Genomic DNA, 44,486 nt, shown 5'->3' with positions numbered 1-44,486 from the left:
GATCTCGTCGTCGATCTTCACGTACAGTGCGGTCAGCAGGGCGTCCAGGTTGTTCGTCACACAACGATCATGGACGCCCTGTCTGCGTTCCCGGACACACCGTCAGCATTCGGAATGACTCGTCTAGAGCTCCGGCAACCCCGGCGCCCTCTTGGCCGGCCGCTCCTCCAGCGACTCCAGCGCCAGCCGGATCGCCTCGTCCAGCTGGACATCCCGCCCGGCCGCGTAATCCTGCGGAGTCTGCACGACCTCCACGTCGGGATCGACCCCGTGGTTCTCGACGCCCCACTCATAACCCTCAAGCCAGAAGGCGTACTTGGGCTGAGTGACGAGCGTCCCGTCGACGAGCCGATACCGGCTGTCGATGGCGATCACCCCGCCCCACGTCCGTGTACCGACCACAGGACCGATCCCCAGCGCCTTGATCGCCGCGTTCACGATGTCCCCGTCCGAGCCCGAGAACTCGTTGGCGACGGCGACGACGGACCCGCGCGGCGCGTCCTCCGGGTAGCTGAACGGCCGTAGCCCGCGCGGCAGGTTCCAGCCGACGATCCGCCGCGCCAGCTTCTCGACGACCAGCTGGGACGTGTGCCCGCCCCGGTTCTCCCGGACGTCGACGACCAGCCCCTCCTTCGCGACCTCGATCCGCAGGTCGCGGTGGATCTGGGCCCAGCCGGGCGCCTGCATGTCGGGCACGTGCAGATAGCCGAGCCGCCCGCCGGACTTCTCGGCGACGTACGCCCGCCGGTCCGCGACCCACGCGTGGTAGCGGAGCGGTTCCTCGTCCGCGAGGGGTACGACGACCACGTGCCGCGGATCACCGCCGCCGGACGGCGAGATGGTCAGCTCGATGGGCTTGCCCGCCGTACCGACGAGCAGCGGGCCGGGCCCTGCGACCGGGTCGACGGGCTGTCCGGCGACCGCGACGATCGCGTCGCCCGGGCGTACCGCGACGCCGGGTGCGGCGAGCGGGGAGACGCCGTCGGGGTCGGAGGTCTCGGCGGGCAGGACGCGGTCGACGCGCCACAGGTACGTGTCCTGGGGACCGTCCTGGTGCCGGGAGATGTCGGCGCCGAGGAGGCCCTGCCGCTCGCCGTGGCCGTGTCCGCCGCGCGGGACGACGTAGGCGTGCGAGGTGCCCAACTCGCCCTGGACCTCCCAGAGAAGGTCGACGAGGTCGTCGTGGGTGGCGACGCGTCCGAGGATCGGCCGGTAGCGGTCGAGGACGCCGTTCCAGTCGGTGCCGCCCATGTCGGCACGCCAGAAGTTGTCGCGCATGATGCGACCGTTCTCGTCGTACATCTGCCGCCACTCGACGGCCGGGTCGACGCTCTGCCGTACGCGCGACAGGTCGACGGTGATGTTCGTGTCGCTCTCGTCGTCGTTCGAGGCGCGCCGGTCGCTGGGTACGACCTTCAGCTTGCCGTCGGTCCACAGCAGGACGCGTTTGCCGTCGCCGCTGACGGCGAAGTGGTCGGCGTCCCCGGCGAGGTGCTCGATGCGGTTCTGGGCGAGGTCGTACCGCTCCAGTTCGGTCTTCGGATCGGGATCGTCCGGGGTGGCCCTGGAGGTGCCGAGGACTCCGCGCACCGGGTGGCGCAGCCACAGGACGCCGTCCTTGGCGGCGCGCAGGTTGGAGTAGCGGGCGGCCTCGACCGGGAACGGCACGATGCGGTCGGCGAGCCCGTCGAGGTCGATACGGGTGACCGGGGCGCCCTCACTGTCCGGGGTCTCGTCCTTGTCCGGCGCCTCGAAGGGCCGCCCGTGCCGTTGCGGCCCGAAGGGCGAGGGCGTGGTCGCGGCAAGGGGGATGAGGTGCGGACGCGAGCCCCCGACGAAGGCGAGGTCGAACACGTGCTCGTCGTAGACGGGGTCGAAGGACCGCGCCGACAGGAAGACGAGATGCTTGCCGTCGACGGTGAATGCGGGCGAGTAGTCCCGGAACCGGAGCGGCGTCGCCTCCGTCACGGACAGATCAGTGGTGTTGGCGATCTTCAGCTGACGCAGCGGACGCGGCCCCGGATGGGACCAGGCCAGCCACGCCGAATCGGGCGAGAAGGCGAGCCCGGACACATCACCGTCGCCGCTGCGGTCGACCTCGCGCACCTCCCCCGACTCCCGCTCCACGAGCAGTACGCGCCCGTCGTGGGAGGCGACGGCGGCCCGGCTGCCGTCGGGCGCCATGGTGAGGCCGAGGACGCGCCCGAGCTGCCCGGCGGCGAGCCGGCGCGGAGTGGTCCCCGGTGCGACACCGGTCGCCGGGGCGAACTCCAGCGCGTCGTCGCCCTCCGCGTCCGTCACCCACACGGCCCACTCCTCGCCGTCCACACGGAAGGCACGGGGCAGCCTGGCCCGTACGCCGTGCCCGGAGGCGAGGACACGGGCGGGACCGGACCGGTGGGTGACCCAGTGCACGGCCCCGCGCACCCCGATGGCACTGCCACGCCCGGTGTGGTCGGGGGCGCCGGACCCGAACCACCGGGAGGCGCTCACGGGATGGGGCTGCAGGTCGACGCGCTGCCCGCCGAGCCGGATGTCGAGCCGACGCGGCTCGGCCCCGTCCAGGTCGTCGAGGAGCCACAGTTCACCGGCGGAGGAGTACACGACACGGCTGCCGTCGCTCGCGGCGTGCCGGGCGTAGAAGCTGTCGATCGGGGTGTGCCGCCGCAGGCCGGACCCGTCGGCCAGGGACGAGTACAGCGCCCCGACCCCCTCGTGATCGGACAGGAAGGCGATGCGCTCCCCGACCCACACCGGGTATTCGAGGTTCCCGTCGAGGTCGGGATGCAGCCGTACGAACTCGCCGTCCCCCTGCCGATCGATCCACAGCTTTCCTGCCGTACCGCCCCGGTACCGCTTCCACCAGGCGGCCTCACGCCCCATCGGAGCGGAGAGGAGAACGGTCGCCGGACCGTGTGCGACATCGCCGACGGGCCCGTACGGCAGGACAGTTGCCGGACCGCCGTCGAGGGGCACGGCCCGGGCCCAGGAGCGGCGCAGGCTGGCCTGTCCCTGGGTGCTGATGGCGAGGACCCGTCCGTCCGGGGTCCAGCCGCGCACCTGGGTCTTCGAACTGCCCCAGTAGGTGAGCCGGTTGGTGGACCCGCCGTCGATCGGGGCGACATGCACCTCGGGTGCGCCGTCCCGGGTGGAGGTCCAGGCGAGGCGGGTGCCGTCCGGGGAGATACGGGGATGGTTCACCGGTACGTTGTCCGCGCTGACGCGCCAGGCCCGGCCGCCGTCGAGCGGGGCGACCCAGACGTCGTCCTCGGCGGTGAAGGCGACCAGGTCGCCATGCAGATGCGGAAACCGGAGATACGCAGGCGAAGAGGGCTGAGTCACCCGATCACCCTAGGCACCGAGCCCGCCCCCGGACAGAGGTTTGGATCACTTCGTGCACAACCGGCCAAGACCCCGGTGCTCTGTTCACCCGCTCATTTGCCCTCGACGGGCAGGCAGTTCGGGTTCTCCTGGCACCAGATGGTCCTCGTCACGGTGACGGTCACGGTCGGCCCGGGCTGTCCGTTGTCCGACGGCTTCCAGGTGGCGGGCGTGGTGCGGGTCGGGGTGCTGGGCACGTCGCAGTTGCCGAGGCCGCTGACGCGGAGCCACTGCTTGCCGTCGATCTTGACGGTGAGGTTCCCGCGTACGCACCTGCCGTTGACTGCGCGCGTCACCTTGCCGGCGACGGTGATGTCCTTGCCGTCCGTGGTCTTGCCCTGACAGTCGACGTCGGCGTAGGTGTTCTCGCTCGGCGAGGGCGAACTCCCGGACGCGGAGGCCTTGTTGCCGTTGTTGACCGAGGCCGTGCAGGTGAGCCACTGGACGCCGACGTTCCGCCGCTCCAGCTCCTTCGTCATCGTCTGGTCGGTGGTGTAGGCCACGGTGGTCGAACCGAGCCCACCGGGATCACAGGCGACGACACCACCCGCGACGGCCACCACGAGTCCGGCCACCGCGACCGCCGTGCGTCGCCCGCGCGACCGAAGCCGAATCCGCCTCAAAGCCACCATGGAAGGGCAGCCTGCCACCGTCCCGCCCAACGCGGAAGGGCGTATACGGACATGCGCGCAAGCAACTTCGCGAAGAATCGCCGGAGGACCAACTGCCGTACGGGGGAACGAGGTCAGGACCAGCGACCCGTACGGCCGAGCAGCAGCGCCGTCGCGGCGGTACCGGCGGTGGAGGTACGCAGCACACTGGCGCCGAGTCGGTACGCCTTCGCCCCCGCCTCCTCGAAGAGGGCCAACTCCTCGGGGGAGACGCCTCCTTCGGGGCCGACGACCAGCACGATCTCGCCGGTGGAGGGGAGCCCGGCGGTCGCGAGCGCGGCACTGCCGTACTCGCGGTCCTCGTGCAGTACGGCGGCGAAGTCGGCCCTGGCGAGCAGCGCGGCGACCTGCTTGCTCGACGCGGCGTCCGCGATCTCCGGGAAGCGCACCCGGCGGGACTGCTTGCCGGCTTCCCTGGCGGTGGCCCGCCACTTGGCGAGCGCCTTCAGCCCACGGTCCCCCCGCCACTGTGTGACACACCGTGAGGCGGCCCAGGGAACGATGGCGTCGACGCCGGTCTCGGTCATCGTCTCGACGGCCAACTCACCCCGGTCGCCCTTGGGAAGAGCCTGGACGACGGTGATACGAGGAGACTCCGCGGCTTCCTCGGCCACCACCCCGAGTCGCAGAACCAGTTGGTCCTTGCCCTCGGCGGCGACGACCTCGCCCTCCGCCCAGCGCCCGGCCCCGTCGGTGAGGACGACGGTCTCACCGGCCCGCATCCGCTTCACGGAGACGGCGTGGCGCCCTTCGGCCCCGTCCAGGACGTACTGCCCGCCGGCGGTGGCGGAAAGGTGCGGGGGGAAACTCTCGACGACGAAGACAGGGGCGGTCACAAGCACTCGCCCCCGCCCACCAACGCGAGGCGCGCGGCCTCGATCTCGGCCGCCAGCACAGCCACCAGCTCCCCCGCCGGAAGCTCACGGACCATCCGGTGCCCCTGCCCCGCCCACAGCGCCATGCCCTGCGCGTCGCCGGACGCGGCGGCCTTCTTGCGGAGCGGCGAGGTGAGGTGGTGGACCTCGGGGTAGGCGGCGGGGGCGTACGGGCCGTGCTCGCGCAGGAAACGGTTCACCAGCCCCCGGGCGGGCCGGCCGGAGAACGCGCGCGTCAGCTCCGTACGGACGAAGAGGGGGTTGGTCAACGCCTGCTTGTGCAGGGCGTGGGCGCCGGATTCCGGGGTGGCGAGGAAGGCGGTGCCGAGCTGGGCGGCGCTCGCGCCGGCGGCGAGGACGGCGGCGATCTGGCTGCCGCGCATGAGCCCGCCGGCGGCGACGAGGGGGAGGTCGACGGTCTCGCGGACCTGGGCGATGAGGGAGAGCAGCCCGATGGCGGAGCCGTCCGCCTCGGGGTTGTCACGATGGGTGCCTTGGTGACCACCGGCCTCGACGCCCTGCACGATCACCGCGTCGGCCCCGGCCCGCTGTACGGCGAGGGCCTCCTCGGCGGTGGTCGCGGTGACCAGGGTGAGGGTGCCGGCGCGGCGGAGGGAGTCCAGTACGTCGCTGCTGGGCACCCCGAAGTGGAAGGAGACGACCGGGACCGGATTGTCGAGGAGTACGGCGAGCTTGGCGTCGTAGCCGTCGTCGCGTCCGCCGTCCGGGTCGCCGAGCTCGGTGTCGTACCAGGTGGCCTCACCGGCGAGCTGGTGGGCGTAGACCTCGACGGCGGCGGGGTCGGCATATTCGGGCTGCGGCATGAACAGGTTCACGCCGAACGGCCGACCGGTGAGCCCGCGCAACTTCTTGATCTCCTGGTACATCCCGTCCGCGGTCTTGTACCCCGCGGCGAGGAACCCGAGCCCGCCCGCTTCGGCGACGGCACCGGCGAGCTGCGGGACGGAGACGCCGCCCGCCATGGGGGCCTGCACGATCGGGTGAGGGAAGAGATCGGTCAGCGCGGAGGACGACATGACGGCATGTTGTCACGTCCCCACCACAAGTCCGAATCAGGCCCCTGACTTGCCCCTTCAGCGCTGAAGAGGGGTCCGGGGGCGCAGCTCCCAGAGAGCCCGCCCCCTCCCTCAACTCCCTCAGCGCCCGTTGAACGCGTCCTTCAACCGCGAGAACAACCCCTGCTGTCCAGGCTGGAACTGCCCCGTGGGCCGCTCCTCACCCCGCAGCTTCGCCAGCTCCCGCAGCAACCGCTCCTGCTCGGGATCAAGCTTCGAAGGAGTCATGACCTCGACATGCACCAGGAGATCACCACGCCCACCGCCCCGGAGATGCGTAACCCCTCGCCCGTGCAGCGGAATCGACTGCCCGGACTGTGTGCCCGGACGGATGTCGACCTCCTCCAGCCCGTCGAGCGTCTCCAGCGGCACCTTGGTGCCCAACGACGCCGCCGTCATCGGCAGAGTCACCGTGCAGTGCAGGTCGTCCCCGCGCCGCTGGAACTGCGAGTGCGGCAGCTCGTGGATCTCGACGTACAGGTCACCGGCGGGACCACCACCGGGCCCCACCTCACCCTCACCGGCGAGCTGGATCCTCGTACCGTTGTCGACCCCCGCGGGGATCTTCACGGTGAGCGTCCGGCGCGACCGCACCCGCCCGTCACCGGCGCACTCGGGGCACGGCGTCGGGACGACGGTCCCGAAGCCCTGACACTGCGGGCAGGGACGGGACGTCATGACCTGGCCCAGGAAGGACCGCGTCACCTGGGACACCTCACCCCGCCCGCGACACATGTCGCAGGTCTGGGCCGAGGTCCCCGGCGCCGCACCCTCACCACTACAGGTGGCGCACACCACGGCCGTGTCGACCTGGATGTCCTTGGTGGTCCCGAAGGCGGCTTCGTCGAGCTCGATGTCGAGCCGGATCATCGCGTCCTGGCCGCGCCGCGTACGCGACCTCGGCCCCCGCTGGGACGCCGTTCCGAAGAACGCGTCCATGATGTCCGAGAAGTTCCCGAAGCCACCGGCTCCGAAGCCGCCCGCGCCACCGCCCGCCTGCGAGAGGGGGTCACCGCCGAGGTCGTAGACCTGCTTCTTCTGCGGGTCCGACAACACCTCGTACGCGGCGTTGATCTCCTTGAACCGCTCCTGCGTCTTCGGATCGGGGTTGACGTCCGGGTGCAGCTCGCGGGCGAGCCTCCTGAACGCCTTCTTGATCTCGTCCTGGGACGCGTCGCGGCGCACGCCGAGTACGGCGTAGTAGTCCGTGGCCACTTAGGACTCCGCCAGGATCTGTCCGACGTACCGTGCCACTGCGCGTACCGCTCCCATCGTTCCCGGGTAATCCATGCGGGTCGGTCCGACCACGCCGAGCTTGGCGACTGCCTCGCCGCCCGAACCGTAGCCGACCGACACGACGGACGTTGAGTTGAGTCCCTCATATTTGTTCTCGTGACCGATTCGTACGGTCATGCTCGAATCCCCGGCCTCACCAAGGAGTTTGAGAAGTACGACCTGTTCCTCCAAAGCTTCCAGTACCGGCCGGATAGTGAGGGGAAAGTCATGTCCGAAGCGGGTGAGATTGGCGGTTCCGCCGATCATCAGCCGCTCCTCGGCCTCCTCGACGAGCGTCTCCAGAAGTGTGGAGAGCACCGTCGCGACCACACCCCGGTCCTCCGCCTCGAAGGCGTCCGGGAGGTCCTGCACGAGCTGCGGCACGTCCGCGAACCGGCGGCCCGCGACCCGGCTGTTGAGCCGCGCGCGTAGATCCGCCAGAGACGTCTCCCCGAAAGGCGCCGGGCAGTCGATCATCCGCTGCTCCACGCGGCCGGTGTCCGTGATCAGCACGAGCATCACGCGTGCGGGAGCGAGCGAGAGCAGCTCCACGTGCCGGACGGTCGACCGGGTGAGCGACGGATACTGCACGACGGCGACCTGCCGCGTCAGCTGGGCGAGCAGTCGCACTGTCCGCCCCACGACATCGTCGAGGTCGACAGCGCCGTCCAGGAAGTTCTGGATGGCGCGCCGCTCGGGCGCCGTCATCGGCTTGACGCCGGCGAGCCTGTCGACGAAGAGCCGGTAGCCCTTTTCGGTCGGGATGCGCCCGGCGCTGGTGTGGGGCTGGGCGATGAAGCCCTCGTCCTCCAGCGCCGCCATGTCGTTGCGGACGGTCGCCGGTGAGACGCCGAGGTTGTGCCGCTCGGTGAGTGCCTTGGACCCGACCGGCTCCTCGGTGCCGACATAGTCCTGGACGATCGCGCGCAGCACTTCGAGCCTGCGTTCACTGAGCATCGCGCACACCTCCAGCTGCTGTCGTCCCCTGTTGCGCCTACCCGCCACCCGGTCTCCCGCCCGGGCCGTCATCGGCTCTTCGACTCTGCATTGGCCATCCCTGGCACTCTTCGTGTGCGAGTGCCAGAGTTCCCCGGCCCAGTGTACGGCTGTCGGGTACGCCCCCGGCAAGGGCGGCCTGCGCCGACCTGCCGACGTGTACCGACCTGTCCTGCGATGTCGTGCCCACGGCAACCCGGTCCGGCCCACCAGGTGACCCTCTCCGGCTAGCGTCGCCGTATGAAGGTGACTTGGGAAGAGCCACGGTGGGACGACCTGGGCTGGGAGCACCTGGCGGCCGGGGTGGGCCGGTGCCGGTTGCCGGTCTGGGACTGCACGGTGGGGCTGGTGACCGGGCCGGGCGGCGCCCTGCTGATCGACGCGGGGGCGAGCCTCGCGGAGGGCGCGAAACTGCGCCTGGAGGCCCAGGAACTCGCCGGCCGCCGTGTGGACTTTCTCGCACTCACGCACCCCCACTTCGATCATGTTTTCGGGGCGGCGGCGTTCGCGGGTGCGCATGTCCTGGCTCCGGACAGTGCGGAGGATACCGAGGGCGCCGGGAACGAATTCGGGAAACCGGGGCGCGAGGCGCTGTGCGCGGACGCGGTGCGCAACGGTCTGGACGTCCGGGCGGCGGAGGAGGCCGCGGACACCCTGGTCGACCCGCATCAGCGCGTCCGGACGGATCTCGCCGTCGAGGTCGAACTGGGCGCCGGCCGGACAGTCCTCCTGAGGGCGGTCGGCCCGGGCCACACCCGCAACGATTTGGTGGTCGTCGTACCCGGTGCCGGTGGCGGTAACGGCGACGACCCGACCGTCGTCTTCTGCGGCGATCTGGTCGAGGAGTCGGGCGAACCCCAGGCGGGCCCCGACGCCGTACCGTCGCGCTGGCCGGCGGCCCTCGACCGCCTCCTCGCCCTGGGCGGCGAGGACGCCCTGTACGTACCCGGCCACGGAGCGGTGGTGGACGCGGCGTTCGTACGGTCCCAACGGGACGCCCTGGCAAGCCGTTTCGGCGTGTCGCGGGAGCCGGTGGCCTGACCGCACGGCCGCTTCTCCTATCGTCATCCGAATGCGCCAGTACTCTCCGGACCTGACCCCGCCGTGGAAGAAGCCCAAGCCCGTACCGCAGGTCCCGGCGGATCCCGGCCTGGTGGTCGAGGAGCCGGGTACGGGCTTCTGCGGCGCGGTGATCCGCTGCGAGGCGGGCACGGTCACCCTGGAGGACCGCTTCGGCAAACACCGTGTGTTCCCGCTGGAGCCGGGCGGCTTCCTGCTGGAGGGCAAGGTGGTGACCCTCGTACGCTCCGCCAGGTCACCGTCATCGATGGCGTCTTCCGTACGTCCGTCCCGTACCGCTTCCGGGTCGGTGGCGGTTCCCGGTGCCCGGGCGCGAGTGGCGCGTGCGGGGCGGATCTATGTCGAGGGGCGTCACGACGCCGAGCTGGTCGAGAAGGTGTGGGGGGACGACCTGCGGGTCGAGGGCGTGGTCGTGGAGTACCTGGAGGGCATCGACGACCTGCCCGCGATCGTGACCGAGTTCGCCCCGGGCCCGGACGCCCGCCTGGGCATCCTGGTGGACCACCTGGTGCCGGGCACGAAGGAGTTCCGGATCGCACGGTCGGTGACGAGCGAACACGCGCTGGTCGTCGGGCATCCGTACATCGACGTGTGGGAGGCCGTGAAGCCGGCGTCGCTGGGCATCCCGGGGTGGCCCCGGATCCCGCACGGACAGGACTGGAAGACGGGGGTGTGCAGGCAACTGGGCTGGCCGGAGAACACGGGCGCGGTGTGGCGGGCGATCCTGGCGCGGGTGGGTTCGTACCGGGACCTGGAACCGGAGCTCCTGGGCCGCGTGGAGGAACTGATCGACTTCGTCACAGCACCGCCCTCCAGCCCGTCCGGCGCTTGAGCCTCCAGCCCGTCCGGCGTTTGAGGACGAGGCCCCTTCAGGGCCGAAGCGGGGGTCTGGGGGCGGCAGCCCCCAGGAACAGGATGGGACGGGTAGGGGCGGCGGGGGCGAGAAACCGCCCCCTCAGTCCACCAGGTCCCGAACCACCGCATCCGCCAGCAACCGCCCCCGCAACGTCAGCACCGCCCGCCCCTCCCCGTAAGGGCCGGCCTCCAGCAACCCCTCCCCCAACGCCCGCCCCGCGGCCACCAGCCCGGCGTCCTTCAGCAGCGCCAACGGCACACCCTCCCGCAGCCTCAGTTCCAGCAGAATCCGCTCCACCCGCCGGTCCTCCTCCGACAGCACCTCACGCCCCGCCCCCGGCGACCGCCCCGCCGCCAGCGCCCCGGCGTACGCCCCCGGATGCTTCACGTTCCACCACCGCACGCCCCCGACATGGCTGTGCGCCCCGGGCCCCGCGCCCCACCAGTCGGCGCCGCGCCAGTACAGCTCGTTGTGGAGGCACCGGGCAGCCCGCGAAGTCGCCCAGTTGGACACCTCGTACCACTCGTACCCCGCCGCTCCGAGCACCTCGTCCGCGATCAGATACCGGTCCGCGTGCACGTCGTCGTCGGTCATCGGCACCTCGCCCCGGCGGATACGCCGAGCCAGCTGCGTACCCTCCTCCACGATCAGGGCGTACGCGCTGACGTGATCCGGCCCGGCCCCGAGCACCGCCTCCAGCGAGGCCCGCCAGTCGTCGTCGGACTCCCCCGGGGTGCCGTAGATCAGGTCGAGGTTCACATGTTCGAACCCGACGGCCCGCGCCTCCGCGACACACGCCTCGGGGCGCCCCGGCGTGTGCGTACGGTCCAGCACCTTCAGCACGTGCTGCTTCGCGCTCTGCATCCCGAACGAGATCCGGTTGAAGCCGCCCTCGCGCAGGGTGGCCAGATACCGCTCGTCCACCGACTCCGGATTCGCCTCCGTCGTCACCTCCGCGTCCGCCGCGAGGCCGAACTCGTCGCGGATCGACCGCAGCATCCGTACGAGATCGTCGGCGGCCAGGAGAGTCGGCGTACCGCCTCCGACGAACACCGTGCGGACCTGGCGCGGATCGTCGCCCAGCACCTTCCGCGCCAGCCGTACCTCGTCGGTCAGGGTGTCCGCGTAGTTGTCGCGGGAGGCCAGGACACCGCCCGTGCCGCGCAGCTCGGTCGCCGTGTAGGTGTTGAAGTCGCAGTAGCCGCAGCGGGTCGCGCAGTACGGGACGTGGAGGTAGAACCCGAGGGGACGGTCCGCGGCCCCGGCGAGCGCGGGGGCGGGCAGGGCACCGTCTTCGGGGACGGGTTCACCGTCGGGGAGTGCGGAGGGCATGTCCTCCATTGTCCAGCACCGGCGAGGCGGGCCCGCCCGACGGACCCGACACCCTGGCCCATGCCCTGCCCGACTCCCCGGGCACGGGTCACCCGCCGAGCGTTTCCGCCTGCAGCACCAGCAGTGCCAGATCGTCCTCCGGCGGCTTCTCCCCGAACTCGTGCACGAGCCGGCGGATACGTTCCGCGATCAGCTGCGCGTTCAGCCCGGCGCAGTCGGCCAGGGCGGTCGCCAGCCCGTCGCCGTCGTCGAACTGGCGGGGCCCGCAGCGGCGCTCGGTCACGCCGTCGGTGACACACAACAGGCTGTCGCCGGGCCGCAGTTCGAAGCTCCCGCTCGTGTACGTCTCGTCCTCGACGACCCCGAGCAGCGTCTGCGGTTCGGCGGCCGTACGGACCTCACCGCTGGCCCGGAGCACCAGGGGCAGCGGATGTCCGGCGGAGGCGAGCGTGCAGCGCACGCCTCCGTCGAAGGGCGCGAGTTCGCCGTACAGGAGGGAGAGGAAGCGGGTCTGCGGCCCCTCGCCCGGCCTTACCGCACCCGGGACGACGACACCGGTGGGGACGGCCGAACCCACCGCCCCCACCGGTACCGCGGGACGCACGTCCGCCGCGACCAGCGCGCGGGCCGCCGCGTCCGCCGTCTCCGTGGCGTCGTCGAGGAGCAGCTGGTTGAGGCGGTCGAGGACGTCGGCGACGCGGTAGCCCTCACGGGCGAGCAGCCGCAGCCAGGGGCGGGCGAGGCCGATCACCACGGCGGCCTCCGGACCCTTGCCCTGGACGTCGCCGACGGCGAAGCACCAGCGGCCGTCGCCGGCCGGGAAGAGGTCGTAGAAGTCGCCGCTGGGCCCGCCCTTGTCGCAGGGTTCGTAGACGAGGGCGCTGCTGACGCCCGGGATCTCGGCGACGGCGCCGGGCAGCAGCCCGCGCTGGAGGATCCGGCTGATGGTGGCCTGGCGGGCGTACTGGCGGGCGGCGCCGATGGCGAGCGCGACGCGGCGGCTGAGATCCTCGACCAGGCCGGTGACCTCGTCGGGGAAGCGGATCGTCCCGGCCCGCCCGATGACCAGCGTGCCGAGCGGCCGGCCGCCCGCGACCAGCCGGTAGGCGAGCGCGGAACCGCTCTCCCCGCGCCCGCCGAGCGCCTCACCGGGCCAGGGCACGGCGACCGGCCCGGTTCTGGTGGTGTCGGGCGGGCGCGGCGGGTCCTTCTCCAGGGCGCGGCGCAGCTCCTCGATACGGTCCTCGCTGCCGTGCCAGACCCGGGCGAGCCGCGGCCCGGGCCCGGTGTATCCCCCGTCCCCGCCGCCACCTCCGCCTCCGTCGCCCCAGCTGCCGCGTCCCATGGACTCGTCCTCCAGCCACACCGCGCACCAGTCGGCGAGGCGCGGCACGAGGAGCTGTCCGGTGAGCGCGGCGACGAGGTCCTCGTCGAGCTGCCCGGCGAGCAGGTCGGAGGCCTCGGCGAGGAAGGAGAGGGCGCCGTGATTGAGCCACTCCTGGTCGCACGGGCCGCGCTGCGGCTCGGGAGCGAGGTTCTCGGCGACCCGTAACCCGTGCCCGAGGGCCTGGGTGCCGGCGTACGGGTCGAGGTCGTCGTCGACCGTCATGCCTTCGGCGGGCAGCCGCGCCCAGACGGTCTTGATGCCGGTGCGGTAGGTGACACCCCAGGCCTCGGCGAGTACGGATACGAGGCGCAGGCCACGCCCGTACTCCGGTATGTCGTAAGGGAGTTCGACACCGCCGTCCCGGGGCGCGCGGGAGGGATGGTGATCGGACACCTCGACGACTAGCGCGACACCGACGCCCGCCTCCTCCTCTTCCCCCGCTCCCCTCTCCCTCTCCCCCTCCGGTTCGTCCGGCGTCTCCAGGCGGCACTGCAGCTCCACGTCCGTCCCCGCGTGGACGACGGCGTTGGTGACGAGTTCGCTGACGACCACCATGGCGTCGCCGGTGAGCCGGTCGGACAGGGCAGCGGCGCCGGGCAGGCCGAGCCGGGCCCATTCGGCGAGGGCGGCGCGTACGAGGCCACGGGCGGCGCCCGGCGCGAGGGGGCCGCCACCGAGCGTGGCGTGCACGACCGCACGCCGGTCCACGCCCCAACGCGCGGGCGTGGCGGGCGCACGGGACGGCGCACGGGACACGGTCTCCCGTTGCGTCGGAATGACCCCCATGGGCAACTCCCCGGGCAGCTCGTACGAATACACCTCAGTGGACGCGGACAGAGTGACAGACCGACCACGCCCATAAGCGCCGAGTTACGAAGTGAGCCGCATAAGCGAGAACAGTGATACGGAAGTGCTCTAAGACGGACAGATTCGGGCATCCGATCTACGTCGACTGCTCGCCCCGACGACAACGGCCCGGGAAGTCGACTTCGCGAAAGCGCCGAAACCCGGCCACGGTCCGACGGCGGACACGCCAAAGTTCAGCGCCTGTCGGGCAGTTGACGGGATGTGATGTGACCCGACCGGTCAACGCCATGCCCGTTCAGCTCTTCGCCTTCACCGACGAGGGAACGGGTGCGGGCACTGGGTCACCTGGCAGACGGGGGCCGACTGTCCGGGCCCCAGGGGCGGGGGGCTGGTGGCGGCTCCGCCACCGCGCGCGACAAGCGCACGACGGACCCGCAGCCGCCACCAGCCCCCCGCCCCTCCGCTTCCGCGCTACGCCTCGCGCGACCCCGCGTACATCTCGTCGATCAGATGCTTGTACTCCCGCTCGACAACCGGACGCTTCAGCTTCAGGCTCGGCGTGATCTCGCCATGCTCGATATCAAGGTCCCGCGGCAACAACCGGAACTTCTTGATGGTCTGCCACCGCTGAAGCCCCCCGTTGAGCTCCTTGACGTAGCCCTCGATGAGAGCCACCGTCCCCGGCGCGGCGACAACCTCCGCGTACGACTTCCCCTCGAGCCCGTTGTCCTTCGCCCAGCCCAGGATCGACGGCTCGTCGAGCGCGATGAGGGCCGTGCAGAAGTTCCGGTCGGCGCCGTGGACGAGGATGTTGGAGACGTACGGGCAGACCCCCTTGAACTGTCCCTCGACCTCGGCGGGCGCGATGTACTTGCCGCTGGACGTCTTGATGAGGTCCTTCTTGCGGTCGGTGATCCGCAGATAGCCGTCGGGAGACAGCTCACCGATGTCGCCCGTGTGGAACCAGCCGTCGGACTCCAGCACCTCGGCGGTCTTCTCGGGCAGGCCGTGGTAGCCCTCCATGATGCCGGGCCCGCGCAGCAGGATCTCGCCGTCGTCCGCGATACGCACCTCGCTGCCGGGGAACGGCTTGCCGACCGTGCCGGTGCGGTAGGCCTCTCCGGGGTTGATGAAGGAGGCGGCGGAGGACTCGGTGAGGCCGTAGCCCTCCAGGATGTGGATGCCGGCACCGGCGAAGAAGAAGCCGATCTCGGGTGCGAGGGCGGCCGATCCGGAGACGCAGGCGCGCAGGTTGCCGCCGAAGGCCTCGCGGATCTTGGCGAAGACGAGCGCGTCGGCGACCTTGTGCTTCGCGGAGAGGGCGAACGGCACGGAGGCGGTGCCGGTGCGCCGGAAGTTGTCCTGGCCGGCCTTGGCGTACTCGCGGGCGACCTCGGAGGCCCACTGGAAGATCTTGTACTTGGCGCCGCCACCGGCCCGCGCCTTGGCCGCGATCCCGTTGTAGACCTTCTCGAAGATGCGCGGCACGGCGGCCATGTACGTCGGCCGCACGACCGGAAGGTTCTCGATGATCTTGTCGACCCGGCCGTCGACGGCGGTGACGTGCCCGACCTCGATCTGACCGGAGGTCAGCACCTTGCCGAACACGTGCGCCAGCGGCAGCCACAGGTACTGAACGTCTTCCGCGCCCACCAGCCCGGTCGCGGCGATCGCCTTCGCCATGTACGACCAGTTGTCGTGCGGCAGCCGGACCCCCTTGGGGCGGCCCGTCGTACCCGAGGTGTAGATGAGGGTCGCGAGCTGGTCCTTCGTGATGGCCCCGACCCGCTCCTTGATCAGGTCCGGGTGCTTCTCCAGATACGCGGCACCGCGCTGCTCCAGCTCGGCGAGGGTCAGCACCCCCTCGCCCGTCTCGACACCGGCCGGGTCGATGACCACGACGTGGGTGAGTTCGGGCAGCTCGGCGCGCTTCTCCCGCACCTTGGCGAGCTGGGTCACGTCCTCGGCGATCAGCACCTTGCTGCCGGAGTCGGAGAGGATGAAGGCCGACTCGTCGGTGTTGGTCTGCGGATACACCGTGGTCGTGGCGGCGCCTGCGCACATGATGCCCAGGTCACCGAGGATCCACTCGACGCGGGTCGCGGAGGCGAGCGCGACGCGCTCCTCCGGCTGTACGCCCAGTTCGATGAGGCCTGCGGCAATGGCATAGACGCGTTCGGCGGTCTGCGCCCAGGTCAGCGACTTCCAGTCGTCGGGGCCCTCACCGGCGGCCGGGGGTACCGGGTAGCGGTAGGCCTCGGCGTCCGGCGTGGCAGCCACGCGGTCCAGGAAAAGACCGGCGACGGACGGCGGACGGTTCTCGATCAAGGTCTGTGTGTCGCTCACGACATCCTCCGGGGCCCGCGGCAGTGCGGCGGCTGGCTCATTTGCGGCTGTTGTTACTGCGTCTTCCCGGGGGACGGCCCCCGGACCCCCAGCAGAAAAGCAGGTCAGCGGGGGTGTGACCGACTTGCACATCACGAGGCGAACCTGAGTGACTCGCGAGTAACTACCGAGCAGAGATCAGAGTAAGGCGCGACCGCCCGGCGCGTAAGGGGCGACGGCCTGTCACTTCCTACAGAGAGCGACTGTTCGCTTCCCCTCCCTTCCCGCAGGCCCGACGGTACGCACACGAAGGGGGCCCGCCGCGTTCCCACGCGCCGGGCCCCCTTCGTCCCGATTCCCACGGGCCGGTGTCGGCTACTTCTTGCCCTTGCCCGACCCCGCGTTCTCGTCGCTCGACAGGACGGCGATGAAGGCGTCCTGCGGAACCTCCACAGAGCCCACCATCTTCATCCGCTTCTTGCCCTCCTTCTGCTTCTCCAGCAGCTTCCGCTTACGCGAGATGTCACCGCCGTAGCACTTGGCGAGAACATCCTTGCGGATGGCGCGGATGGTCTCGCGGGCGATGACCCGCGACCCGATGGCCGCCTGGATGGGGATCTCGAAGGCCTGGCGCGGGATCAACTCACGCAGCTTGGCAACGAGCCGTACGCCGTACGCGTAGGCCGCGTCCTTGTGCGTGACGGCGGAGAAGGCGTCGACGCGGTCGCCGTGCAGCAGGATGTCGACCTTCACCAGCTGAGCGTCCTGCTCTCCGGTGGGCTCGTAGTCCAGGGAGGCGTAGCCGCGGGTCTTGGACTTCAGGTTGTCGAAGAAGTCGAAGACGATCTCGGCGAGGGGGAGCGTGTAACGGATCTCGACCCGGTCCTCGGAGAGGTAGTCCATGCCGAGAAGGGTGCCGCGGCGGGTCTGGCAGAGCTCCATGATCGAGCCGATGAACTCGCTGGGGGCGAGGACCGTGGCCCGGACGACCGGCTCGAAGACCTTGTCGATCTTGCCTTCGGGGAACTCGCTCGGGTTGGTGACCGTGTGCTCCTTCCCGTCCTCCATGATCACGCGGTAGACCACGTTGGGCGCGGTGGCGATGAGTTCGAGGTTGAACTCGCGCTCCAGGCGCTCACGGATGACGTCGAGGTGCAGCAGGCCGAGGAAGCCGACGCGGAAGCCGAACCCGAGGGCCGCGGAGGTCTCCGGTTCGTAGACCAGGGCGGCGTCGTTGAGCTGGAGCTTGTCCAGCGCCTCGCGGAGGTCGGGGTAGTCCGAGCCGTCCAGCGGATAGAGGCCCGAGAAGACCATCGGCTTGGGGTCCTTGTACCCGCCGAGGGCCTCGGTGGCGCCCTTCTCCTTGCTGGTGATCGTGTCACCGACCTTGGACTGACGGACGTCCTTCACGCCGGTGATGATGTAGCCCACCTCGCCGACGCCGATGCCGTCGGCCGAGGTCATCTCGGGGGACGAGACGCCGATCTCGAGGAGCTCGTGGGTGGCGCCGGTCGACATCATCTTGATGCGCTCGCGCTTGTTGAGCTGCCCGTCGATGACGCGGACATAGGTGACCACACCCCGGTAGGAGTCGTAGACCGAGTCGAAGATCATCGCGCGGGCGGGCGCGTCCTTGACGCCGACCGGGGCCGGGACGTCGCGGACGACCCGGTTCAGGAGCGCGTCCACACCGATGCCGGTCTTCGCCGAGACCTTGAGCACGTCCTCGGGCTGGCAGCCGATGAGGTTGGCGAGTTCCTCGGAGAACTTCTCCGGCTGGGCGGCCGGCAGGTCGATCTTGTTCAGCACCGGGACGATGGTGAGCTCGTTCTCCATCGCCAGGTACAGGTTGGCGAGGGTCTGGGCCTCGATGCCCTGGGCCGCGTCGACGAGGAGAACGGTGCCCTCGCAGGCTGCGAGCGACCGCGAGACCTCGTACGTGAAGTCGACATGTCCCGGGGTGTCGATCATGTTCAGGACGTGAGTCCTGGCCTGACCGTCCCCGTCGGTCGGGGCCCACGGCAGGCGCACCGCCTGGGACTTGATCGTGATGCCGCGCTCGCGCTCGATGTCCATGCGGTCGAGGTACTGGGCGCGCATCTGCCGCGCATCCACCACGCCAGTGAGCTGGAGCATCCGGTCGGCGAGCGTGGACTTGCCGTGGTCGATGTGCGCGATGATGCAGAAGTTGCGGAGCAGCGCCGGGTCGGTACGGCTCGGCTCGGGCACATGGCTAGGGATCGCGGGCACGCAGGGTCCTGATTCTTGAGGCGTCCGCAGTGTCTGCGGTCTCGGGTCGGATCGATACGTAGGCTCCATGGTCCCACGGGCGGGGAGCAGGGACCGGTTTGGTCGGTTTCGCACGGTCCGGCCGAGTCCCCGACCGGGGGCCCGACAGCCGGATTGGGCTGTCCGGAAGGCGGCTGGTAGCCTGGATCGTTGTGTCTCATGCCCTCTCAGCAGGAGACACACGTGCGGTGAAACGCAGCAGAACGCAGTGAAACAAAGAAGCAATCAAACGGCGTGTGAGGCATGACCTCGTGCGCCTGAACCTGAAAAGGCTCATTCGTGGCGAACATCAAGTCCCAGATCAAGCGGATCAAGACCAACGAGAAGGCCCGGCTGCGCAACAAGGCCGTCAAGTCCTCCCTGAAGACCGCGGTCCGCAAGGCCCGCGAGGCCGCTGCCGCCGGTGACGTCGAGAAGGCCACCGAGGCTCAGCGCGCTGCCTCGCGTCAGCTCGACAAGGCCGTCGCGAAGGGTGTCATCCACAAGAACCAGGCCGCCAACAAGAAGTCGGCGCTTGCTTCCAAGGTCGCCACCCTCAAGGGCTGAACCGCTCTCTCCTTGATCTGATCCAACCGCCGGAAGGACCCAGCGGGCCCTCTCTCCCGCTCCCACCCGGCAACCCCGGCTCCACGCACGACCTGCGTTCGCCACGCGGGCGTGAAGCCAATCAGAACGTTCCGTCCGAGGGCCCCGTCCACCGTCCTACCCCAGGACAGCGACGGGGCCTTCGGCATGAGCGCGGACGCGCCCTACAGCGCGGGCGGTATCCCTCCAGCGCCGGCCCGCACCATCAGCCCGTCCGGCGTTTGAGGACAAGGCCCGTTCAGGGCCGGAGCGGGGGTCTGGGGGCGCAGCCCCCAGAAAGGGATGGGACGGGTAGGGGCGGCGGGGGCGAGGAAAAACCCACCCCTATCCACGCCCCCGAGACCGAGCCGCCCGGGCAATCACCACAACCGCCTTCTCCAACGCGTACTCGGGATCGTCCCCACCCCCCTTCACTCCCGCGTCAGCCACCGCCACCGCCCGCAACGCCTCAGCAACCCCATCCGGAGTCCACCCCCGCATCTGCTGCCGCACCCGATCGATCTTCCACGGCGGCATCCCCAGCTCCCGAGCGAGATCCGCCGGCCGCCCACCCCGCGCGGAGGACAGCTTCCCGATCGCCCGCACCCCCTGCGCCAGCGCACTGGTGATCAGCACCGGCGCCACCCCGGTCGACAACGACCAGCGCAACGCCTCCAGCGCCTCCGCCGCCCGCCCCTCGACAGCCCGGTCGGCGACCTCGAAACTCGACGCCTCGGCCCGGCCCGTGTAGTACCGGCCGACCGCAGCCCCGTCGATCGTCCCCTCGATATCCGCGACCAGCTGACTCACCGCGGCCGCCAGCTCCCGCAGGTCGCTCCCGATCGAGTCGACGAGCGCCTGGCAAGCCTCAGGCGTGGCGGATCTCCCCGTCACCCGGAACTCCGACCGCACGAACGCCAGCCGATCCGCCGGTTTCGTCATCTTGGGACACGCCACCTCCCGCGCCCCCGCCTTGCGCGCCGCGTCGAGCAGCCCCTTGCCCTTGGCTCCCCCCGCGTGCAGCAGCACGAGGGTGATCTCCTCCGCGGGCGCCCCGAGGTACGCCTTCACATCCTTGATCGTGTCGGCCGACAGATCATGCGCGTTGCGTACGACCACGACCTTGCGCTCCGAGAAGAGCGACGGACTGGTCAGCTCGGCCAGGGTGCCCGGCTGCAACTGGTCCGAGGACAGGTCTCGTACGTCCGTGTCGGAGTCGGCGGCCCGGGCGGCGGCCACCACCTCCTGCACGGCACGGTCGAGCAGGAGGTCCTCCTGGCCCACAGCAAGCGTGACAGGGGCGAGAGGGTCGTCATGTGCGGTCTTCTTGGCCATTTCCGAAAGCATCCCACGAGCCACTGACAACGCCGCCGCCCACCGAGCTCACCGAAGCCTCCGTCGGACCGATACGGCCACCGCTACGACCACGCCTACGGTTTCTCACGCACTACGGCTCCTCACGCCACCCCTCCCACTCCCCCGCGAACTCGTCCAACTCCTTCGGATCCAGCCGCCCCGCCTCGTCCCGCAGCACCACAAGCCACTGCGCGTCCTCCGCGTCGTCCTCGCCGGCCAGCGCATCCCGTACGAGCTGCGGCTCCTCAGCAAGGCCGAACCGGTCACGCAGCGCCTCCACCAAGGCCTCGGCGGCATCACGGTCGGGCAGTACCAGCACATGTCTCACATCGCTCACGGAGACATTTTCCGCTACCACGAAGCCCGATCCAGCCGCCTCAGCAACCCCCATCAGGTTTCCGAACCGTCGGCACCACGGACACCTCCACCCCGAACCGCTCCCGGTACGCGGAGAGCACCTCTCTGTCCGCCCCCAGCTCCCTCACCTCCCGCTCTCCACCCGGCGCCGTCACCGTGAGACTCCGGCCGCCGAGCGTGATCCTCCCTCCGTCCTCCGTGACCCGCGAACAGACCAGGGACTTCGTGAAGTGCGACTCCGGTGAGGTGCTGTGCCACCAGGCCCCGGCCACGAAATCCCCGAGCACACGCGGCCGCAGCTCCAGCCGGTACCGACGACTGCCGTCCCGGACCACGTCCAGGTCCCCCGCGCCCGAGTCCCCGTCCACCCCGCCACCCCGTGCTCCCGCCGCGTCCGGCCCCGCCTCGACGATCCGGAACGTGCCGCCCGGATCCTCCTGCTCGCGCCGCTGCCCGATCGCCAGCGGACAGTGACTGTGCGCCCCGAAGCCCACGTCGACCAGCCAGTCGCCCCCGTCCCCCGTCCGCACCCGCAGCGCCAGATGGTCGTAGGGGATCCCGAGCCGCTCCTCGTCGCCGTACACCCGCGCCGCGAGCAGCGTGACGTCGAAATCCAGCGCCGTGAGCAACGCCCCGAAGACACCGTTCAGTTCGTAGCAGAACCCGCCCCGGCGGGCGCCCACCACCTTGTCGAACAGCCGGTTCTCCTCCAGGACGATGTCCTCGCCGAGATGGATCGAGAGGTTCTCGAAGGGCACCGACACCAGGTGCCGCAGTTGCAGCTCGCGCAGTACGTCGAGGGTGGGCGACGCCGGGCGCTCGGCGCCCAGCCGACGGAGGTAGGCATCAGCCTGTGCGGAGTCCATGGCCTCAGTCTCTCGCCACCCGCAGCTCCCGGCCCGCGCCGACAACCGCCAGCGCCCCGTCCTCGTCCGTCCGCAGCACCACGGCACCCCCGTCCCTGAGCGCCGCCACCGTGCTGGGAGCGGGATGCCCGTACGTGTTGTCCGCGCCGCACGAGATGAGCGCCAGCCTCGGGGCCGCCGCCCGTATGAGGTCGGGGTCCTGATAGGCCGACCCGTGGTGGGCGACCTTGAGGACGTCCACGGCACGCACCTGCGCAGCGGCCGGTGAGCTCAACAGCGCCCGCTGGGCCGGGGGTTCGAGGTCTCCGAGGAGCAGCAGGCGCAGCCCGGCCGACCGAACGAGCAGCGTGACACTGGCGTCGTTGGCGCCCTCCGGCTCGGGTGCCGGGGCCGGTCTCGGCCACAGCACCTCCCAGTCGAGGTCACCTGTCCGCCGCCGCTCCCCGGCGAGGGCACGCGTCACCGGGATATGCCGGGCCGCCGCCTCCCGCAGCACGAACTCCGCCTGGTCCTCGGGCTCCTCGAACCCCGTTGTCTCGATGGCGCCCACCGAGCGCCCGCGCAGCACGCCGGGCAGCCCCGCGACGTGGTCCGCGTGGAAGTGGGTGAGGATCACGAGGGGCACCTTGGTGATGCCGAGTTCGCGCAGACAGTGGTCGACCAGTGCCGGGTCCGGTCCGGCGTCCACGACCACACCGGTGCCTTCCCCCGCCGCGAGCACGGTCGCGTCACCCTGGCCCACGTCGCACATCGCGAACCTCCACCCGGGCGGCGGCCACCCCGTGATCACCCTGGTCAGCGGCGCCGGCCGTACCACCACCAGGAGCAGCAGCACCCCGCAGGCCGCGCACCACCAGGGATGCTTCAGCAGGCGCGCGCCGGCGAACACGACGAGCACCATGCACAGCCCCAGCAGCAGTGCGCCCGTCCAGCTGCCCGGCCAGTCCACTCCCCCGCCGGGCAACGCCGCTCCTGTACGGGCGATGTCCACGATCCAGCCCGCAGGCCAACTCGCGCCCCAGGCCAGCACCTTGGCCACCGGCATCGCCACCGGCGCCGCGGCCAGCGCAGCGAAGCCCAGCACGGTGGCCGGAGCGACGGCGAACTCCGCGAGCAGATTGCACGGCACCGCCACCAGGCTCACCCGCGCCGACAGCACGGCCACGACGGGCGCGCACACGGCCTGTGCGGCACCGGCCGCGGCCAGCGCCTCGGCCAGCCGCGGCGGCACCCCGCGCCTGCGCAACGCCGGGCTCCAGCGGGGCGCGAGGGTGAGAAGTGCGCCGGTGGCGAGGACGGAGAGCAGGAAGCCGTAACTCCGCGCCAGCCAGGGGTCGTACAGCACCAGCAGCAGAACCGCTGTCGCCAGCGCCGGGATCAGTGACCGGCGGCGCCCGGTCGCGAGGGCGAGCAGCGCGACGGATCCGCAGGCCGCGGCCCGCAGCACACTCGGGTCGGGTCTGCACACGACGACGAACCCCAGGGTGAGCGCGCCGCCGAGCAGTGCGGTCGTCCGGAGGGAAATGCCCAGGCGGGGTGCGAGGCCACGTCGTTCCACCTGCTGGGCCAGGGCGGGCGGGCCGATGAGCAGGGCGAGGAGGATCGTGAAATTCGCCCCGCTGACAGCCATCAGATGCGTGAGGTCGGTCTCCTTGAACGCCTCGTCGAGCTCGGGTGTGACGCGTGAGGTGTCCCCGACGACCAGCCCGGGCAACAGCGCCCCCGCATCGGTCGGCAGGTCCTCGGTGGCGTCCCGCAGCCCCGCCCGCAGCCGCCCCGCGAACCGCTGCGCCGCCGACGGCTCCCTCACCACCTCCGGCGCCGCCCGATCCCGTACCCGCAGCACGGCCGCGACCCGGTCGCCGCCCGTCAACGCCGGCACGAGCCGTCCGGTCACCCGCAGCCGTGTGGACGGCAACAGCCCCAGCCAGGGCGAACGCTCCGGCCCGTCGGCCGCCTTCGCCGCCCGGCCGAACGGTCCCGTCTTCCTCGGCTTCGCGCCCATGTCGACGGTCACGAGCACGGGCGTCCGAGTCGCCACCGTGCTTCCGTCCGTCTCCTCGATCCATCGGACATCGGCGTCGAGCAGTACGGCGGTCGGCAGGGCGTGGGCGCCCTGGACGCGGGGCCGAGTGAGCCGCGGATCGGAGGTGACCTCCAACTCGGCGGTCACATGGGCGTACTGCCGCGCCAGCCCCGGTACCGGCCCTCGCCGCAGATCGGCCCCGTGCAGCCCGGCGGAGACGGCGGCCGCGGCGACACAGAGCAGCACGGCAGCCACGGAGACCCGCGACCAGCTGCCCCACCGGGGCTGTCCCGCCGACGGGAGACCGGGGCCCCCGGAAGTGCGACGGGCCAGCAGGAGCAGGCCCGCCACGACCGAACAGACGACCGCGACGCCGGTGACCCAGCCGGGCGGGACATCCAGCGCCAGTGCCGCCGTCGCCCAGGCTGCCAGCGCGGGCGGCACCAACCGCAGGTCGGTCGGCCCTTCCTGCCGGGGATTGGCTTCCCCCAGCCGTTTCCCCGAGGCCGCGTGCACGGACCGGCGGGCGCGGGGTTCTCGACGGACGGGGGTGACCTCGTCGTCGAACGTGCGGGGCTCTTCCTGTGCCGGCCCGGCCACGACACGCCCAGGCGGGCCTTCGGACTCCGATGAGAGCGGTACCCGACTCATGGCTGCACAAGGTTTCGCAGGTCGGCGAAGCGGCGGTCACCGATGCCGTTCACATCACGCAGTTCGTCCACGGACCGGTACCCGCCGTGCTGGGTGCGGTAGTCGACGATGTGCTGCGCCAGCACAGGACCGACCCCCGGCAAGGTGTCGAGCTGGTCCGTGGTGGCCGTGTTCAGCGAAACAGGCGCCGCCGGTCCGGCCCCCACCCCGCCCACGGAGCCGCCCGCTCCCCCACCCGAGCCCACCACACCGCCCACGACCGCCCCCGGTACGACGGGCACAGCCCCTCCGACCACCACCTGCTCGCCGTCGACGAGGAACCTCGCGCGGTTGAGCCCGTCGGTCTTCGTACCGGGACGCACCCCACCCGCGGCCAGCAAGGCATCGGCGACCCTGGATCCGGCCGGCAGCCGATGGACCCCCGGCTCCCGCACCTTGCCGCTGACGTCCACCACGATCTGGGCCCCGGCCGTTCCCACGACGCTCCGGGGACCGGCCGTGCCGCCCGCCCGCGCCGCCGCGAACGGAGCCGCCGCCCGCACCACCTCCGGCGCCCGAACGGGCTGGGTGCGCCCCGTCCAGAAGTGCTGCGCGGCAAGCGCCGCGGCAGCGACCAGCACCACCGTGAGCGCCACCACGCTCCGCCGCTCCAGACCGCACCGCACCTGCAACCACACGGGCATCCGCTCCCGCATCGCAAGCCCGGCCCGCTCCTGCCAAGCCCCGTCAGCCCGACCGCCCGCGCCCTCGCCCACCGCACCGGCGCCGGCACCCCTCCCCGGAACGGCAGTCGCACCATCACCGACCCCACCGATGCCCTCGCCCCCGCCCTCGCCCCCGCTGGCTCCGGCTCCGGCTCCGGCTCCGGCTCCGGCATCCTCACCAGATACCCCACGCCTCACCGTCGGCCTGGCGGACGGCACCTCCTCCCCGTCGTCCACCGCCCCCGCAGCCCGCTCACCCCCCGGCGGCCCGTTCCCCAACTCCCTTCGTTCCAGTGCTTGTCCGCCGAAGAGCACCTCGGCCCGTCGGCGGATCTCGTCGGCCGACGCCTGATGTTGCCGGGCCCTGCTGCGGGGACGGCGATGACCATGGCGGACGCGGCCGTCGGACAGCGGCCCGCGACCCGGGCCGCTGGTCGGAGTGGTTGCGCGTGAGTGCGATCGAAGTGCCATGCGCCGAGGATGGGGCAATCCACCACACTCGCGATGATCTTGCTCAATTCCGGTGGATTACCAGCCGGTTGTGGATAACTCCGTCACTCACACGAGTGCCGCGCACAGGCCGAAGACACCGTCAGAAGCCCCGCAGGACCCCTCACCGAGGCGAAACAATCACTCCCAGCAGCCCAGGCCCCGTATGCGCCCCGATCACCGCCCCGATCTCGCTCACGTGCAGTTCGGCCAGCCCCGGCACCCGTTCCCGCAACCGGTCCGCGAGGGCCGCTGCCCGGTCGGGGGCTGCCAGATGGTGAACGGCGATGTCGACCTGCGCGCCGCCCGCCTGCTCGGCGACGATCTCCTCCAGGCGGGCGATGGCCTTGGACGCCGTCCGTACCTTCTCCAGCAGCTCGATACGGCCCCCGTCCAGCTGCAGCAGCGGCTTCACCGCGAGGGCGGAGCCGAGGAGGGCCTGGGCGGCACCGATCCGACCGCCACGCCGCAGATAGTCCAGGGTGTCGACGTAGAAGTAGGCGGACGTGCTCGCGGCCCGCTTCTCCGCGGCGGTGACGGCCTCGTCCACCGTGCCGCCCGCTTCCGCCGCCTCGGCCGCGGCCAGTGCGCAGAACCCGAGGGCCATCGCCACCATTCCGGTGTCCACCACCCGCACGGGCACCGGCGCCTCACGGGCCGCCAGGACAGCTGCGTCGTACGTGCCCGAGAACTCGGCGGAGAGGTGCAGCGAGACGATGCCGGTGGCACCGGACTCGGCGACCTTGCGGTAGGTCTCCGCGAAGAGCTGGGGGCTGGGGCGCGAGGTGGTGACGGAACGGCGCTTCTGGAGTGCCTGGGCCAGGGACCGGGCCGAGATCTCGGTGCCCTCTTCGAATGCCTGGTCACCGAGGACCACGGTCAGCGGCACCGCGATGATGCCGTGGCGCTCCATCATCAGCGGCGGCAGGTAGGCCGTTGAATCGGTGACGATCGCGACATGGCGGGACATGAGCTGGAGGTTACCTGCCGTAGCTCGTGGGCGGCAGCCCGCCCCTTTCACCTGCGACGGGACCGGAGTCGGTCCGCCGGATCAAGTCGTGCTCTCGGGACGGGGTTTCTTCTGCCAGGGGTAGACGGGCTGCTGGACCGGCGGAGTGATGGCCGGCCGGGTCGGTTCGGCGGCCCGGCGCGCGCCGGGGTTGTCCGGCCAGGTCTGCTGCGCCGCAGCGCCGTCTGCGGCCGGGGCCTCGGGCCACGGCGGCGGAGCGGGTGCAGGGGTGGGAGTGGGAGTCGGTGTCACGGTAGGCGTGGGCTCCGCGGTCGTCCAGTGCCGCAGGGCGCCCGCCTCGACGTCTATCTGTGTCCTCAGGGCGTCCAGGTCGTCGCCCGCGAAACGGGTGGCCCGGTCCCGGGCCGCCCAGCGCAGCGAGTCGGCCGCCTGCGTGATCTGGTCGGTGCGCTCGCGCAGGGCGGGCAGTCGTGCGACCAGCGTGGCCCGGTCGGGCTCGGACTCCAGCCGCTTCAGCTCGGCGTCCAGCTCGTGGCCGTGCGCGCTGAGCCGCTCGAAGAGGCCGAGGGACTCCTTGAGGGACTCGTCCTCGGACACGCCCGCGTGCAGCGCGTCCTGCGTGGCACGCATCGACGTACGCAGTTTGAGCCTGAGCTGGGCCAGCTCGCCGGCCGGGCCGGGCTGGGCATACGTCTTGGCACGCAGTGTGGTGTCCTCGACCGTGCGGCGGGCCTGCGAGATCGTCCGGTCCACGCCTCTCTTGGCCGCGCCGACCACCTTCACGGTCGCGTACACGCCCAGCACCACGAACAGCAGGAAGAGCAGGGCGACAACTGCGACAGCGGCTTCCACGACGCTCCTCCTCGTACCGGTCGCGGCCTTCGTGCCGCTCTTCAACGGTAAACGCAAAGGGCAGGCCCGGAGTTCCAAAAGAACCCCGAACCTGCCCGTAGGGGACTACCCCGAGCGACTTGGCGGACCGCCCACTCCTGCGCCCGCGCCGACACCCGGCCGGTGCCGGCGCCCGCACCGGCGCCCGCACCGGCGCCCGGCGCTACGCCGTGACGATGTTGACCAGCTTCGGTGCCCGCACGATCACCTTGCGGATCCCCGCGCCGGCCAGCGCCTCCACGACCTTGTCGTCCCCCAGTGCCACCTTCTCCAGCTCGTCGTCGGAGATCGACGGCGAGACCTCCAGGCGCGCCTTGACCTTGCCCTTGATCTGCACGACGCAGGTCACGCTCTCGTCCACGACGTACGCGGGGTCGGCGACCGGGAAGTCCTGGTGGACGACCGAGTCGGGGTGGCCCAGCCTGCGCCACAGCTCCTCGGCGATGTGCGGGGCCAGCGGCGCGACCAGCAGTACCAGGGCCTCGGCGACCGTGCGCGCGACCGGACCGCCCGCCTTGGTCAGGTAGTTGTTCAGCTCGGTGACCTTGGCGATGGCGGTGTTGAACCGCAGGCCCTCCAGGTCCTGACGGACTCCGTCGATCGCCTTGTGCAGGGCACGCAGTGTCGCCTCGTCGGCCTCGGTGTCGACAACGGTGACCTCACCGCTGTCCTCGTCGACGACGTTGCGCCACAGCCGCTGCAGCAGCCGGAACTGGCCCACCACCGCGCGCGTGTCCCACGGCCGCGACACGTCCAGGGGACCCATCGCCATCTCGTACAGGCGCAGCGTGTCCGCCCCGTACTCGGCGCAGATCTCGTCCGGAGTGACCGCGTTCTTCAGGGACTTGCCCATCTTGCCCAGCAGTCGGGAGACCTTCTCGCCCTGATGGAAGAAGGCGCCGTCGCGCTCCTCCACCTCGGCGGCCGGGACGGCGATTCCGCGGCTGTCGCGGTACACGAAGGCCTGGATCATGCCCTGGTTGTACAGCTTGTGGAACGGCTCGACCGAAGAGACGTGCCCCAGGTCGAACAGCACCTTGGACCAGAAGCGCGCGTACAGCAGGTGCAGTACGGCGTGCTCGGAGCCGCCGACGTACAGGTCGACGCCACCGTGGGGCTGTCCCTCGCGGGGGCCCATCCAGTACTGCTCGATGGCCGGGTCGACCAGCTTCTCGCTGTTGTGCGGGTCCAGGTAACGCAGCTCGTACCAGCAGGAACCGGCCCAGTTGGGCATGGTGTTGGTCTCGCGGCGGTACTTCTGCGGGCCGCGTCCGTCACCCAGGTCCAGGGTGACGTTGACCCAGTCCGCGTTGCGCGACAGGGGCGTCTCGGGCTCGGTGTTCGCGTCGTCCGCGTCGAATGTGCGCGGCGAGTAGTCCTCGACCTCGGGCAGCTCCAGGGGCAGCATCGACTCGGGCAGCGAGTGGGCGACGCCGTCCTCGTCGTAGACGATGGGGAAGGGCTCGCCCCAGTAGCGCTGGCGGCTGAACAGCCAGTCGCGCAGCCGGAAGTTGACGGTGCCGCGGCCGATGCCCTTGTGCTCCAGCCACTCGGTGATCCGCGCCTTGGCGTCGGCGACGGCCAGCCCGTCCAGCGAGATGTCACCGTTGGCCGAGTTGATGATCTTCGCGTCGTGCGCCCCGAAGGCGTTGTCCCATGTCGAGGTGTCGGTGCCGCGCCCGTCGGTCGGCTCGACGATGCAGTGGATCGGCAGCTCGAAGGCGCGCGCGAACTCGAAGTCGCGCTGGTCGCCGCAGGGAACGGCCATGATCGCGCCGGTGCCGTAGCCCATCAGGACGTAGTCGGCGATGAAGACGGGGATCCGCTCGCCGTTGACCGGGTTGGTCGCGTACGAGCCGATGAAGACACCGGTCTTGTCCTTGGCCTCGGCCTGGCGCTCGACGTCCGACTTCGAGGCGGCCTGGGCGCGGTAGGCGGCGACGGCCTCGGCGGGCGAGGCGTGGCCGCCCGTCCAGACGTCGTGGGTGCCCTCGGGCCAGGCCGCCGGGATCAGCTTCTCGACCAGCGGGTGCTCGGGCGCCAGGACCATGTAGCCGGCGCCGAACAGGGTGTCCGGGCGGGTGGTGAAGACCGTGATGGCCTCGCCGTCCGCCGGGAAGCCGACGTGGGCGCCCTCGGAGCGGCCGATCCAGTTGCGCTGCTGCAGCTTGATGGCCTCGGGCCAGTCCAGCGCGTCCAGGTCGTTCAGCAGCCGGTCGGCGTAGGCGGTGATGCGCATGTTCCACTGGCGCAGCTTGGCCTTGAAGACGGGGAAGTTGCCGCGCTCGGAACGGCCGTCGGCGGTGACCTCCTCGTTCGCCAGTACGGTGCCCAGTCCCGGACACCAGTTGACGGGCGCCTCGGAGGCGTACGCCAGGCGGTACTCGCTCAGGACGTCGGCGCGATCGGTGGCGGTCAGCTCGTTCCACGCACGCGCGTGGTCACCGGGTACGGCGCGTTCGCCGCTCTCGAACTCGGCGATCAGGGCGGCGATCGGGCGGGCCCTGTCCGCCTCCTCGTCGTACCAGGAGTTGAAGATCTGCAGGAAGATCCACTGGGTCCACTTGTAGTACTCCGGGTCGATCGTCGCGAAGGACCGGCGCCTGTCGTGGCCCAGGCCCAGCCGGCGCAGCTGGACCTTCATGTTCGCGATGTTGGCCTCGGTGGACACCCGGGGGTGCGTGCCGGTCTGCACGGCGTACTGCTCGGCGGGCAGGCCGAAGGCGTCGAAGCCCAGGGTGTGCAGGACGTTGTGGCCGGTCATGCGCTGGAAACGGGCGGACACGTCGGTCGCGATGTAGCCCAGCGGATGGCCGACGTGCAGACCCGCACCGGAGGGGTACGGGAACATGTCCATGATGAACTTCTTGGGCTTGGCGACCAGCTCGGGGTCGCCCGCCAGGTCACCGGTCGGGTTGGGGGCTGCGTACGTGCCCTCGGCGTCCCAGAAGTCCTGCCAGCGTGCCTCGATGTCGGCCGCCATGGCGGCCGTGTAGCGGTGCGGCGCCGCGACCTCGGCGGCGGCAGCGGGGTTCGTCTCGCTCATGGTCTCAAAGCTCCATCGATCGTCTCTGCCAGCGGCCTGGAAATGAAAAATCCCCTCGCACAGGAGGGGACGCCGCGCCGATGCCGACCACGATTCGTCAGTGGTCGGGACTGATCAGCGCGGCTCGCTAAGCAGAAGGCGTACGGCACGCATGGCGTCAGGGTACCGCAGCCGTCGAGCGCGCCGCGACGGAGTTCCCGGGGTGCGCGGCACCGGGTGCCACGCCCGGGAAGAGTCCTGAAAGTCCCCACAGGACCCCCACACGACACTCCCACGACCCTCTTGGACCTCAGGGGGAAACGTGAATCGCCACACAGAAAAACCTGAACCAGGTTCAAAAATTACTCCGCGTAACAACCCCTATGGGACATCACAACGGCCTCACAGCCCTTTGGTAACAGCGCAATAACTCAAACCTCGTACTCCTCGGTATGTCTCGACTTAGAGTTCGACGCGGGACCGCCTTCCCGAACCGCTCGGAGTTGCCCCCATGAACCCTCGTAGTAACAGTTCGCTTCCCGGGACTGGCCGTTCGGCCTCCGGGATGGCGACCGCTGCCATGCTGCTGCTCATACCCGTGGTCGTGCTGGTCGGAGGTGACACGGTCCAGGACTTCCTCAACTTCGGCGCCGGCGTGCTGTCGCTGGTCGCCCTCTCCTGCTCGGTGATCTGGGGACTGGTCGCGACCGACCGGGTCTTCCTGAACACCCGTCAGCGGTTGATCGCACAGGCCGTGCACCGGACGACCGCCGTCTCCTCGGTCGCCTTCCTGCTGCTGCACGTCTCGGTGAAGCTGGCACTCGACCACGTCACGCTGATCGCCGCACTGATCCCCTTCAGCCTCGGCGTCACCGGCACCTCAGGTCTCATCGGCATGGGCTCCATGGCCGGCCTGCTCATGATCTTCACAGCCGTCACCGGCGCGCTGCGCAGCCGGTTCGCCTCCCCGGCACCGGTCGCCGCGCGCTGGCGCGCGATGCACATGCTGGCCTACCCGGCCTGGTGCTTCGCGCTGGTCCACGGCCTGTACGCGGGCCGTCAGGCGAAGCCGGTCTTCACGATCCTGTACAGCCTGTGCCTGGTCGCGGTCATCGCGGCCCTGGCGCTGCGCTCGGCGCCCCGTCCGTTCAAGCGCAAGGTGGCCGCCCAGATCATGGCGATCCTGGGGTCCCAGGAGCGCATGGGCCGCGAGGGCCTGGACGCGAGCCGGGCACGCCTCGGGGAGTCCTCCCTGCCGGGCTACGAGAACCCGTCGGCGGGCAGGCCCGCGCGCGGGGACGCGGGGATACCCACACCGCGCAGCGCGCCCTCCGCGGCGCCGCTCTACGACGCTCCGGCCAGCCGCACCATGACACCCGAACCCGCGCAGGACGGCTTCGCGGCGGCCTACCGTGCCGTGACGCCGCCCCCACGCGCGCAGGACTCGTACATGGACCAGACCGCCCGTATGGACATCCAGTCCACCGAGGCGATGCCGCGGATGGACGGCAGTACGTCGGGCAGCTGGCCGATCCCGTCCCCGCCGCCCCTCGGCGAGGCTCCCGTGTCGGCGTACGACCCGATGAACGACACCGGATACAACATCCCGGTCTATGGCAATCCGGGCGCTGCCGCGTACAACACGGGTGATGTGTACAACACCGGTGAGTCGAATGCCGCCTATGGCACGTACAACGCGAACGACACGTACAACAGCGGTCCCGCCACTGATACAAACCCCGGTGCTTCCTATGACTTCGACGCACCGGGTTCGGGCGAACCTTGGAACGCGCCTTCCGGAGGCTTTAAGTGAACGAGGCTCTGCCCGACGTCCCCGAAGTCCGCGTGGTCGGGCTTCCCCAGCTCACGTCGGGTTTCGACCTTGTCGAACGACTGGACCTGCCCATGCACCTCAAGGTGCATGGGCCGCTCGAACCGATGGGCGGCGAGCAGCTCGCGCAGCTCGCCGAACGCATTTCACTGAAGGGCCGCGGCGGCGCGGGCTTCCCTTTTCACAAGAAGCTGCGGTCGGTCGCCGAGACGGCGATCCGCCGCGGTGTGCGGCCGGTCGTCGTCGTCAACGCGAGCGAGGACGAACCCGCCTGCCGCAAGGACACGGTGCTGGTCAACCGTGCCCCGCACCTCATCCTGGACGGCGCCCTGCTCTGCGCGGAGGCCATGGGCGCCCGCACCCTCGTCATCGGGGTGACACGTGAATCCACCCAGCGCTCCATGGAGGCCGCACTCGCCGAGCGCGGCCTCAACAACGGGCGCCGGTCGGCCCTGCGTGCGCGCGTGCAGCGCAATCCGATCCGGATGGTCACCGGCGCCGCCGCCTCCCTGATCCGTTCCATCGACGGCGGCCCGGCGATCCCGCCCGGCCGCAAGATCAGCGCCTCACAGAGCGGCGTCGGCGGCGCACCCACCCTGCTGTCCAACGCCGAGACGTACGCCCAGCTGGCCATCGCCGCCCGTATCGGGGCCGAGCGCTACTGCAACACCGGCCTGTACGACGAGCCGGGCACCGTCATGCTCACGGTCTCCGGCGCGGTCGCCCGCCCCATGGTGATCGAGGTCCCCACCGGTGTGCCGCTGCGGTACGTCCTCCAGCTCGCCGGCGCCCCGCCGGTCCCGCAGGGTGTGCTGACCGGCGGCTACCACGGCAAGTGGATCGACTCGGCGACGGTCAACGAGGCGATCGTCTCGCGCAACTCCCTCGACGCGGTGGGCGGCGCGCTCGGCGCCGGCGCGATCCTGCCGATCAGCCAGGACACCTGCCCGCTGGGCGAGTCGCTGCGCGTGGCCCAGTGGCTGGCCGAGGAGAGCGCCGGCCAGTGCGGCCCCTGCTACCTCGGTCTGCCCGCCGCGGCGCGCGGCATGGCGGACATCCTCAACGGCGGCGGCCCGGCCGCGCTGGAGGCCGTCAAGCAGGTCGCCAAGTCCGTGAAACGACGCGGCGCGTGCTCGCACCCGGACGGCTCGGCGATGTTCCTGGAATCGACCATCAAGGCGTTCACGGACGACCTCGCGGCCCACGTCCTCGGAAACGGCTGCGGAAGGCCCGTAGAAGGCGTTCTGCCGCTCTTCGAGGGCGGTCAGACGCCCACGGGCATCCCGGGCGGCCAGGCGGAGGAGGAGAGCGGCCCCAGCCGCCAGAAGATCTACGTCGACTGGACCCTCTGCCGGGGCCACGGACTGTGCGCCGACATCCTCCCGGAGGTCTTCGAACTCGGCGCCGACGGCTTCCCGACCGTCGCGCAGGCGAAGGTGCCCCGGTACGCGGAGGCGAAGGCACTGCGCGCGGTGCGCCGTTGCCCGGCGCTGGCACTGCGCCTCGAGGAGGACACCAAAACCTCGGCCCCCGACCGCCTGCCGGTCCTGTCCCAGCGCGGCGGCCGGGGGCGACGCGCCCTGGGCAGCGGTCGCTGAGACACCCGGAAGCAACCACGGCGGGCCACTCGATCGATCGAGTGGCCCGCCGTCCGCGTTCCCCGTACGTATCCCCGCACCCATCTCCGCGCACAACGCCGAAGGCGGGCCATCCTGTTCGGATGACCCGCCTTCGATTTCTGTGGAGCTAAGGAGAATTGAACTCCTGACCTCCTGCATGCCATGCAGGCGCTCTACCAACTGAGCTATAGCCCCTCGCGTCCCACCGGGTTTCCCCGGCGGCGACGCCAACATTACCGGTCCCCCGGTGCAGCACCAAATCGTTTCCGACCGGCCCGGCAGGGGTACCGGGGTCAGGCCGTGACGAACGAGTAGAACCGTTTGAGGGTGCAGTGCTCTTCGAGGAGCCGGCCGTAGATCGGCTCGCCCTCCAGCTCACGGTAGGTCTCGATCGGGTCGCCCTTTATGATCAACGCCCGCGCGCATTCCTCGCACCAGTACTGGTAGTCGTGGTTCACCGGCTCCATGTCACGGACGATGGGCGTACCACTGCCGCACCAGTCGCATTTCCTCCTGTGTGCACCCATCGATCAGCTCCAGCTGTGGCCGCAGGCCGTGCACACGTAGGAAACGCCACCGTTGTCACCGAGCACCTGGGCGACATGGCCGGAACCGCAGGAAGGGCAGCTGAGACGGGTTCTCCTGCCCCGTATGACTGCCGCTTCAGGGAGGTGACCGACCTCCCTGAGGATGCTCGCAGGCATCGCAACTCCCTCCCGTCGGGCCGCGCCCCCTTCGGCCGTTTGATTCTGCCACGGACGGACCAATACGGTCAGCGACGCCTTCGTACCAGTCCGGACACGGCACCCACCACAGCCGTGCGGGCAGCGCAAACTTGCATGTAAGAAGAGCTTCCGCAGAGGTATACGCCTCCGGGACCCCAAGTGACTCAAGCGGGTCCGGGAAGAGTCTGCCGAAGACGGCGGGCGAACGACGAGAGTCCCGCTCCCCTGGGGGGAGCGGGACTCTCGTCGCACGATGTTCTTGATCTGTGGAGCTAAGGAGAATTGAACTCCTGACCTCCTGCATGCCATGCAGGCGCTCTACCAACTGAGCTATAGCCCCTCGCGTTCCGCCCGGACCGGCGGGGCGAACAAGAAGAACTTTAGCCTGCGACCAGCCGGAAAGTGAAATCCGGGTCCCGGTCCCTGACGGGGTGCGGGGAGGGGCGCTCAGTCGTCGTCGCCGAGGACCGGTTCGGGCAGTGTGCCGGCGTTGTGCTCGAGGAGGCGCCAGCCGCGGGCGCCCTCGCCGAGGACGGACCAGCAGCAGTTGGAGAGGCCGCCGAGGCTCTCCCAGTGATGGGACTCCAGGCCGAGCAGGCGCCCGATGGTGGTCCGGATGGTGCCGCCGTGGCTGACCACCACGAGGGTGCCGTCCTCGGGGATCTTCTCGGCGTGCCGCAGCACCACGGGGGCGGCTCGGTCGGCGACCTCGGTCTCCAGTTCGCCGCCGCCGCGGCGGATCGGCTCACCGCGCTTCCAAGCGGCGTACTCGTCGCCGTGGCGGGCGATGATCTCGTCGTGCGTCAGCCCCTGCCAGACGCCCGCGTACGTCTCGCGCAGGCCCTCGTCGTGCGTCACCGTGAGGCCGGTGAGCTCGGCGAGTTCGCGCGCGGTGTGCGCCGCGCGCTGGAGGTCCGAGGCGACGATCGCGTCGGGCTTCAGGGAGGCGAGCAGCCGGGCGGCGCGCCGGGCCTGGCCGATGCCGGTCCCGGTGAGCTCGACGTCCGTGGTGCCCTGGAAGCGCCGCTCCACGTTCCACGCCGTCTGGCCGTGGCGCCACAGGATGAGGCGGCGGCCCGGGCCCGGCTTGCGACGGGCCCCGGCGGGCGCGGGAGCGGTCACCGCAGGCCTCCGAAGTCGGCGGTGTCCTCCTCGACCCGAAGCTTGGCGTGCTCGGCGGCCTTGCCACGGGTGGCCTTGGCGTCGTCGGGGAGCTCCAGCTCGGGGCAGTCCTTCCAGAGCCGCTCCAGGGCGTAGAAGACGCGCTCCTCGCTGTGCTGGACGTGGACGACGATGTCGACGTAGTCCAGGAGCACCCAGCGGGCCTCGCGGTCGCCCTCGCGGCGGACCGGCTTGACGCCGAGCTCCTTGCTGAGCTGCTCCTCGATCTCGTCGACGATCGACTTGACCTGGCGGTCGTTGGGTGCGGAGGCCAGCAGGAAGGCGTCCGTGATCGACAGCACGTCGCTGACGTCGTAGGCGATGATGTCGTGCGCGAGCTTGTCGGCAGCCGCCTGAGCGGCGGCGGAGATGAGCTCGATGGAACGGTCAGTGGCGGTCACTACAAGGCTTTCGGTCGGCGGTCAGGGACCCGTACGGGTTACCCAAGGGTCTCACGGACCACCGACACCACCCCACGTCATTACCGGATCGCACCCCGGGCACCCGCTCGGGCCCGGGGTGTGCGCGCCGTGACACCGTCGCGCCGTCACGAACCAGCCTTGTAGTCCTGGCCGAGGATCACCGACACGTCGGCGTTCGAGGAGACCGTGCCCTTCTTGACCGAGCTCGTGGGCAAGCCCAGCGTCTTGGCTGCCTCGGTGGCGTTCTGCTTGTCGGCGGCGTCGGCATAGGTGACCTGTGACGTGGCGCGGGCGGTGTCGGCCGTACCGGCCTCCAGGAAGGTGAAGCCACCGTTGAGGAGGGCGATGCGGGCCTTCTCGGTGCCGCTCTTGTCGCCGCTGGCGTTCTGGACGGAGACACGGACCGCGGCGCCCTTGTCGGGGCTCTTGGCGGTGCCGCCGAGCACGGTCTTGACGACCGAGGAGCTGGCCTGGGCGCTCAGGGTGCCGTCGCCCCGGACGGGCAGCAGCGCGGTCTTGTAGTCGCCGCCCTTGGCGAGGTCGGCGAGCCTGGCGAGGAAGCTGCCGAGGTCCTTGTCGGTCAGCGAGGGGTCGAGGATCTGCGCCAGCGTCTGCACGGTGACCGTCGCGGCCTGGCTGTCCGAGGACAGCTTGCGCAGCACCCCCTGCATGACCTGCCCGAACCGCTCCAGCTGGGCGTCCTGCGCCTCGCCGGAGGCGAGGTAGGTGGCGTAGGCGACGGCCATCTTGCCGCTGAGGGTCTGGGCCTCGCCCTTCTTCACCAGGGGCGTCGTGCCCTTCTTCTTGGCGTCCGGGTCGGGTACGTCGGTGTTGGTGTCGATGTCGATGTTGCCGACCAGCTCGACGAGGTTCTGCAGGTAGGGGGTGTCGAGCCGCCAGGTGCCCTCGATGTCGGTGCCGAGGACCGTGTCGAGCGCGTCGCGTGTCCCGGAGGAGCCGTCGTCGTCGACGGACTTGGCGAGCGTTGTCGTGGTGCCGTCGTCGTCGGTCAGGGCGAGGGAGTTGGGCAGCAGGACGGTGGTGCCCTGCTTGGCGGTGGCGTTGTCGACGAGCAGCACAGTGGAGGTGCCGCCCTTCTTGGTGTTGTGCAGGTGGACGACGACGACGTCCCGTTTCTGGGCCCCCGCGGTGGTCGCCCCGGTGGTTCTGGTGTCCGTGGAGGACGTCCCGGGCAGCTTCCCCGCGTACCAGAGGTAGCCGGCTCCGCCCACCGCCACCAGGGCGAGGACGACGACCAGGGCGATGCCGCGGCCACGCGCGCGGCGCTTGGCCTCCTCGCGCCGCTCGGTGCGGTTCTCGGTGAAGTTCAGCCAGTCGATGACGTCCTCGGAGTCGCCGGTGGGCTCCTCGACGAAGGCGAACTGCTGGGTGCTGTAGTCGCGTTCACCCCCGTCCTGCGGGCTCTCCTGAGCCTGCGGGACGTCGCCCCCGACCGGCCCGCCCTGCTGCGGGACGTAGGCGGTCTGTTCGGCCTGCGCGGTCCGTGCCGTCGGCACCACGGGCGGTGCCTGCTCGGCGATCCGGGGCTGCTGCCCGCTGCTCGCCGCCTGCCCGTAGGGGTCGTACCCGGTGGCCGGGTCGGCGACGCCGTACGGGTCGTACGACGGGACGGGCTGCTGCTGCCCGGTCGCGTACGGGTCGTAGCCGTACCCCTCGTACCCCTGCGTCTGGGGGGCCTGCTGTGCGTAAGGGTCGTACGACTGCTGCCCTGGCTGCTGTACCTGTTGCTGGTACTGCTGCTGTGGCGCCACCGGCTGGTACACAGGCCGGCCGTGGTCGTCGTAGCCGACGAGCTCGTACTGCTGGTCGCCGTCGTACCCCGAGTCGTATGGGTCGTTCACCGGTGCCCCTCTCGGCTCACTCGCCGCGGTACAGCTCGCGCTTGTCGATGTAGCGCACCACACCGTCCGGCACCAGATACCAGACCGGGTCGCCCTTGGCGACCCTCGCACGGCAGTCTGTGGACGAGATGGCAAGGGCGGGAACCTCGACGAGCGAGACACCGCCCTCCGGGAGTCCCGGGTCGGTCAGGGTGTGACCGGGCCGGGTGACCCCGATGAAGTGCGCGAAGGAGAACAGTTCGTCGGCGTCGCGCCAGGTGAGGATCTGGCCGAGCGCGTCGGCGCCCGTGATGAAGAACAGGTCCGTGTCGGGGTTGAGCGCGCGCAGGTCGCGCAGGGTGTCCGTGGTGTACGTCGGGCCACCGCGGTCGAGGTCGATGCGGCTGACCGAGAACTGGGGGTTCTCGGCGGTCGCGATGACCGTCATCAGGTAGCGGTCCTCGGCCGGCGACACCTTGCGGTCGGTCTTCTGCCACGGCTGTCCGGTCGGTACGAACACCACCTCGTCGAGGTGGAACTGCGCGGCGACCTCGCTGGCCGCCACAAGGTGCCCGTGGTGGATCGGATCGAATGTGCCGCCCATGACGCCGAGGCGGCGCTTGCCCGGGTTCGTCGGGCCGTTGCCGGGCACACGCCGGAGCTCCGGACGGTTCTCCGTGTCGCGCGCCGGACGGTCGCCGGCGTTGTTCGCCGGACCGGTAGGCATGTCCTGCTCTCCCATGCGGCAGACCCTACCGGCCCGACCTGAGGGCACCGGCCACAGGCTCCGGCCCCTCCTGGACCGGAATCAGCGGTCGCGGTTGAAGCGGGTGGTGATCCACAGCAGGAGCAGCAGGATGAAGAGTGCGCCGCCACCTGTGAAGTAGGGGCTGAGGCTCTCGTGGTTGCCGCCGTGCTCCTCGCCCTCGGCTGCGAGGGTGACCAACTGGGCTGCGGTGCTGTGGAAGCTCATCTTCGGCAGGACCTATCCGGTGAGGGCGGGATAAAGACGTCGGCTCATCGTAAGCGTGACCGCCGACGGGGATCACGCCGACTCCGCCGACAGGTCCGGGAGAGGGCCGCCGAGGGAACTTCCGGCCCGTCTCAGTCGTCCTTCTGCCTGTACCCCCGCAGCAGGAACCACGCGGTCAGGATGCAGCCGAAGAACATCACGATCAGCACGACCCGGAGCAGATCGCCGGATCCCTGCTTCTCGGCGGCGCTCGCGGCCTCATTGATCCAGTCGGTTACGGGGGTGTGGTCCATCGGATCGCTCCTTACGGTGTGCTGCCCCGCCACGGTATCTCCGCCTAGGCTGGGCCCCGCTTCGGGGGGCACATAGGGCAATCAGACGCATGGGGGAACACATGTCCGACGACAGCCACGAGACCAACGGACAGGGGCCGGAGGGCCAGGAGAACGTGCCCAGCAGACAGCGCACCCGCTTCCCGGGGATCTCCTCACGGGCGTACGAGCACCCGGCCGACCGCTCCGCCCTGGTCGCCCTGCGCAGGCTCAGCGGGTTCGACACCGTCTTCAAGGCGCTCAGCGGGCTGCTTCCCGAGCGCAGTCTGCGGCTGCTGTTCCTGTCCGACTCCGTGCGCGTCTCGGACCAGCAGTTCGCCCACCTCAACGCCATGCTGCGCGACGCCTGCCACATCCTGGACCTGGAGAAGGTCCCGACGATGTACGTCAACCAGGACCCGCAGCCCAACGCGATGTGCATCGGTCTGGACGAGCCGATCATCGTCGTCACGACCGGCCTGGTCGAGCTGCTCGACGAGGAGGAGATGCGCGCCGTCGTCGGGCACGAGGTCGGACACGCCCTCTCCGGCCACTCCGTCTACCGGACCATCCTGCTCTTCCTGACCGGCCTGGCCCTCCGCGTCGCCTGGATCCCGCTGGGCAACCTCGCGATCATGGCGATCGTCACCGCCCTGCGCGAGTGGTTCCGCAAGTCGGAGCTGTCCGCCGACCGCGCGGGTCTGCTCGTCGGCCAGGACCTCAGGGCCTCGATGCGCGGCCTGATGAAGATCGCCGGCGGCAACCACCTGCACGAGATGAACGTGGACGCGTTCCTCGCCCAGGCCGAGGAGTACGAGGCGGGCGGCGACCTGCGCGACTCCGTGCTGAAGATCCTCAACGTCCTTCCGCGCACCCACCCCTTCACCACCGTGCGCGCCGCCGAGCTGAAGAAGTGGGCCGAGTCCCGCGACTACCAGCGGATCATGGACGGTCACTATCCGCGCCGCGCCGAGGACAAGGACACCTCGGTCTCGGGCTCCTTCCGCGAGTCGGCGGCGAGCTACGCGAGCAACGTCAAGAGCTCCAAGGACCCGCTGATGAAGCTGGTCTCCGACATCGCGGGCGGCGCGGGCGACCTGGGCGGCCGGGTACGAAGGGGCTTCGGCGGGAACGGCAGCTCCGCGCCCGGCGACTCCACCCCGCCCAAGGACCAGCCGCCTCGCGACGAGGACTGACGGGGACCGGCAAAGCCTGCCGATCACCCCGCCGATGCCGGCACCGGTGCGGCTACACCTTCGGCTGCGCCCCCGCCGCCAGCGACCCGCACAACGCCGTAGCACTGCCCGTCGCAAAGGGATCCGTCCCGGCGGGGCCACCCGCCTTCGCGGTCTGGCCGGCCAGCAGCGGCCTCAGGTAACCGACGGAGTCCTCCGCACAGGACAGCGGTCCGGCCTGGACATAGGAGACGACCAGCCGGACCTGGTGCATCCGCAGGTCGTCGAGGTCGAAGGTGAAGTGCAGTTCGCGCCGGACGGTGAACAGGGACGCCTTCGCCTGCTCGCCGGCGCCGGTCGGCCGCAGCGCGTAGACGAACGTGTGGTCCGCGACGACCTCCAGGGTCGACGAGTCGGTCTCGGCGGCCCGCAGCGTGCCCCGTACCCGGATCCTGTCGTCGGCAAGCTGGGCGTGGGCGGGGTCGAAGCGCACCAGCCATCCGGTGGGCGCGTGCCTGCCGTCGGCGGCCGGGCTGTCGAAACTCGCGTCGAACTGGTCGAGTTGGTCCGGATCGAGCATCACCCGCACGGCCCGGATCTCTCGGCCGGCAAGCACCTCCGGATACAGCGAGGACTCGACTATGTAGTCCTTGGCCGCGGTCAGGGCGCTGACGACCTGGCTGTCCGAGAAGTGCGCGGTGCGCCGCGTGGCGGGCAGTGCGATGCCCTCGGCACCTATGGAGAACTGGGCCGCCGGACTGTGCTCGAACAGTTGCTCTGGGTCGATCGCACCGGGTACGGCACTCTGCGGCGCGAGCGGGATCACCGTGATCCGCAGCGGCTCGGGGGCCAACTCGGCGACCGGGCTCTCGTAGGGGTTCCGTACACCCATGTAGATCGCGGTGCCGAAGGCGAGAGCGACCAGCAGGACGAGGATCAGCGCCTGCCGGGACAGCCCCCGGTGCAGGGGCTGGCGACGGCGTACGGCGGGCGCGTGGTCGTCCAGGCGCTCCTGGGCGGAGAACTCCTGGAGCCGGGCAGCGCGGACGAACGACTCGTCGAAGACGACGGATCGGTACTCGTCCTCGTCGCCACCAGGGGCAGCCTCGGGTGTCCCCTCAGGTGGGTCTCCTGATCCGCCCATACATTCAGAGTAGGTCTCCGGAAGCCTCGGTAAACGCCCCGCTGCACCACAAGTTCTGACAGGTTCTCACCAGGAGGGAACAGGGCGCCGGCGGGTTCGGGTCAGGGAGTCCGCGGGATCGCCGAGACGGCCGGCTGGGAGTAGTCGGCCGAGGCCGAGGGACTCGCTCCGATCCCCGGCCCGCTGCCCTGCTCAAGGCCGGTCGAGGCGGGCGGCGGCACCTGTTCCTGACGGCTGGACGACGCCCCCCGGTAGACCGCCGTGAAAGCCAGCGCGACCATGCCGATCCCCATCACGAGGGCGAGCATCCAGGCGACCGGGCGGTGCCATCGGGAGACCTGCTTGCCGTGGGTGCCCGGAGCGCCGTAGCGGCTCTCCAGGAACTGGGTGTCGTCCAGGTCGTCGAGATCCGGAGCGTGGCCGAAATAGGCGGGGTCGTCGGGTCCGAAGCCGTCTTCGTAGCGCTCGTCGTCCCCTCTGGGGCCTCTGGTGCGCGCCCGGCGCGCCTCGGCCTCGGAGGCCTCCGCTCTCGCCTGCGCGGCGGCCAGGAGGCGATCGACGGCGGTCGGCTCGTGCACCACGGCCGCCTGCACGAAGGCCTCGTCGAAGACCACGGAGGCGAACTCTTCGTCCGGCACCCCGCGGTCGTGGTCGTCGTCGGGCTCCCAGCCGTCAGGGAAGAACGGCGTGCCCCCCACGTCCTCCGGCACGTATCCAGAGTAGACCGGGGGTGTCAATTTGGGCAGACGGTAGGGAAATTCAGCTACCGGATGAGATGTGTTTCATTCACCGCGGGCCGCCGCCGGCCGCCGCCGCGCGCCCCGGCGGCCGGACCCCGGGTCCTGCCCGTCAGCGGCGAATGTGCCCGTCACCGGTGACGATGTACTTCGTGCTGGTCAGCTCCGGCAGCCCCATCGGCCCGCGTGCGTGCAGTTTCTGCGTCGAGATGCCGATCTCCGCGCCGAAACCGAACTGACCCCCGTCGGTGAAGCGCGTCGAGGCGTTGACGGCGACCGTCGTCGAGTCGACGAGCTGGGTGAAGCGGCGGGCGGCCTGCTGCGAGGTCGTCACGATCGCCTCCGTGTGCCCTGAGGTCCACAGCCGGATGTGCTCGACGGCCCGGTCCAGCGAGTCGACGACGGCGGCGGCGATGTCGTACGACAGGTACTCCGTCTCCCAGTCCTCCGGGGTCGCCTCGACCACCGTGGCCTTCGAGTCCTTCGCGTACGCCAGCACGCGCTCGTCGGCGTGCACGGTGACCCCGGCCTCGGCGAGCGCGTCCAGGGCGCGCGGCAGGAACTCGGGGGCGATGTCCTGGTGGACGAGGAGCGTCTCGGCGGAGTTGCAGACGCTCGGGCGCTGGGCCTTGGAGTTGATCAGGATCTCGATCGCCATGTCGAGATCGGCCTGCGCGTCCACGTACACATGGCAGTTGCCCGTGCCCGTCTCGATGACGGGGACGGTCGACTCCTGGACGACGGTCCGGATCAGGGAGGCGCCACCGCGCGGGATCAGTACGTCGACCAGGCCACGGGCCCGCATCAGCTCCCGTACGGCCTCGCGGCCCTCGCCGGGTACGAGCTGGATGGCGTCGGCGGGCAGGCCGGCCCCTCCGACGGCGTCGCGCAGCACCCGTACCAGGGCGGTGTTCGACTCGAACGCGGAGGACGAGCCGCGCAGCAGTACCGCGTTGCCGGACTTCAGGCAGAGGGCTGCGGCGTCGACCGTCACGTTCGGGCGGGCCTCGTAGATGATGCCGACGACGCCCAGCGGGACGCGGACCTGGCGCAGGTCGATGCCGTTGGGCAGGGTGGAGCCGCGGACGACCTCGCCGACCGGGTCGGGCAGCGCCACCACGTCCCGGACGTCGGAGGCGATCGCACGCACCCGCTCCGGGGTGAGCGTCAGCCGGTCGATGACCGTCTCGCTGGTACCGGCCTCGCGCGCGCGGGCGATGTCCTTGGCGTTGGCCTCGACGATCTCGCTCGTACGGACCTCCAGCGCGTCCGCGACGGCGAGCAGCGCGTCGTCCTTCTCGGCCCGCGGAAGGGGGGCGAGGTCGGCGGCGGCGGCCTTGGCGCGGTAGGCGGCCTGTGTGACCGGGGACATCGAGTCGTACGGCGAAAGCGTGGTCATGGGGGAAGCGTAGTGCGCCGGACGGAACCGTCCACCGGCTATCCCAAACCCCGAGACAAGCCCCGCAGAGCCCGCAAATCCACCGGACAGACCCCAGAAGTGCCCCGGTGCCTCAGAAGGGGTGGACGCCCACCGGGGTCGCCGGCTGTGGGCCGAAGCCCTCGGCGATGCGGTAGTGGTAGGTCTCGCGGTCGATGACCTCCAGGCCGACGATCTCCCAGGGCGGCAGCTTCGCGGTCTGGCGGTGCTCGCCCCACAGACGCAGGGCGACGGCCGCGGCGTCGTGCAGATCGCGGGCCTCCTCCCAGTAGCGGATCTCCGCGTGGTCGTTGGCGTACCGGCTGGTCAGCAGGAAGGGATGGTCGTGGGCGAGCTGCTCCAGACCGCGCCGGACCTCCTTCAGCGGAGCCTCGACGCCGGAGACGCTGAGCGTGACATGCCACAGGCGCGCCACGTCCTTCGGCTCCTCGTACGCCTCCTCGTAGCGGGCGCCGGCCGCGACGCTCGTCAGGGCGCGCTCCTCGCCCACCTTGCGGGAGGCGGTTCCACCGCGGGACGCCGCCGCCCCAGGGCGCACTCGTCTCACGGCGGCCTCCTTCACCCGATGGTCGTACGGAATCTCCCTGAAACAGAGAGAAGCAGGTACGCACGCTTCATGGGGCACTTTTGCGGAACGTCCACCTCACGGCGGGCGGATTTGCGGGGCGTTCCCCCTGTTTTCGGCCTTTGCGGGACCGCAGCCGACGAGAGGGTCCACAGGTGACGAGCCGCAGGTCCTAGGGCCTGTGTGGAGTCGTGATCTGGTGAGCCCCCGGTGTGGGAAAGCCGGGGGTCCTGGAGTAAAACGGTGGGGTGTCTCGACCTCAACTTTCGGATGCCGAGTGGGAGTTCATCTCCCC

Annotated in this window: 35 protein-coding genes and 2 tRNA genes; 6 read left to right on the top strand and 31 right to left on the bottom strand. The window is 70.6% G+C overall.

Annotated elements, in window-relative coordinates:
• Positions 1 to 123 precede the first annotated feature (123 nt).
• The 6 genes from G3I71_RS40715 to hrcA all read right to left on the bottom strand — a co-directional run bounded on the left by G3I71_RS40715 (position 124) and on the right by hrcA (position 8,235).
• Positions 124 to 3,342, bottom strand: coding sequence for a S41 family peptidase (locus tag G3I71_RS40715; RefSeq protein ID WP_164323185.1), 3,219 nt, complete (start codon positions 3,340 to 3,342; stop codon positions 124 to 126).
• 92 nt (positions 3,343 to 3,434) lie between these two features.
• The gene (locus G3I71_RS40710; RefSeq protein ID WP_164323183.1) at positions 3,435 to 4,013 is read right to left on the bottom strand and encodes a hypothetical protein; all 579 of its coding nucleotides are present in this window, start codon (positions 4,011 to 4,013) and stop codon (positions 3,435 to 3,437) included.
• Between the two features lie 113 nt (positions 4,014 to 4,126).
• The gene (locus G3I71_RS40705; protein WP_164323181.1) at positions 4,127 to 4,888 is read right to left on the bottom strand and encodes a 16S rRNA (uracil(1498)-N(3))-methyltransferase; all 762 of its coding nucleotides are present in this window, start codon (positions 4,886 to 4,888) and stop codon (positions 4,127 to 4,129) included.
• A complete protein-coding gene (locus tag G3I71_RS40700) occupies positions 4,885 to 5,964 on the bottom strand; it encodes a nitronate monooxygenase (protein WP_164323179.1) in 1,080 nt (359 codons plus the stop codon). The genes G3I71_RS40705 and G3I71_RS40700 overlap by 4 nt, the downstream gene beginning before the upstream one ends.
• A 120-nt stretch (positions 5,965 to 6,084) precedes the next feature.
• Positions 6,085 to 7,218 (bottom strand): molecular chaperone DnaJ, encoded by a 1,134-nt coding sequence (gene dnaJ, locus G3I71_RS40695; RefSeq protein WP_164323177.1) that lies wholly within the window; start codon positions 7,216 to 7,218, stop codon positions 6,085 to 6,087.
• Complete coding sequence (gene hrcA, locus G3I71_RS40690) at positions 7,219 to 8,235, bottom strand: heat-inducible transcriptional repressor HrcA (protein WP_164323175.1); 1,017 nt, start codon at positions 8,233 to 8,235, stop codon at positions 7,219 to 7,221.
• A 279-nt stretch (positions 8,236 to 8,514) separates the two neighbouring features.
• On the opposite strand from hrcA, the gene G3I71_RS40685 reads away from it, so the two are divergent.
• The gene (locus G3I71_RS40685) at positions 8,515 to 9,315 is read left to right on the top strand and encodes an MBL fold metallo-hydrolase (protein ID WP_164323173.1); all 801 of its coding nucleotides are present in this window, start codon (positions 8,515 to 8,517) and stop codon (positions 9,313 to 9,315) included.
• Between the two features lie 31 nt (positions 9,316 to 9,346).
• Positions 9,347 to 10,186 carry a DUF3097 domain-containing protein gene (locus tag G3I71_RS40680; RefSeq protein ID WP_164323171.1) on the top strand — a complete coding sequence of 280 codons (840 nt, stop codon included), beginning with the start codon at positions 9,347 to 9,349 and terminating at the stop codon, positions 10,184 to 10,186.
• 123 nt (positions 10,187 to 10,309) lie between these two features.
• Here G3I71_RS40680 and hemW read toward each other — a convergent pair whose 3' ends face one another.
• From hemW to lepA, 4 genes are all read right to left on the bottom strand, one after another.
• Complete coding sequence (hemW, locus tag G3I71_RS40675; protein WP_164323169.1) at positions 10,310 to 11,542, bottom strand: radical SAM family heme chaperone HemW; 1,233 nt, start codon at positions 11,540 to 11,542, stop codon at positions 10,310 to 10,312.
• Positions 11,543 to 11,630: 88 nt separating this feature from the next.
• Positions 11,631 to 13,715, bottom strand: coding sequence for a SpoIIE family protein phosphatase (locus G3I71_RS40670; protein ID WP_203732666.1), 2,085 nt, complete (start codon positions 13,713 to 13,715; stop codon positions 11,631 to 11,633).
• Between the two features lie 492 nt (positions 13,716 to 14,207).
• A complete protein-coding gene (locus G3I71_RS40665) occupies positions 14,208 to 16,082 on the bottom strand; it encodes an AMP-dependent synthetase/ligase (protein WP_164323166.1) in 1,875 nt (624 codons plus the stop codon).
• Positions 16,083 to 16,436: 354 nt separating this feature from the next.
• Complete coding sequence (lepA, locus tag G3I71_RS40660) at positions 16,437 to 18,311, bottom strand: translation elongation factor 4 (RefSeq protein WP_164323164.1); 1,875 nt, start codon at positions 18,309 to 18,311, stop codon at positions 16,437 to 16,439.
• 318 nt (positions 18,312 to 18,629) lie between these two features.
• Between lepA and rpsT the strand changes: the two genes are divergently transcribed.
• The gene (rpsT, locus tag G3I71_RS40655) at positions 18,630 to 18,896 is read left to right on the top strand and encodes a 30S ribosomal protein S20 (RefSeq protein WP_164323163.1); all 267 of its coding nucleotides are present in this window, start codon (positions 18,630 to 18,632) and stop codon (positions 18,894 to 18,896) included.
• Positions 18,897 to 19,259: 363 nt separating this feature from the next.
• Here rpsT and holA read toward each other — a convergent pair whose 3' ends face one another.
• From holA to leuS, 8 genes are all read right to left on the bottom strand, one after another.
• Positions 19,260 to 20,249: a DNA polymerase III subunit delta gene (gene holA, locus G3I71_RS40650; protein ID WP_203732664.1), complete on the bottom strand. Its 990-nt coding sequence runs from the start codon at positions 20,247 to 20,249 to the stop codon at positions 19,260 to 19,262.
• Between the two features lie 112 nt (positions 20,250 to 20,361).
• A complete protein-coding gene (locus tag G3I71_RS40645) occupies positions 20,362 to 20,607 on the bottom strand; it encodes a hypothetical protein (RefSeq protein WP_164323159.1) in 246 nt (81 codons plus the stop codon).
• A gap of 40 nt (positions 20,608 to 20,647) precedes the next feature.
• The gene (locus G3I71_RS40640) at positions 20,648 to 21,493 is read right to left on the bottom strand and encodes an arylamine N-acetyltransferase (protein ID WP_164323158.1); all 846 of its coding nucleotides are present in this window, start codon (positions 21,491 to 21,493) and stop codon (positions 20,648 to 20,650) included.
• A gap of 4 nt (positions 21,494 to 21,497) precedes the next feature.
• Positions 21,498 to 24,035 carry a ComEC/Rec2 family competence protein gene (locus G3I71_RS40635; RefSeq protein WP_164323189.1) on the bottom strand — a complete coding sequence of 846 codons (2,538 nt, stop codon included), beginning with the start codon at positions 24,033 to 24,035 and terminating at the stop codon, positions 21,498 to 21,500.
• Positions 24,036 to 24,166: 131 nt separating this feature from the next.
• Positions 24,167 to 25,345, bottom strand: coding sequence for a ComEA family DNA-binding protein (locus G3I71_RS40630; protein WP_164323156.1), 1,179 nt, complete (start codon positions 25,343 to 25,345; stop codon positions 24,167 to 24,169).
• Positions 25,346 to 25,487: 142 nt separating this feature from the next.
• Positions 25,488 to 26,333, bottom strand: a complete 846-nt coding sequence (locus tag G3I71_RS40625) for a DegV family protein (RefSeq protein ID WP_164323154.1) — start codon at positions 26,331 to 26,333, stop codon at positions 25,488 to 25,490.
• Between the two features lie 81 nt (positions 26,334 to 26,414).
• Entirely contained in the window at positions 26,415 to 27,185 is a 771-nt protein-coding gene (locus G3I71_RS40620; RefSeq protein ID WP_164323153.1) for a hypothetical protein, read from the bottom strand.
• A gap of 202 nt (positions 27,186 to 27,387) precedes the next feature.
• Entirely contained in the window at positions 27,388 to 30,270 is a 2,883-nt protein-coding gene (gene leuS, locus G3I71_RS40615) for a leucine--tRNA ligase (protein ID WP_164323151.1), read from the bottom strand.
• Between the two features lie 544 nt (positions 30,271 to 30,814).
• Between leuS and G3I71_RS40610 the strand changes: the two genes are divergently transcribed.
• Positions 30,815 to 32,062, top strand: coding sequence for a ferric reductase-like transmembrane domain-containing protein (locus G3I71_RS40610; RefSeq protein WP_164323150.1), 1,248 nt, complete (start codon positions 30,815 to 30,817; stop codon positions 32,060 to 32,062).
• Positions 32,059 to 33,678, top strand: a complete 1,620-nt coding sequence (locus G3I71_RS40605) for an NADH-quinone oxidoreductase subunit NuoF family protein (RefSeq protein ID WP_164323148.1) — start codon at positions 32,059 to 32,061, stop codon at positions 33,676 to 33,678. Before G3I71_RS40610 ends, G3I71_RS40605 begins: the two co-directional genes overlap by 4 nt.
• 143 nt (positions 33,679 to 33,821) lie before the next feature.
• Here the strand turns inward: G3I71_RS40605 and G3I71_RS40600 are convergent.
• From G3I71_RS40600 to G3I71_RS50530, 9 genes are all read right to left on the bottom strand, one after another.
• Positions 33,822 to 33,894, bottom strand: a tRNA-Ala gene (locus G3I71_RS40600).
• A 98-nt stretch (positions 33,895 to 33,992) separates the two neighbouring features.
• Positions 33,993 to 34,226: a hypothetical protein gene (locus G3I71_RS40595; RefSeq protein ID WP_044472114.1), complete on the bottom strand. Its 234-nt coding sequence runs from the start codon at positions 34,224 to 34,226 to the stop codon at positions 33,993 to 33,995.
• Between the two features lie 465 nt (positions 34,227 to 34,691).
• Positions 34,692 to 34,764: transfer RNA gene (locus G3I71_RS40590), tRNA-Ala, on the bottom strand.
• A 107-nt stretch (positions 34,765 to 34,871) separates the two neighbouring features.
• The gene (locus G3I71_RS40585; RefSeq protein WP_164323147.1) at positions 34,872 to 35,546 is read right to left on the bottom strand and encodes a histidine phosphatase family protein; all 675 of its coding nucleotides are present in this window, start codon (positions 35,544 to 35,546) and stop codon (positions 34,872 to 34,874) included.
• Positions 35,543 to 35,986, bottom strand: a complete 444-nt coding sequence (gene rsfS / locus G3I71_RS40580) for a ribosome silencing factor (protein WP_164323146.1) — start codon at positions 35,984 to 35,986, stop codon at positions 35,543 to 35,545. Before rsfS ends, G3I71_RS40585 begins: the two co-directional genes overlap by 4 nt.
• Positions 35,987 to 36,132: 146 nt before the next feature.
• Positions 36,133 to 37,869 (bottom strand): LytR C-terminal domain-containing protein, encoded by a 1,737-nt coding sequence (locus tag G3I71_RS40575; protein ID WP_164323144.1) that lies wholly within the window; start codon positions 37,867 to 37,869, stop codon positions 36,133 to 36,135.
• A 16-nt stretch (positions 37,870 to 37,885) separates the two neighbouring features.
• Positions 37,886 to 38,590 (bottom strand): nicotinate-nucleotide adenylyltransferase, encoded by a 705-nt coding sequence (nadD, locus tag G3I71_RS40570; RefSeq protein ID WP_164323142.1) that lies wholly within the window; start codon positions 38,588 to 38,590, stop codon positions 37,886 to 37,888.
• Between the two features lie 66 nt (positions 38,591 to 38,656).
• Entirely contained in the window at positions 38,657 to 38,821 is a 165-nt protein-coding gene (locus G3I71_RS50535) for a hypothetical protein (protein ID WP_203732653.1), read from the bottom strand.
• 131 nt (positions 38,822 to 38,952) lie between these two features.
• Complete coding sequence (locus tag G3I71_RS50530; protein WP_203688916.1) at positions 38,953 to 39,114, bottom strand: hypothetical protein; 162 nt, start codon at positions 39,112 to 39,114, stop codon at positions 38,953 to 38,955.
• Between the two features lie 101 nt (positions 39,115 to 39,215).
• Here G3I71_RS50530 and G3I71_RS40565 point away from each other — a divergent pair, with 101 nt between their 5' ends.
• The gene (locus tag G3I71_RS40565; protein ID WP_164323140.1) at positions 39,216 to 40,328 is read left to right on the top strand and encodes a M48 family metallopeptidase; all 1,113 of its coding nucleotides are present in this window, start codon (positions 39,216 to 39,218) and stop codon (positions 40,326 to 40,328) included.
• Positions 40,329 to 40,380: 52 nt separating this feature from the next.
• Here G3I71_RS40565 and G3I71_RS40560 read toward each other — a convergent pair whose 3' ends face one another.
• From G3I71_RS40560 to G3I71_RS40545, 4 genes are all read right to left on the bottom strand, one after another.
• On the bottom strand, positions 40,381 to 41,451 hold the full coding sequence (locus G3I71_RS40560; RefSeq protein ID WP_164323138.1) for a hypothetical protein: 1,071 nt from the start codon (positions 41,449 to 41,451) through the stop codon (positions 40,381 to 40,383).
• A 101-nt stretch (positions 41,452 to 41,552) separates the two neighbouring features.
• On the bottom strand, positions 41,553 to 42,161 hold the full coding sequence (locus G3I71_RS40555; protein ID WP_164323136.1) for a hypothetical protein: 609 nt from the start codon (positions 42,159 to 42,161) through the stop codon (positions 41,553 to 41,555).
• Positions 42,162 to 42,300: 139 nt separating this feature from the next.
• Complete coding sequence (locus G3I71_RS40550; protein WP_164323134.1) at positions 42,301 to 43,587, bottom strand: glutamate-5-semialdehyde dehydrogenase; 1,287 nt, start codon at positions 43,585 to 43,587, stop codon at positions 42,301 to 42,303.
• Positions 43,588 to 43,699: 112 nt separating this feature from the next.
• Positions 43,700 to 44,164, bottom strand: a complete 465-nt coding sequence (locus tag G3I71_RS40545; protein WP_164323187.1) for a hypothetical protein — start codon at positions 44,162 to 44,164, stop codon at positions 43,700 to 43,702.
• Between the last annotated feature and the right edge of the window lie 322 nt (positions 44,165 to 44,486).

Source organism: Streptomyces sp. SID12501, assembly GCF_010550245.1.
In the GTDB taxonomy this organism is placed as follows: Bacteria; Actinomycetota; Actinomycetes; order Streptomycetales; family Streptomycetaceae; genus Streptomyces.
The sequence above is the reverse complement of the archived record's forward strand: the minus strand, read 5'-3'. Positions and strand labels throughout refer to the sequence as shown.

Bases quoted from the DNA above. Each gene is read 5' to 3' on its own strand.
- G3I71_RS40710 (WP_164323183.1), bottom strand. From the start codon at position 4,013: ATGGTGGCTTTGAGGCGGATTCGGCTTCGGTCGCGCGGGCGACGCACG.
- G3I71_RS40700 (WP_164323179.1), bottom strand. From the start codon at position 5,964: ATGTCGTCCTCCGCGCTGACCGATCTCTTCCCTCACCCGATCGTGCAG.
- hrcA (WP_164323175.1), bottom strand. From the start codon at position 8,235: ATGCTCAGTGAACGCAGGCTCGAAGTGCTGCGCGCGATCGTCCAGGAC.
- G3I71_RS40685 (WP_164323173.1), top strand. From the start codon at position 8,515: ATGAAGGTGACTTGGGAAGAGCCACGGTGGGACGACCTGGGCTGGGAG.
- G3I71_RS40680 (WP_164323171.1), top strand. From the start codon at position 9,347: ATGCGCCAGTACTCTCCGGACCTGACCCCGCCGTGGAAGAAGCCCAAG.
- hemW (WP_164323169.1), bottom strand. From the start codon at position 11,542: ATGCCCTCCGCACTCCCCGACGGTGAACCCGTCCCCGAAGACGGTGCC.
- G3I71_RS40670 (WP_203732666.1), bottom strand. From the start codon at position 13,715: ATGGGGGTCATTCCGACGCAACGGGAGACCGTGTCCCGTGCGCCGTCC.
- holA (WP_203732664.1), bottom strand. From the start codon at position 20,249: ATGGCCAAGAAGACCGCACATGACGACCCTCTCGCCCCTGTCACGCTT.
- G3I71_RS40640 (WP_164323158.1), bottom strand. From the start codon at position 21,493: ATGGACTCCGCACAGGCTGATGCCTACCTCCGTCGGCTGGGCGCCGAG.
- G3I71_RS40630 (WP_164323156.1), bottom strand. From the start codon at position 25,345: ATGGCACTTCGATCGCACTCACGCGCAACCACTCCGACCAGCGGCCCG.
- G3I71_RS40625 (WP_164323154.1), bottom strand. From the start codon at position 26,333: ATGTCCCGCCATGTCGCGATCGTCACCGATTCAACGGCCTACCTGCCG.
- leuS (WP_164323151.1), bottom strand. From the start codon at position 30,270: ATGAGCGAGACGAACCCCGCTGCCGCCGCCGAGGTCGCGGCGCCGCAC.
- G3I71_RS40610 (WP_164323150.1), top strand. From the start codon at position 30,815: ATGGCGACCGCTGCCATGCTGCTGCTCATACCCGTGGTCGTGCTGGTC.
- G3I71_RS40595 (WP_044472114.1), bottom strand. From the start codon at position 34,226: ATGGGTGCACACAGGAGGAAATGCGACTGGTGCGGCAGTGGTACGCCC.
- nadD (WP_164323142.1), bottom strand. From the start codon at position 38,590: ATGGGAGAGCAGGACATGCCTACCGGTCCGGCGAACAACGCCGGCGAC.
- G3I71_RS50535 (WP_203732653.1), bottom strand. From the start codon at position 38,821: ATGAGCTTCCACAGCACCGCAGCCCAGTTGGTCACCCTCGCAGCCGAG.
- G3I71_RS50530 (WP_203688916.1), bottom strand. From the start codon at position 39,114: ATGGACCACACCCCCGTAACCGACTGGATCAATGAGGCCGCGAGCGCC.
- G3I71_RS40565 (WP_164323140.1), top strand. From the start codon at position 39,216: ATGTCCGACGACAGCCACGAGACCAACGGACAGGGGCCGGAGGGCCAG.
- G3I71_RS40560 (WP_164323138.1), bottom strand. From the start codon at position 41,451: ATGGGCGGATCAGGAGACCCACCTGAGGGGACACCCGAGGCTGCCCCT.
- G3I71_RS40550 (WP_164323134.1), bottom strand. From the start codon at position 43,587: ATGACCACGCTTTCGCCGTACGACTCGATGTCCCCGGTCACACAGGCC.